General features: G+C 51.1%; 55 protein-coding genes (2 of these 55 cut by a window edge). 32 read left to right on the top strand and 23 right to left on the bottom strand.

Going from position 1 to position 57,150, the window contains the following annotated elements; genetic code table 11:
* The 3 genes from DFR42_RS17815 to DFR42_RS17805 form a co-directional block, all read left to right on the top strand.
* On the top strand, positions 1 to 951 hold the 3' portion of the coding sequence (locus tag DFR42_RS17815) for an MFS transporter (RefSeq protein ID WP_110256376.1). It extends 270 nt beyond the left edge of the window; only the last 951 of its 1,221 coding nucleotides appear in the window; its start codon lies beyond the left edge, outside the window; the stop codon is at positions 949 to 951.
* Positions 952 to 1,158: 207 nt separating this feature from the next.
* Positions 1,159 to 1,461 (top strand): hypothetical protein, encoded by a 303-nt coding sequence (locus DFR42_RS17810; protein ID WP_110256375.1) that lies wholly within the window; start codon positions 1,159 to 1,161, stop codon positions 1,459 to 1,461.
* Between the two features lie 20 nt (positions 1,462 to 1,481).
* Positions 1,482 to 2,219, top strand: a complete 738-nt coding sequence (locus tag DFR42_RS17805; protein ID WP_110256374.1) for an alpha/beta fold hydrolase — start codon at positions 1,482 to 1,484, stop codon at positions 2,217 to 2,219.
* A gap of 8 nt (positions 2,220 to 2,227) precedes the next feature.
* Here DFR42_RS17805 and DFR42_RS17800 read toward each other — a convergent pair whose 3' ends face one another.
* A complete protein-coding gene (locus DFR42_RS17800) occupies positions 2,228 to 3,622 on the bottom strand; it encodes a CoA transferase (RefSeq protein ID WP_110256373.1) in 1,395 nt (464 codons plus the stop codon).
* A gap of 119 nt (positions 3,623 to 3,741) precedes the next feature.
* Between DFR42_RS17800 and DFR42_RS17795 the strand changes: the two genes are divergently transcribed.
* Positions 3,742 to 4,959, top strand: coding sequence for a citrate synthase family protein (locus DFR42_RS17795; RefSeq protein WP_110256372.1), 1,218 nt, complete (start codon positions 3,742 to 3,744; stop codon positions 4,957 to 4,959).
* A gap of 1 nt (position 4,960) precedes the next feature.
* Here the strand turns inward: DFR42_RS17795 and DFR42_RS17790 are convergent, their stop codons facing one another.
* From DFR42_RS17790 to DFR42_RS17745, 10 genes are all read right to left on the bottom strand, one after another.
* The gene (locus DFR42_RS17790; protein WP_110256371.1) at positions 4,961 to 5,194 is read right to left on the bottom strand and encodes a helix-turn-helix domain-containing protein; all 234 of its coding nucleotides are present in this window, start codon (positions 5,192 to 5,194) and stop codon (positions 4,961 to 4,963) included.
* A gap of 7 nt (positions 5,195 to 5,201) precedes the next feature.
* The gene (locus tag DFR42_RS17785; protein WP_110256370.1) at positions 5,202 to 5,789 is read right to left on the bottom strand and encodes a hypothetical protein; all 588 of its coding nucleotides are present in this window, start codon (positions 5,787 to 5,789) and stop codon (positions 5,202 to 5,204) included.
* Between the two features lie 292 nt (positions 5,790 to 6,081).
* Positions 6,082 to 6,840 carry a hypothetical protein gene (locus DFR42_RS17780; RefSeq protein ID WP_110256369.1) on the bottom strand — a complete coding sequence of 253 codons (759 nt, stop codon included), beginning with the start codon at positions 6,838 to 6,840 and terminating at the stop codon, positions 6,082 to 6,084.
* Between the two features lie 146 nt (positions 6,841 to 6,986).
* Positions 6,987 to 9,380 (bottom strand): TonB-dependent receptor plug domain-containing protein, encoded by a 2,394-nt coding sequence (locus tag DFR42_RS17775; protein ID WP_110256368.1) that lies wholly within the window; start codon positions 9,378 to 9,380, stop codon positions 6,987 to 6,989.
* 148 nt (positions 9,381 to 9,528) lie between these two features.
* A complete protein-coding gene (locus tag DFR42_RS17770) occupies positions 9,529 to 10,389 on the bottom strand; it encodes an STM4011 family radical SAM protein (RefSeq protein WP_110256367.1) in 861 nt (286 codons plus the stop codon).
* The gene (locus DFR42_RS17765) at positions 10,386 to 11,726 is read right to left on the bottom strand and encodes an STM4012 family radical SAM protein (RefSeq protein ID WP_110256366.1); all 1,341 of its coding nucleotides are present in this window, start codon (positions 11,724 to 11,726) and stop codon (positions 10,386 to 10,388) included. The genes DFR42_RS17770 and DFR42_RS17765 overlap by 4 nt, the downstream gene beginning before the upstream one ends.
* Positions 11,723 to 12,529: an STM4013/SEN3800 family hydrolase gene (locus tag DFR42_RS17760; protein WP_110256365.1), complete on the bottom strand. Its 807-nt coding sequence runs from the start codon at positions 12,527 to 12,529 to the stop codon at positions 11,723 to 11,725. Before DFR42_RS17760 ends, DFR42_RS17765 begins: the two co-directional genes overlap by 4 nt.
* The gene (locus DFR42_RS17755; protein WP_110256364.1) at positions 12,517 to 13,182 is read right to left on the bottom strand and encodes an HAD family hydrolase; all 666 of its coding nucleotides are present in this window, start codon (positions 13,180 to 13,182) and stop codon (positions 12,517 to 12,519) included. Before DFR42_RS17755 ends, DFR42_RS17760 begins: the two co-directional genes overlap by 13 nt.
* Positions 13,175 to 14,284 carry an STM4014 family protein gene (locus DFR42_RS17750; RefSeq protein WP_110256363.1) on the bottom strand — a complete coding sequence of 370 codons (1,110 nt, stop codon included), beginning with the start codon at positions 14,282 to 14,284 and terminating at the stop codon, positions 13,175 to 13,177. Before DFR42_RS17750 ends, DFR42_RS17755 begins: the two co-directional genes overlap by 8 nt.
* Positions 14,285 to 14,290: 6 nt before the next feature.
* The gene (locus DFR42_RS17745; protein WP_110256362.1) at positions 14,291 to 15,358 is read right to left on the bottom strand and encodes an STM4015 family protein; all 1,068 of its coding nucleotides are present in this window, start codon (positions 15,356 to 15,358) and stop codon (positions 14,291 to 14,293) included.
* A 458-nt stretch (positions 15,359 to 15,816) separates the two neighbouring features.
* Between DFR42_RS17745 and DFR42_RS17740 the strand changes: the two genes are divergently transcribed.
* Both DFR42_RS17740 and DFR42_RS29915 read left to right on the top strand, forming a co-directional pair.
* Positions 15,817 to 16,029 (top strand): cold-shock protein, encoded by a 213-nt coding sequence (locus DFR42_RS17740; RefSeq protein WP_110256361.1) that lies wholly within the window; start codon positions 15,817 to 15,819, stop codon positions 16,027 to 16,029.
* A gap of 422 nt (positions 16,030 to 16,451) precedes the next feature.
* Complete coding sequence (locus DFR42_RS29915) at positions 16,452 to 16,583, top strand: hypothetical protein (protein ID WP_281275174.1); 132 nt, start codon at positions 16,452 to 16,454, stop codon at positions 16,581 to 16,583.
* Between the two features lie 57 nt (positions 16,584 to 16,640).
* Here the strand turns inward: DFR42_RS29915 and DFR42_RS17735 are convergent, their stop codons facing one another.
* Complete coding sequence (locus DFR42_RS17735) at positions 16,641 to 17,618, bottom strand: alpha/beta fold hydrolase (protein WP_110256360.1); 978 nt, start codon at positions 17,616 to 17,618, stop codon at positions 16,641 to 16,643.
* A 2-nt stretch (positions 17,619 to 17,620) separates the two neighbouring features.
* On the bottom strand, positions 17,621 to 18,580 hold the full coding sequence (locus tag DFR42_RS17730) for a LysR family transcriptional regulator (RefSeq protein ID WP_110256359.1): 960 nt from the start codon (positions 18,578 to 18,580) through the stop codon (positions 17,621 to 17,623).
* A 92-nt stretch (positions 18,581 to 18,672) separates the two neighbouring features.
* On the opposite strand from DFR42_RS17730, the gene DFR42_RS17725 reads away from it, so the two are divergent.
* A complete protein-coding gene (locus tag DFR42_RS17725) occupies positions 18,673 to 18,909 on the top strand; it encodes a hypothetical protein (protein WP_110256358.1) in 237 nt (78 codons plus the stop codon).
* A gap of 1 nt (position 18,910) precedes the next feature.
* On the opposite strand, the gene DFR42_RS17720 is transcribed toward DFR42_RS17725, so the two are convergent.
* Positions 18,911 to 19,453 (bottom strand): GNAT family N-acetyltransferase, encoded by a 543-nt coding sequence (locus tag DFR42_RS17720; RefSeq protein ID WP_110256357.1) that lies wholly within the window; start codon positions 19,451 to 19,453, stop codon positions 18,911 to 18,913.
* A 102-nt stretch (positions 19,454 to 19,555) separates the two neighbouring features.
* Between DFR42_RS17720 and DFR42_RS17715 the strand changes: the two genes are divergently transcribed.
* The 3 genes from DFR42_RS17715 to DFR42_RS17705 are packed head-to-tail and all read left to right on the top strand — an operon-like array spanning position 19,556 to position 21,560.
* On the top strand, positions 19,556 to 20,167 hold the full coding sequence (locus DFR42_RS17715) for a GyrI-like domain-containing protein (protein ID WP_110256356.1): 612 nt from the start codon (positions 19,556 to 19,558) through the stop codon (positions 20,165 to 20,167).
* A 32-nt stretch (positions 20,168 to 20,199) separates the two neighbouring features.
* Complete coding sequence (locus DFR42_RS17710; protein ID WP_110256355.1) at positions 20,200 to 20,658, top strand: GyrI-like domain-containing protein; 459 nt, start codon at positions 20,200 to 20,202, stop codon at positions 20,656 to 20,658.
* 29 nt (positions 20,659 to 20,687) lie between these two features.
* Complete coding sequence (locus DFR42_RS17705) at positions 20,688 to 21,560, top strand: AraC family transcriptional regulator (protein WP_110256354.1); 873 nt, start codon at positions 20,688 to 20,690, stop codon at positions 21,558 to 21,560.
* Here the strand turns inward: DFR42_RS17705 and DFR42_RS17700 are convergent.
* Complete coding sequence (locus tag DFR42_RS17700; RefSeq protein WP_110256353.1) at positions 21,557 to 22,465, bottom strand: LysR family transcriptional regulator; 909 nt, start codon at positions 22,463 to 22,465, stop codon at positions 21,557 to 21,559. The two genes, DFR42_RS17705 and DFR42_RS17700, sit on opposite strands and share 4 nt — an antisense overlap.
* A gap of 147 nt (positions 22,466 to 22,612) precedes the next feature.
* On the opposite strand from DFR42_RS17700, the gene DFR42_RS17695 reads away from it, so the two are divergent.
* From DFR42_RS17695 to DFR42_RS17680, 4 genes are read left to right on the top strand one after another with little or no spacing between them, the layout of a single operon-like run.
* Positions 22,613 to 23,269: a hydrolase gene (locus DFR42_RS17695; protein WP_110256352.1), complete on the top strand. Its 657-nt coding sequence runs from the start codon at positions 22,613 to 22,615 to the stop codon at positions 23,267 to 23,269.
* Between the two features lie 59 nt (positions 23,270 to 23,328).
* On the top strand, positions 23,329 to 25,206 hold the full coding sequence (locus DFR42_RS17690; protein ID WP_110256351.1) for an amidohydrolase: 1,878 nt from the start codon (positions 23,329 to 23,331) through the stop codon (positions 25,204 to 25,206).
* Positions 25,203 to 25,613 carry a hypothetical protein gene (locus DFR42_RS17685; RefSeq protein ID WP_146218885.1) on the top strand — a complete coding sequence of 137 codons (411 nt, stop codon included), beginning with the start codon at positions 25,203 to 25,205 and terminating at the stop codon, positions 25,611 to 25,613. The genes DFR42_RS17690 and DFR42_RS17685 overlap by 4 nt, the downstream gene beginning before the upstream one ends.
* Before the next feature lie 33 nt (positions 25,614 to 25,646).
* Positions 25,647 to 26,357 carry a YoaK family protein gene (locus DFR42_RS17680; protein WP_110256349.1) on the top strand — a complete coding sequence of 237 codons (711 nt, stop codon included), beginning with the start codon at positions 25,647 to 25,649 and terminating at the stop codon, positions 26,355 to 26,357.
* A 50-nt stretch (positions 26,358 to 26,407) separates the two neighbouring features.
* On the opposite strand, the gene DFR42_RS17675 is transcribed toward DFR42_RS17680, so the two are convergent.
* Complete coding sequence (locus DFR42_RS17675; RefSeq protein ID WP_110256348.1) at positions 26,408 to 27,166, bottom strand: head GIN domain-containing protein; 759 nt, start codon at positions 27,164 to 27,166, stop codon at positions 26,408 to 26,410.
* 141 nt (positions 27,167 to 27,307) lie between these two features.
* Positions 27,308 to 27,514: a hypothetical protein gene (locus tag DFR42_RS17670; RefSeq protein ID WP_146218884.1), complete on the bottom strand. Its 207-nt coding sequence runs from the start codon at positions 27,512 to 27,514 to the stop codon at positions 27,308 to 27,310.
* Positions 27,515 to 27,669: 155 nt separating this feature from the next.
* Between DFR42_RS17670 and DFR42_RS29270 the strand changes: the two genes are divergently transcribed.
* The 3 genes from DFR42_RS29270 (at position 27,670) to DFR42_RS17655 (ending at position 29,432) form a co-directional block, all read left to right on the top strand.
* On the top strand, positions 27,670 to 27,825 hold the full coding sequence (locus tag DFR42_RS29270) for a hypothetical protein (protein ID WP_170133569.1): 156 nt from the start codon (positions 27,670 to 27,672) through the stop codon (positions 27,823 to 27,825).
* Between the two features lie 151 nt (positions 27,826 to 27,976).
* On the top strand, positions 27,977 to 28,771 hold the full coding sequence (locus DFR42_RS17660; protein WP_110256345.1) for a class I SAM-dependent methyltransferase: 795 nt from the start codon (positions 27,977 to 27,979) through the stop codon (positions 28,769 to 28,771).
* Positions 28,772 to 28,868: 97 nt separating this feature from the next.
* Positions 28,869 to 29,432: a YceI family protein gene (locus tag DFR42_RS17655; RefSeq protein ID WP_110256344.1), complete on the top strand. Its 564-nt coding sequence runs from the start codon at positions 28,869 to 28,871 to the stop codon at positions 29,430 to 29,432.
* A gap of 143 nt (positions 29,433 to 29,575) precedes the next feature.
* On the opposite strand, the gene DFR42_RS17650 is transcribed toward DFR42_RS17655, so the two are convergent.
* On the bottom strand, positions 29,576 to 30,427 hold the full coding sequence (locus DFR42_RS17650; protein ID WP_110256343.1) for a DMT family transporter: 852 nt from the start codon (positions 30,425 to 30,427) through the stop codon (positions 29,576 to 29,578).
* A gap of 188 nt (positions 30,428 to 30,615) precedes the next feature.
* Between DFR42_RS17650 and DFR42_RS17645 the strand changes: the two genes are divergently transcribed.
* The gene (locus tag DFR42_RS17645; RefSeq protein WP_110256342.1) at positions 30,616 to 31,095 is read left to right on the top strand and encodes a GNAT family N-acetyltransferase; all 480 of its coding nucleotides are present in this window, start codon (positions 30,616 to 30,618) and stop codon (positions 31,093 to 31,095) included.
* Between the two features lie 186 nt (positions 31,096 to 31,281).
* On the opposite strand, the gene DFR42_RS17640 is transcribed toward DFR42_RS17645, so the two are convergent.
* On the bottom strand, positions 31,282 to 32,997 hold the full coding sequence (locus DFR42_RS17640) for an alkaline phosphatase D family protein (protein WP_110256341.1): 1,716 nt from the start codon (positions 32,995 to 32,997) through the stop codon (positions 31,282 to 31,284).
* A gap of 191 nt (positions 32,998 to 33,188) precedes the next feature.
* On the opposite strand from DFR42_RS17640, the gene DFR42_RS17635 reads away from it, so the two are divergent.
* Positions 33,189 to 33,800 (top strand): glutathione S-transferase family protein, encoded by a 612-nt coding sequence (locus DFR42_RS17635; protein WP_110256576.1) that lies wholly within the window; start codon positions 33,189 to 33,191, stop codon positions 33,798 to 33,800.
* A gap of 255 nt (positions 33,801 to 34,055) precedes the next feature.
* On the top strand, positions 34,056 to 35,396 hold the full coding sequence (locus DFR42_RS17630; RefSeq protein WP_110256340.1) for a reverse transcriptase family protein: 1,341 nt from the start codon (positions 34,056 to 34,058) through the stop codon (positions 35,394 to 35,396).
* Between the two features lie 7 nt (positions 35,397 to 35,403).
* On the opposite strand, the gene DFR42_RS17625 is transcribed toward DFR42_RS17630, so the two are convergent.
* Positions 35,404 to 35,775: a DUF423 domain-containing protein gene (locus tag DFR42_RS17625; RefSeq protein ID WP_110256575.1), complete on the bottom strand. Its 372-nt coding sequence runs from the start codon at positions 35,773 to 35,775 to the stop codon at positions 35,404 to 35,406.
* 251 nt (positions 35,776 to 36,026) lie between these two features.
* On the opposite strand from DFR42_RS17625, the gene DFR42_RS17620 reads away from it, so the two are divergent.
* Positions 36,027 to 37,301, top strand: coding sequence for a hypothetical protein (locus DFR42_RS17620; RefSeq protein WP_146218883.1), 1,275 nt, complete (start codon positions 36,027 to 36,029; stop codon positions 37,299 to 37,301).
* A gap of 4 nt (positions 37,302 to 37,305) precedes the next feature.
* Positions 37,306 to 37,953 (top strand): peptidylprolyl isomerase, encoded by a 648-nt coding sequence (locus tag DFR42_RS17615; RefSeq protein ID WP_110256338.1) that lies wholly within the window; start codon positions 37,306 to 37,308, stop codon positions 37,951 to 37,953.
* Between the two features lie 122 nt (positions 37,954 to 38,075).
* Here the strand turns inward: DFR42_RS17615 and DFR42_RS17610 are convergent, their stop codons facing one another.
* Complete coding sequence (locus DFR42_RS17610) at positions 38,076 to 41,660, bottom strand: indolepyruvate ferredoxin oxidoreductase family protein (RefSeq protein ID WP_110256337.1); 3,585 nt, start codon at positions 41,658 to 41,660, stop codon at positions 38,076 to 38,078.
* Between the two features lie 377 nt (positions 41,661 to 42,037).
* Between DFR42_RS17610 and DFR42_RS17605 the strand changes: the two genes are divergently transcribed.
* Genes DFR42_RS17605 through xerC form a run of 4 tightly spaced genes read left to right on the top strand, consistent with a single transcriptional unit; the run spans position 42,038 to position 46,917 of the window.
* Positions 42,038 to 44,368, top strand: coding sequence for a methyl-accepting chemotaxis protein (locus tag DFR42_RS17605; RefSeq protein ID WP_110256336.1), 2,331 nt, complete (start codon positions 42,038 to 42,040; stop codon positions 44,366 to 44,368).
* 53 nt (positions 44,369 to 44,421) lie between these two features.
* Positions 44,422 to 45,285 carry a diaminopimelate epimerase gene (gene dapF, locus DFR42_RS17600; RefSeq protein WP_110256335.1) on the top strand — a complete coding sequence of 288 codons (864 nt, stop codon included), beginning with the start codon at positions 44,422 to 44,424 and terminating at the stop codon, positions 45,283 to 45,285.
* Positions 45,282 to 45,941 (top strand): DUF484 family protein, encoded by a 660-nt coding sequence (locus tag DFR42_RS17595; protein WP_110256334.1) that lies wholly within the window; start codon positions 45,282 to 45,284, stop codon positions 45,939 to 45,941. Before dapF ends, DFR42_RS17595 begins: the two co-directional genes overlap by 4 nt.
* Before the next feature lie 55 nt (positions 45,942 to 45,996).
* Complete coding sequence (gene xerC, locus DFR42_RS17590) at positions 45,997 to 46,917, top strand: tyrosine recombinase XerC (RefSeq protein ID WP_110256333.1); 921 nt, start codon at positions 45,997 to 45,999, stop codon at positions 46,915 to 46,917.
* Between the two features lie 12 nt (positions 46,918 to 46,929).
* On the opposite strand, the gene DFR42_RS17585 is transcribed toward xerC, so the two are convergent.
* Together DFR42_RS17585 and DFR42_RS17580 are read right to left on the bottom strand one after the other, a co-directional pair.
* Positions 46,930 to 47,991 (bottom strand): OmpA family protein, encoded by a 1,062-nt coding sequence (locus DFR42_RS17585; RefSeq protein ID WP_110256332.1) that lies wholly within the window; start codon positions 47,989 to 47,991, stop codon positions 46,930 to 46,932.
* Positions 47,992 to 48,200: 209 nt separating this feature from the next.
* Positions 48,201 to 50,174 (bottom strand): PhoX family protein, encoded by a 1,974-nt coding sequence (locus DFR42_RS17580; RefSeq protein ID WP_110256331.1) that lies wholly within the window; start codon positions 50,172 to 50,174, stop codon positions 48,201 to 48,203.
* A 279-nt stretch (positions 50,175 to 50,453) separates the two neighbouring features.
* Here DFR42_RS17580 and DFR42_RS17575 point away from each other — a divergent pair, with 279 nt between their 5' ends.
* The 6 genes from DFR42_RS17575 to DFR42_RS17550 all read left to right on the top strand — a co-directional run.
* Positions 50,454 to 50,951, top strand: coding sequence for a Fur family transcriptional regulator (locus DFR42_RS17575; RefSeq protein ID WP_110256574.1), 498 nt, complete (start codon positions 50,454 to 50,456; stop codon positions 50,949 to 50,951).
* A 229-nt stretch (positions 50,952 to 51,180) separates the two neighbouring features.
* A complete protein-coding gene (locus DFR42_RS17570; protein WP_110256330.1) occupies positions 51,181 to 52,272 on the top strand; it encodes a CobW family GTP-binding protein in 1,092 nt (363 codons plus the stop codon).
* Between the two features lie 206 nt (positions 52,273 to 52,478).
* Positions 52,479 to 52,883: an RNA polymerase-binding protein DksA gene (gene dksA / locus DFR42_RS17565; RefSeq protein WP_110256573.1), complete on the top strand. Its 405-nt coding sequence runs from the start codon at positions 52,479 to 52,481 to the stop codon at positions 52,881 to 52,883.
* 263 nt (positions 52,884 to 53,146) lie between these two features.
* Positions 53,147 to 53,545, top strand: a complete 399-nt coding sequence (locus tag DFR42_RS17560; protein WP_146218882.1) for a hypothetical protein — start codon at positions 53,147 to 53,149, stop codon at positions 53,543 to 53,545.
* A 146-nt stretch (positions 53,546 to 53,691) separates the two neighbouring features.
* On the top strand, positions 53,692 to 55,725 hold the full coding sequence (locus tag DFR42_RS17555; protein ID WP_110256328.1) for a TonB-dependent receptor: 2,034 nt from the start codon (positions 53,692 to 53,694) through the stop codon (positions 55,723 to 55,725).
* A gap of 294 nt (positions 55,726 to 56,019) precedes the next feature.
* On the top strand, positions 56,020 to 57,150 hold the 5' portion of the coding sequence (locus DFR42_RS17550; protein WP_110256327.1) for an STAS domain-containing protein. The gene runs 261 nt beyond the window's last position; 1,131 of the gene's 1,392 nt are visible here — the first part of the coding sequence; the start codon lies at positions 56,020 to 56,022; its stop codon lies off the right edge, out of view.

The following is a 57,150-nucleotide window of genomic DNA, read 5'->3' as shown; positions in this document are numbered from 1 at the left end:
CTGACAGCCAGCTGGCCGCGCAGGACCTTGCTGATCGCGCTCATATTGCTGTTCGCTGCGGGCAATTTTGCCGGCACACTGACTAGCGATTTCCTGTCACTGAATATCGTGCGCTTCATCGCTGGCCTGCCGCACGGTGCCTACTTTGGTGTCGCCACGCTGCTTGCGGCCAATATGGTAGCGCCCCACAAACGCGCCACTGCGGTCGGGCTGGTCATCCTGGGCCTGACCAGTTCTACCCTGCTTGGCGTCCCTGCTGCAACCTGGCTGGGGCAGACATGGGGCTGGCAGGCTGCTTATTTTTTTGTCGCCTCCCTGGCGGTGATCAGTAGCGTGGCTGTGTATTTTGCAGTACCGGATGTACCCGCAACAAACAACGCGAATCCCAGAAGTGAACTGAGCGCACTGGCCAACAAGCAGGTCTGGCTGACACTGGGCATAGGCGCAGTCGGATTTGGTGGCATGTTTGCCGTGTTCAGCTACATCAAACCCATACTCACTGAAGTCACCCACATGTCTGCTGGTGTCATCCCTTTGATACTGTCACTGTTTGGTGTGGGCATGGTGGTGGGCAGCATGCTGGGTGCAAGGCTGGCAGACAAAAATCTGCTGCGTTCCATTGCTGTCCTGTTGCTGTGGAATGCTGTGGTTTTAGGTGGCGTTTCTTTCGTGATGAGCTACACAGTATCAGCCATCATCTGGGTATTCTTGTTAGGCACCCTGGTTGCTATCGGCCCTGCCTTGCAGATACGATTGATGGATGTGGCAGGTGATGCACAGACCCTGGCCGCCGCTTTGAATCATTCTGCATTCAATGTCGCCAATGCACTTGGTGCCTGGCTGGGTGGCGTGGTCATCACGATAGGATATGGCTGGACCTCCACCGGCTGGCTGGGTGCATTGCTGGCACTGGGTGGGCTGGCCGTCTTTGGGCTTTCAGTCAAAAAATGAGTTAAGAAAAAAGTGCAGTATTCAGCGCCCCCAAAAGCAGTCTACAATGAGAATAGAGAAATGGAATAATAGGACTTACGCAAAAATTGTCCCAGCAAGGCGCAGCGACGAAGACAGTACTTTAGTACGGCTAGGAGCTGCAACGCAGTTGGGACGGTTTTTCGTAAGTCCGAAAAGTCCGGTTCGCTATTTTCGGGGAGATTGCGCATGTCCATCACACCAGAACAACTGCAAGAGCTGATGAAGGAAGTGGAGCAGGAAGACCCTATCGATTTTGCTGACCTGCCCTTTGAAGAAGACGAGCTGCGCGCGATCACCGCGCAGCATCTGTGCGATATGGCCGATGCCATGGAAAACTTCAGCAATGAAGACAGGCAAGTCACCTTGCTGGCAGTCGCAGCAAAGCTGGTGCTGGAAAACCTGGTCTTGCATGTGCAGTTATTGCGTCAGCATGACATACCACTGAGTCAGCAAGTGAACAGTCTTTTGCAAAACATCAAAAAGAAATAAATCAACCTTCATTAAACCGCATGCCCGAATCCACACTCGCTGATACCAGGCCAGCACGCCAGTTCCTGCTCATCCCCGGCTTCATGTGCGATGCCAGTTTATGGAAGTTCATGCTACCGGGACTGGAGCAACTGGGACAGGTGCATTTCGCTGATTTGAATGAGGGAAACAGCATAGAGGATATGGCGACACGCCTGCTCCCGGCATTGCCAGACAAGGCCATCATTATCGGTTTTTCTCTGGGTGGCTATGTAGCGCGCCATCTGGCATGGCTGGCGCTTCAGCAAGGCAAAGCCATGAGTGGCATGGTTTTACTGAACACATCAGCACGCGCCAGCACAGCAGATGAAGACAGCAAAAACCGTCAGCAAATCAAGCTGCTGGAACACTATCCCTACAAGGGCCAGACTATGACAGCCCTGCGCCGCGCCCTGCATCCTGAACGCCAGGACGATGATGTCATGCTGGCGCATTTACAGGCCATGTCACTAGCACTCGGCAAACAAGTCTTCTTGCAGCAACTGTCCATCATACGTGCCGATGGGCATCATGAACTGGCTGGAATTACCTGCCCTGCTCTTGTCGTCGCCAGCAAGAATGACCAGATGCGCAGCCTGACAGAATCAGAAAAGCTGGCGCATGGATTAGCAAACGCCAGACTGCGTATCATAGAAGATTGCGGCCATATGTCACCACTGGAAAAAGCACCGGAGCTCATCACCACATTGCATGGCTGGCTGCAGCAACATGCCATTTGAATTTCAGTTTACGGCAGCCAGACTGGTGCATGTTGTCCAAGTGTAGGTGCAGGCAATTCAAAATGCGCGGGTGTCAGACTCATTTTTTCTACTGGAGCAATCGCCTGCACTTCGCCAAAACCTGAACTTGAGGTCTGCAAAAAACTGGCGATTTCATCCTCTCGTAATTCTGCCGCATCTTCATGCAAACCACGTCTGGGCATGGCTTGCAGCCAGCGCCCTGTCTGCGCCAGCGATACCCTGACTTGCCAGCTACCGCCTTCAACTGCGCGTTTTTGCAGGGCCAGCATGGTCGCATAAGCCAGCAAGTAACCTGTTGCATGATCAAGTGCCTGGAAAGGCAACTTGCCTGGCGCTGTACCGCCGGTCGCCCTCCCTTCGGCATCAGCAATTCCGCTGGCAGATTGCACCAGGCTGTCAAAACCACGCCGGTTTGCCCAGGGGCCTACATGACTATAGGCAGACAAACTGACATGTATCAGGCCTGGGTTCAACGCACATAATTCTTCGGCTGAATAACCTAGTTGTGATAATGAACCGGGCCGGTACGCCTGCATGAAAACATCGGCACTGCTTATCAGTTCATGCAATTGCTGTCTCCCTGCTGCATCACGCAAATCCAGTTGTGCCGAGCGTTTTCCACGCCCGGTATCCATCACCAGCGGCATGATATTCGGCAGGTGCGCCGCACTGATGGCAAGTACATCAGCACCATGCTGCGCCAGTGTACGAGCACCTACGGGTGCGGCAATCACCCTCGATAAATCCAGTACCCGCACACCACTCAAGGGGCGTTGTCCATTTTCCGGCTTCCAGGGGATAACAGGGCCATCGGCAATGCGTCTTACTTCAAACAGGGGCAAGCCGGCAATGGCCTGTGCTTGTGGATGCGCCTGCCATTCCTGCTCTGTGCGTATCATGGAAGCGCACATGTCAGCATCGGCGAGTACCTGTTCCAGCTCAGCCGCTTTCCAGCCAGCGATGGCTTTAGCGACTTCTGTACGTTCATCTGCACATTGCAAGACAGCCAGCACACCATCGCGGTGATGCGGAAAATTGGTATGCAATTGTATCCAGCGGCCATCTCCTGCCTGGTAATAGCCTGCTATCTTGCTCCAGGGGTCATCGGCAGGTCTGCCATTGATGCTGAGGTAACGGTCACTCTTGAACATCGCCAGTGCATGGCGTCTGTCAATCCCGATTTTTTGCGTAGTTCCGCCACGCTCCCGCCATAGTTGCGCAGCCATCAGGGCTTGCACGCCTATGCTGGCAGCGGCCACATCACCTACCTGGAATGTCGATGGCAATTGCGCGTTATCACCGCTGAATGTTACCTGCTGCAAAGCCTCAGGTTCGCCACGGCCCATTTCCCACAAGGATGCCAATAATGCTGCTGCCGACATGATGCTCTCCCAAATAAAATCAAATTAGCGCACAATGCGATAAACCGTCCATGCAGGCAGTCTAGGATCTGCATGCAGGCATGGTCAATCTTGATTCTGACTATCAATATAAATAAATCGTGGATAACACTCTCACAGCCAGACAAGCTGCCGAATTGCTGGGCATCAGCCTGCCTACCCTGTATTCCTATGTCAGCCGTGGTTTGCTGCAATCGCATCAGTATCAGGGACAAAGGGCGAAACGTTATCTGAAGGAAGAAGTATTGCGCCTGCTGGCACGTACCAGCGATAACAAGCGTGCAGGTAGTGCGGCAGAATCAGCAATAGACTGGGGAGTGCCGGTTCTTGAATCAAGGATCACGCAGGTAGCAGATGGCAAGCTGTATTACCGTGGCCAGCATGTAGCCGCGCTGGCAAAAACACATAGCCTGGAACAGACTGCATTGATATTGTGGGATGGCGCTCCAGGCCAGAATTTACCATCTGATTGCCTGCTTGCCTTGAAGTCAATATGGCCGGAACTGTCATGCACCAGCGCCGCCTTATCTCTTTATGACAGGGCCATCAGCATACTGCCATTGCTGGCGTCAACCGTAGAGCAGCTTGGCAATATCCATGTTCACCAGAAAGCAATGCTGTGGATGCATCTCATGGCAGCGGCGCTATTGGGTACAGAACCTGATTATCTGCCCTTCCATCAAAAGCTGGCGCAGGCATGGCAGTTAAATGCAGAGCAGGCAGATTTAATGCGCGCTGCCCTGGTCGTCAGTGCTGACCATGAATTAAATGTATCAACCTTTACCGTGCGTTGTGTTGCTTCTGCCGGTGCACACATGGGCATGGTTCTGGTAGCCGGGCTTGCCGCACTCTCTGGCCCCAAACATGGGGGCGAGAGTTTGCGGGTAGGCCAGATGCTGCGTGAGGCACTGGCCTGCCATCCAGACGATATTGTCAACTCGCTCAACAGCCGTTTGAACAGCCACGATGCCAGCCATCATTTTTCACCAAGGTTGCCGGGCTTTGGGCATCCGCTTTACCCGGAAGGCGACCCACGCGGTGCCCTGCTGATGGAAATGCTGGGCAGAAAAGAACATGCAGCATTGTTTGCCGTGGCTGAGGCGGCAGAAGACCTGACAGGTCAAAAACTGAATATAGATTATGGTCTCGTCGCAGTAGAAATTGCCTGCCAGTTGCCGCCGGGTGCCGCGCAAATCCTGTTTGCCCTGGGCCGCACGGCGGGCTGGATAGCCCACGCCATGGAACAGGTAGAAACTGGCCAGCTCATACGTCCGCGAGCCAGATATGTAGGCATATTTCCAGAGACTGATACCGCATAAATCAGGCTTCTGTCGCCGGTGCATCTGGCGCATCTGGTGTATAAGCCAGAATATCGCCCGGCTGGCATGCCAGCACTTCGCAAATTTTTTCCAGGGTATCAAAGCGTATCGCCTTGGCCTTGCCGGTCTTTAATACGGACAGATTTTGTGGCGTGATATCGACCAGCTCAGCCAAAGTATTCAAACGCATCTTGCGCTGGGCGAGGACAACATCTAGATTCACAGTAATGGGCATAGTGTCCTCAGATGGTCAGTTCAGCTTCTTCATTAAGGTCGACACCGATTTCCAGCGACCACAGCAAGAGCAAGAAGAATCCTATCCATGTCATCTGATCTAATACGCGGCCAAGAAAATGCCCTATATCACCAGTACCACCAGCACTTGGGTAGACATAGCTAAAAACGATGGCGAGAAAATCTATGCCCAGCGCCGAAGCGACAAGTATCAAGTTGAGATTGAACGCTCTTTTTGCATGAAAGATGGCCTTCTTATTAAAAATTTCTCCATCATGAAAGCATGTAAGCAATTGATTGATATGGACGAGCACCCTCCACACCACAGTGCACCAGGCGAGCCAGACAAGTCCCGCAACCACCTTTAACTGCAAGCTCAAGCCCTCTTTCAGCTGCGAGAAAAAACCATCGTCCAGTGTTGCGGCTCGTGCCAGGTATCCGGCCACAGTTAAATCTCCGGAGGATACCGTCATCAGGAAAACAGGGAAGCCAATACCACCAATAGCAATAATGGCCATTAGAGCTACCGTCAGGAAAAGAAAATACCTGCTCAACTTGCGAATATTGGCAATCCTGGCATGTTTTTGAACTTGCATTTGGCACTCCTGATTGAATTAGTGATATGAATTCTAAACCAGAAATTTCGAAAAGCAATATATTTTTACTGTTTATCGATAAATATATACCGTTTAATATTACTCCAGGGAAGAAGTACATTAAAAATAGGCTTTTCTCTATACAAAGTCAGATTGAAATTGAGATAGGTGAGCGCAGGCTGATCGGCATTGCAATAAATGCCACAGAAAATGAAGCGAAGAATAATGCACACAAGACACTATTAGACGGAAGTCGAAGCCATCATGTGACATGGCATATGCGGCAAACAGTTCATAGACCGTGTCTAATCCGAAACAATTTTTCGTGTAGTGGACTTAGTTTGCTGTTGAAATTCTCAAACATGCCAGCACTGGTTGCGGGGCAACTATCTTCGAACTCCAGCTTGATTGCGGGATGCTCAATTGTTTGCTCACGTAAATTATCAAGTAACCAGCTCGCTTTGAATTCACCTACATATACTCGGCATTTCCGATCGGCAAAAGTACAGCTTGTCGAGCGATTGCGTATTTGCACATCTTCGCTGATCAAATTTAATGGGACCGTGTTATACATAGAAGCGCTGAGAAATTTTGTGGCATCAGCGAATGTTCTTGGTCTAAAATCCGCAAACTGAAATTTCGCCGCATGCTTTTCTTTGATTTTGGTATTGAAGTATTCATAACTACTCCCCCTGCCCTCAAAGCGGCGAAACACATTATTGATTTTCGCCACGCCAATTTGCGCACCAATAAAATGCTTACTTCCATTTCCATTCGCAAAAGTTGCCATGACGGGAAGGCGCCCTCCCTGGTTAATCAAAAACGCCCATGCCAGGCAATCAACTTTTTTTGTCTGTATTTGAATTTCTTTTACTTCATCAGAAGTCATAGCATCGAAACTGATCTCTTCAGGCAGTCGATACTGATTAAGTATTTCTGGAATTTCGACATTGCTACTTTTAACGATACGCGTTTCTGCCGCGTCAACTGAAGCAATTTGACAGGCAAATAGACATAAAGTGCATAGCCGGAAAAAAAAGTGGCGCATCATGAATGGATAAAGTTGGGATTCTTCAAAATTTTAACGGAAACATCCATCGCCTCGTCTATTGATATGCACTTATTTCATTACTAATTTGCAGATGTTAAAAAAGGATTGCACCAGCAATCCTTTCAAAATGGCAGCTATTTATACGATTACCAAGTGTAGGCAGCCTTAGCATAGTAGTAACGACCATTGAAACCGTAAGGCGAGAATGTACTGTATGGCAGCGTCCCACCAGAATTCAAATTGCCTGCCGACGTCACCTGGTCAGGATATTTGTCTGTCAGATTATCGACACCGGCACTGATGGTCCATTTACCCAGCTTGACGCTGGCAGCCAGGTCCAGCACTGTATTGGCACTGTAAGTCTGGTCCAGTGCCACACTGTTTTGTGGCGAAACAAAACTGCCGTAGCGGGTGGCCAGGCCATGGATATTCCAGTTGGCAAAGGCATAGTCAGCAGCGATGCTGAATTTGTCTTTTGGTGTCGCCTCGGTTGCGCGGTTAATGGTTTGCCTGTCTATCAGCAAGAGATTGTTTTGCGTCAGAATCGCTGGATTGGCAGCAACATTTTTGACTGTCGTGTCATTGTGATTGTAGGCTACTGTAAAGCCCAGCTTGTCTGTGCCAGACAGCGGTATCTGGTAAGAACCAACGACATCAACACCACGCGTCTTGGTATCGAGCGCATTAGTGAAATAACGCGCTGCACCAACCAGTACACCCTGCTGTGCCAGCACACTTTGCAAAGCCGCTGGCAAAACAAGATTGCCAGAATACAGGATGCGATTATCAATATCGATCTGGTAAGCATCGATGCTCAGAGTGGCATTCTTGCTAGGCTGCAGGACTGCACCAAGGCTGTAATTGCGTGATTTTTCTGCTTGCAGCGGTACAGCACCAAGAGCCTTGGCAGCAGCCGTGGCGACACCGAAAGTGCCGGTATCCACCAGTTGTGAACTGCCGTTGATGGTAATCAGATTAGTGGTCGAGATGGTGTAATTTTGTTGCGCCAGTGAAGGCGCGCGGAAACCATTTGACGCCGCAGCACGCAAGGCAAATTCTTTAGTGAATGCAAAACGGCCAGACAATTTGCCAGAAGTGACGCTGCCAAAATCGCTGTAATTTTCATGACGCAAGGCCAACGAAGCACTCAGTTGCTTGTTCAGTTCAGCTTCGACGTTGGCATAGATCGCCGTGCTGTGGCGGCTGAAGCTGCCTGCATTCGAAGGCTGGAAACCAGAGAAACCCTGTGCGCCGCTACCGAAATAAGAATTCGCTTCACCCGCACCAATTTCATATTGGTCGCGGCGGTATTCTGCGCCAAGCGCCAGCGTCAGCGGATTTGCCAGACCAGCAAATTCTATCTCCCGGGCTGCATCAAAATTTGCCAGGGTCTGGGTATTTTTCAGCTTGCCAGCATAAAACTTCGTAGGGCTGGTGGCACCCAGACTCAGGTTGACGGTATTGTTGATGTCGAGGCTGAATTCGCTGGAGCCATAATTGACACTGGCATCCCAGCGCCAGCCGTCGGTACGACCTTTGACACCACCAACGACGGACACATCCGTATTCGTTCCCGCTTCATTTGGCAGAAAGCCATTTGGGTATAGCGGAGTGCGCAAAGTCGTGCCTGTGGAGTAAGCCGTGCGCCAGGTTGCGGCGGCATCAGTGCTGCGGCGACTGTAGTTGGCAAAACCATATAACTCTATATCTGTAGCCAGTGCCAACGATGCATTCACGCCCAGGTTGGTTTGTTGCAGCTTGGGGTCGCCTTGTACCTGGTTAACCCTGCCGTACAAGGGTTCCAGCGGATTACGGAAATCAGCACCGGCGCGGTTGGTTTCATTCTGGTTGCGCTGCTCTGCGGTAAAACGCGCCCAACCCTTCTCACCCAATGCCGTGCCAAAGTTGGCGCTCAAACTGGCTTGTGTGCCATCACGTTTACTGTATTGGCCACCACCCACTTGCACTGCGCCACCCTCTGCACCTTTTTTGAGAATGATGTTGATGACACCGGCAATCGCGTCTGAACCATATTGCGCTGCCGCACCATCACGCAAGACTTCTATCTTGTCGATGGAACTGATGGGGATGGTATTCAAATCAGCCGGCGAAGAACCACGCCCTGCCGTGCCATTCACATTCACCACAGCCGAGGTATGCCAGCGTTTGCCATTCACCAGCACCAGAGTCTGATCAGGCGACAGTCCACGTAATTGTGCCGGGCGGCTGGCAGATGTGCCGTCTGCCACCGCAGGGCGCGGGAAGTTCAGAGAAGGCAGCAAACGGCTCAATACCGTTGCCAGTTCACCAGAGCCTGTCGATTGCAAATCTTTGGAAGTCAGGATATCGACAGGTGCTTCAGAGTCAGACACAGTACGCTTGATGCTGCGTGTACCAGTCACAATCACGGTATCTGATTGTGGTGGGATAATTTCCTGTGCCTGTGCAGACATGGTAGATAAGGCCGACAGCAAGGCCGTTACCAGTAAGGCATTTCGTCGCTTTGGCAGAGTTAAGGCTAAGTTTGAAGTTGTGTTCATACGGTATCGCTTTCCATGCTAATGAGCTTTAAGTTCAACCGATATTACTTCCTTGTGCATAGACGACAAACGATTGTTTTCAGCTTAAAGCATGAAAAAATCGTATAAGAGGCAAACCACTTGCGTCCTTTCTAGCTCCTGAATGCCTTCAGGAAAAACGCACAGGTATCCTTTCCAGCAAGCCACTGCCATACACTTCATGCGATTTCATGGCATCCAGATGGATATAACCTATATGGCAATGACAAGTCGCTTTACTGCAAGTTTCTTTCTTGAGCATGCTGGCCAGCGAGTCTGTAAAAATATTGCCTTTGCGGGTTTTGATGAAGTGGCAGCGGAACAGGTCGCCATTACCTTCTATAGACACCACCTCACTGCCGGCCTTGCAGTCTTTGCCCATGCTTTCATACCAGGGCAGGTTCAACCTGAACAAATAATCGATATCTTCAAGAAAAGCGATTTCTTCTTCCGAGTAATAATCAACTTCACGCTTATAGGCATTGATCCACATATACACATCCTGTGGCAGGCGCTGGCGCAGAGAAGTGATTTGCGGGAAATGCTGCTTCAAACCCACTACACCTACGCTATGACGTATCTGCAAGGCAGCCAGTTCATTGCATTTGCTGACAAATTTTTCTTCCGTCACAAAGTCGGGATGATAGGTAGTCCACAAAGCCGTGGTCTGGGTATTACAGCGCGACAGCCATTGCGTATTCCAGGCCAGATTGGTTTGCGCCGCCACCTTGCTGACATGCGGCAGATGTGACAAACGTATCACCGCTTCCTGATACCATTTGCGCACCAGGGCTTCACCGTAAGGTGTAATAAACACTTCCATGGGCTGGTCGGCACTACTGTTTTGCTCTACCCAGTCCACAAATCTGTCCAGGTCTTTCTTATCCAGCGCCTGCAATTCACGGCTGTTTTTTTCTTTGGCAAAGGGGCAGTATTCGCAACTGTAATTGCAATCTGTCAGGTGGCCGCGGTAAATGACTTTCAGGCTCATTTGGTGACATACTCCTGCATCTTTTGTTTGACTGCTGGCGAAATAAACCAGTGACCGATAAGATCAGAATAAGCCATTCCTTCCCCTTGCAGTTGCATGCGACCGGCACTTTCTTGTGCCAGATTCATTTCCAGCAAGCTTTGCAATTCAGGAAAATCCGCATACACATCCGTTCCATAAATGCTTTGGTAATGCGCAGCATCCAAGCCTTGCGATTTCAAAAAAGACTTGATCAGGTAACGCCGTTTTCTGTCATCCTCAGACAGGCGTATGCCATAACTGGCCGTCATGAAGTCGGCACGTTCCTTCGCAACATAGTCATCGATGATCGCTGCCACATTCGGCTTGGCCACTGCGTATTCTGTCGAATAATGTACATCTGTCGTGTAAGACCTTGCGTTCGTACCCAGGCCTATCATGCCATCTTCCTGACATGAATATTCTGAACTCTCACGCAAACCAGCTACCTGCTTGCGGAACAGGCGCATGGAATCTTGCACATAACCATTGGCCTGCAAAAAGTCACGCCCTATACGGTAAAGTGTGCTACGTATGTCTTCGTTTTGTATGCTGATATGCTTCTTGAATAGCGAAGTCAGGGGACGCACATACAAGGGATAAAGAAAAATTTCAGTTGGTTGAAACTGTACCGCTTTTTGCAGCGATGCCAGCCAGGTTTCTGCAGTTTGCCCTGGTATGCCATAAATCAGGTCCAGATTAAATACCGGGAACTGGTAACTGCTTATTTTTTCGAGCAGTGGTTCCATCACGGTTTCTGGCTGTACCCGGCCTACCGAACGCGCTTCAGTTTCAATGAAGCTTTGTATGCCTATGCTGAGTCTTTGCACCCCATGCTGCGACAGGAAAGTCAGCTTTTCATCATTGATGGTATCGGGTGAAATCTCGAAGGAACCTGGTGTGTTTTTCAAGTCTACGCCCAGCGTATTGGTGTACACCGAGAATAGCTGTTCCAGTTGCTTGGTATCCAGATGGCTGGGTGTACCACCGCCTATGGCATAACCGGCAAAGTTGAAATCGCCGAGGCTATCTCTCACCACTTCAGCTTCCAGCTGGATTTTTTTCAGATAGAGACTGACCAGGTCTTCCTTGGGATGGGATACCGTGAACAAATTACAGAATGAGCATTTCATGCGGCAAAAAGGAATATGCGTGTAGAGATACAGTGCATGTTTTTTTTCTGTCGCCCAGAGTTCTTTTAAATCCAGCTTTTCTTCAAAATTTCTATATGCTGTTTTGTGCGGATAAGAATACAGATAGCTTTGAAAGCGATTGGTCTCTTCCAGATAGCGGCGAAATGTATGAGCTATCTCTGTCATACCAAACTCCCGCGTGTCATATGAAAATCTGCATAGGGGATAGTCCAGACCTTTTCATGCCCCAGCCTGTGCCCTGTAAAGCCGTCTTCACCGTAGGTTGTGCCGTGGTCAGAACTGATAATCACAAAAGTATCACCCATTTGATTGAATGCCTGTAACAAGGGCGGCAACTGGCTGTCGATATAACGCAATGCCGCAGCATGGCTGTCCAGGTTATCGCCAACTGAACCGGGCAGGTAATGACAATTGGGCTGGTGTAATGCAGATAAATTCATAAATAAAAAAACTTTTTGATCAAGTTTTTGCTGCAACAACTCTATGGCAAATTCAACTTGATGCCTGGTTGACTCAGGATCGGTCACACCAAACTCTGGCTGCCAGTAACTTTCTTGAAAAAGATCCGGCAAAACACAAGACAAGGGATTTTGCTTCTTGAAGAAACCAACCCCGCCTATGCAGATAGTGCGGTAACCGATGCCAGCAAAGCCGCTGACGATGTCCGGCGTATCAAAACTATAACTGTTTGTTCCCGTGGTTTCACTGCCCGCGAACTTCAATGAAAATAAACGTTCATGTACGCCCGGCCTGGCAGGAGTAGGAAGAAAACCGGCAAAGAAAGCGCAGTGCGATGCATAAGTAAAAGAACCGGGGGCATGGCGTTCTTCCCAGCCTGATGGCAATACACTGGCAAGAAAAGGCGTGCGACCTGCGGCAAGCTCTTCTTGTGCAATGTCATAGCGCAGGGTATCAAGAGTGATGAAGAGTACGTTGCTCTTACCAACGATCTGGTTCATATCATGCATGCCAGGGCCTCCTCCAGGTCATGGATGCCGGATAACTGATGATCTGGTCTGACTGCCACGGTTTCATTTCCAGGGTTGATGAAAATTGTTGTTAATTGCATGGCCATGGCTGGCTGCATATCATTGATGTAGTCGTCCCCTATCATGACTACACTGGCATGGTGAGCGTAACTCAAGGCATGTGAAAACAATTGCATATCAGGTTTGGCACAACCCACTTCAGCAGAAATGAAGATATGTTCAAAGTAATCGGCAAGGCCAGCCTGATGTAGTTTTCGCCTTTGCATATTGGCTGAACCGTTTGAGATAATCATGAGCTGGTAATCGGCAGATAAACGCTCCAGCATCGCATTGATCACGCTATCTGGCTTGACGAAATCTGGCAATGACATATGATCTTCCCATAAGCTTTCTGCGGTATATGGAAGGCCAGGAAAACCTTGCAATACTTCCTGACAAAAAAGCTTGCGGTCTTTCCTGCCATGGCAGTCCAGTGCAAGTATTTTTGCAAGCACCTGCGACATATCTGCTTCAAAAAATGCCGCCTGATTCCTGCTGATGAAATCCATCACGTAAGCGTGAAAAGCAGCATCCCTGTCTACCAGGGTATTGTCGATATCAAAAAGCAGACTGGCTTTTTTTGTCTTAAGCATGAGTCAGCCTCTGCCTTTCCAGCACTGCATTGATTTCTGCCAGATAAGTATTCTCATCTTTGTGCAGCAAGTTAGGCAGCAAATCGCCAAAGGCATTAGCTTCCAGCAGCACGGGTGATTTATCATTCCTTGGCAAAAGGATATCCAGCCCCGCATACAGGGAACGTGGAAAAGCCAGCATGGTTTTTTCTACCAGGGTATCGATTTCTTGCCAGGTAGCTGAGGGCAATTCCAGTTCATCCACTGCACAGCGCTGGTTGCCCAGATGCAGGTTGGTCATGGGACCACGACTGAGCCTGGCAATGGCATGTCTGCGCTGGCCTGCGATACCCATTACCCGCAAATCGTAAGAGCTGTCTTCATGCCTGGCCTTGGGTATCCAGCTTTCTACCATGGCACCCTGTGCGAACAAGAAATCAAGAATGTTCTGTATCTTGTCTCGTGTAGTATATTTTTTTATTTTCAGTGAATTGTAATAACGTTCACCATCAATACCATGCACTATCTCTACCGTAGAGTAAGCCTGCTCTTTACCGTTTCTTTTATTGTATTCATAAGCGACGATACCCGATGCAGAAGAACTGGAATTCAGTTTGATAAAAAAGCGGCTGTACGCCTGCGCTTCTGCATAAGCGAAAAATTCATCATAGCTGGAAAATACTGGCAGGCTGGGTAGCGTATGGGCTGACAATATTTGTTTGCACAAGGGCTTGTTAAACATGCTGATGATGTCTTCAGGATGATTAAAAAAGTGCAGCCCGGCTGCCTGCTGTGCGATTGATCCCATCAATCTGGAAAACCCCTGGAACCATAGTCGCGGATGATAAATCCTGCCGCGTTCATCTTCCAGTTCGCTGGCATTTTCCAGACCACCAAGGGCGAGTATTTTCTTTTCCACTGCAAAATTTTCACCTGGCGACTCTATCCTTACCGTGTCACCATCCCTGAGTACATCAGGCAGTTTGCACTCACCATTCAATATACCCAGATAGGGGATGACCAGGGCAGCATCCTGCCCTGCTTGCTGCAATGCTTCCTGGAAAAAATGTACACGCCGGTTTTCAGGATTACCTATCAGTACAAAGCGGGATTTCTTTTGCATCTGTCTTTATTCTGTGACTGCTGGATAACGCCATTCATCTTCAGTGTCTTGCTGGTCAGTGACATCCACCAGGATAGACAATTTTTTGAATTCCTTGATCATGTCATTCGACAAATAATGGTAATGCAAGTCCAGCTTTTTAAGCCCGGCTATCTTGCTGCTGTCCAGCAAGGCGCGACCACCCTCGTCGCTGAGCGTGCCCATGGAGAGGTCCAGCGTTTCCAGTTGCTCCAGCACAGATGCCTGCGCAATTTCAATCGCTATCTCATTGGCGATTTCACTGTCTACCAGGCCCAGATGTTTCAGTTTGGGGAACAGGCCTTTTTGCATGAAGGGACGTAAATCATCAAGCTTACCGTCAAAGCCATATTCATCAACACCGATATACAGTTGCAGATATTCGAGACTGGGCAAATGGGCTGTCGCAATTTTTTCTATGACTTCTTTGGGCAGACCACCACATTCTATGGTCAATGCTTTGAGATGCTCATGTTTTAGCGGCTGGGAAGTCAAGACCAGGTCTTTCGAACCCTTGATATGCAAGCGTTCCAGCGCGGGGAAGGCTGCAAACAGATTTGTGTAATCGGCCTGGGTGATCCAGGATATTTCACACTCTTCTGAATCCATGTCACCAACAAACAATTCTTTCAATTGGGGCAGTTTGCCTGGATTGGCGATCAACAGGTTCAGGGATTCTTGCGGGCCTTCTTCATATGCTTCTTCCCACGCAGCAATCACCAGTGACTCAACTTCTGTTGCCTGGCTACTGTCCAGGAAAGCGGTGACTTTTTCCAGCAGGGTCTTGCCTTCTTCTGCTTCGTCGTAACTGACGCCTATACGTCGCGCTACTTTCTTGGCGCTGGCATCGGTTTTTTCTACATAACCCTTTTTGGTTTTTTCACTGATCAGCTTTTCCATTTCCTTTTGCGCTTTTTCTGGCGTATCAAAGCTGCTGATTTTTTCCTGACCTGCGGTACCTATCTTGCCGTACTTCACATTCAAGGTATTTGCTTCAATTTCTATCTGCCAAAATTTATAAGACTTGGAATCCTGGTATTCAAAATAATGTTTCATTGCCTGCCACCTTATGTATGCGGTTAATTTCAGACTGCAAAAATATCTTGTCTTTCACACTAGATAATCGTGTTCACCCTGCGCCTTGTCAAGCAAGAAAATCAATTGTTACATCGGACAGTTTTACTATTTACTTTCCTATGAGGGATGGGGCAATTTGCCAGACACAATGCTCTGCAAGCGCGGTCTTTTCGACATTGAAAAAATCATAGTAATTAAGTGCCAGTCAAAAATCCGCACGATTAGTCGCTCAAAATATTTTTTAAAAAAAATTAGGCACTTTCAAAGTAAACGTGTATATTCCGTCCTGTACTTGCATCAAGTCCTTAATTTGTTGGTCCCAATTCCGCATAGCTTTATCTCTCTGGCTGTTCTGTCTTTTCTCCACTGGTTTTATCACTTGCTTACAAGTCCATATTGGGCAATTTCGCCTATGGTTTTATCAAAAGGAAAAAAACATGAGTACTCAAACAGGTATAGTTAAATGGTTCAACGATGCCAAGGGCTTCGGCTTTATCGCTCCTGATGCAGGTGGTGCAGATTTGTTCGCACACTTCCAGGACATACAGTCCAGCGGCTTCAAAAGCCTGAGCGAAAACCAGCGTGTGTCTTTCGAGCGCACAGCCGGTCCTAAAGGCGACAAAGCCAGCAACATCCAGATTCTGTCTTAATCAGACTTAAGGTCCTCAGGGACCTTGCCGGGCGAATTCAATTTGCCCAGTCGCAGCGCTTTTGACTAGTTTAGTAATACCGGCCAGTGACACCACGCAGATAGCATGGGTTGCTGGGGACTAGTCAATCGCATGGCGACACCCTTCACCTGTCAGTGTTTTCGTCCAGTACAAAATGCTGATGCGCAGAATGATACTTACCGGCTTTTGGTACCTTGCAGATAGCATGGATCAAGAGAAAATGGTATTGTCGTTAAAGGATGCATAGTGCATCCTGTGCACAAGACCGCAGAGTAAGCTCAGCCTACTCCAAAGCGCCTTCATTCTCACCGGCTGGTTTTGCATGTATATGTGTATATATATGCGAACCGGGAAATGGTGTAGTGAAGTGTTGAAGGATCTCATTCGTGGTAGCTCCTGTCATGGACCGAACTATAGCGGACCAGCAGGAACAGGCAAACACCCCCACATTACACCGCGCAGATAGCACGGGTGATGCACCAAGCAGTGACACCACGCAGATAGCATGGGTTGTTGTCAGTTTGCCGGAATGAATGGAATGCCCACCCCTGGTGGGCTTTTTGCGTTTACAGGTATCCACATCTTTCTATTCATTTCAAAAATTCTTTCACAACTGCCACCGTTGCTGCCGGATCTTCTTCATGCGGCACATGGCCCAGCTTGTCGAATATCACCAGCTTGCTGCCTGCAATATCCTGATTGAATTTGCTGGCATATTCCGGTGGTATCAGTCTGTCCTGCCCACCCCAGATAATCAATGTAGGCACATGTATGTTCTTGATGCTGGCTGCGTGAGCACCAGAACTGGTTTGCTGGAAGCGCTGGCTCAGGGCATGGCGGTTACCTTCGCGCAAAGTCATGGCGGTATATCTGTCGACCAGGGCTGGCGTGACTTTATCAGGGTTGCCATACACATTTTTCACACTGTTTTCCATCATGCGACGCGGCAAGATATGTTCTGCTATCCAGGCAACTTGCGGCATGCGGGCGATACGAAAACCCAAGGGTATAGAGCTGGACTTGAAAGCATAGCCACCGGCATCCACCAGTATCAGCCGCTCTACCCTTTGCGGCGCTGCCACTGCGACCTGCCATGCCACTTCACCCCCGAGAGAATTACCGGCTATGATGCAACGCTCTACCTTCATGGTGTCCAGCAAGTCGAGGATGAATCTGGCATAGGTGGGGCTGCGGTAATCAGCATCGGCCCTGGGGCCGGTCAGGCCAAAGGCGGGTATATCCATGCTGATGACGCGGTGCTGGCCTTTCAATTCTGCCACCCAGGCTTCCCAGGTATGCAGGCTGGCTGAAGTGCCATGAATTAAGATGATGGGTACAGGGTCATCCTGTTTGCCCTCATCACGTACATGAACAGACATGCCATTGACAGTAATGAATTGCGAAGGTGGCGGTGCCCAGCGTGCTTTCAATTCATCGACAGGTTTATCGGGCGCCCAGAATATCGCCAGGGCTATACCCAGCAGACATAATATGGTCAGGCTCAAACCAGCAATAAAGAGAAAAAAACGCCTTAAAAATCGCTTACCAGGAGATGAGGTATTTTGCATGACTATTCCTCAGTAAAGTCTTGTTGCAAAGCTGCTTGCAATGCATTGCCTGCAATTTGCATGAAAGCGCGCACTCTTGCCGTATTCCGCAAATCCACATGTGTCAGCATCCATAAAGGAGATTGCAAAGCTGCAATTGGCTCAGACAAAGCACGCAATCCCGGCACGTCGCGTGCAACAAATTCCGGCAGGATACTGACACCCATACCTGTCCTGATCAGTGCAGTGGCACTGGGAAAATGGTCGGCCCGTGCCACCACGACTTGCGCAGGCACATGCGCATCGACCCAGCGGTCATATGTTCTGTCCTGACCATCAAAACCTATCCAGGGGAAATCCTGCGTCAATGCCTCCAGTGGCAACAGAGTATGCGGTTTGAGCCTGGCCATGCAAGGCGCTTCATGCCAGCCATATACACGTATCCTGATTTGCCCCAGTTGCCGCCCTACCAGACTGTCAGGTACCTCAGCAGACATGCGGATTGCCACATCTGCTTCACGCCTTGCGAGGTCCACTCTTGCGCGGGCCGTGCGCACTTCGACTTCAATCTGACTGTGCCGGGCATGAAATTTTGCCAGGGCAGCAGGTAATAAATACATGGCAACGACATGGGCGGTAGTGACGCGCACATGCCCGGTGAGACGGGTATCTCCACCGATGATTTCACGTTCTGCCTGTGCAATCAGGGATTCACATTGCTCAGCTGCGCGCCGCAGGTTTTCACCAGCTTCTGTACAGACATAGCCAGTGCGCAAACGCTCGAACAAACGCACGGCCAGCTTTGCTTCCATGGCTTCTACCCGGCGCAATACTGTGGAATGTGTGACTTTCAAGACCCTTGCGGCGGCGGACAAGGAGCTGCCTCTGGCGACAGCCAGGAGATAACGCAAGTCATCCCAGTCCAGGCGTGCGGCATCTGGAGCGTCAGAGATGGATATAGTTGATGTAGATGGACTGTGCATTTATGCGGATGAAAAGCGCAAATTTGTCGATTCCCTGTGCATAGCTTAGCACCTATACTGCCCCGGTGAACAGCATTGCATGGGGAAACAACATGAAGAATAAAACTGGAAATGGCCCCCGATCTGCCGCACCAGACCAGCCTGTCAGCATGTTTGAGAAATATTTTGACAACTTATTTGGCAACTTATTTGGCAACTTATGGGCAAGCTGGTGCGTCTGGGTCAGCAGGCTCAATGCGCGCATAGATGCCCAGCCCATGCCACGCCATCATCGGCTGGGCTCATGGCAGCATATCAAGCGTGAAGAATTAAAACGCGAACATGAATAAATCAGGCTAGCAACTTGCGCATGCGGCTAAGCGGGGCGATCACGCCATCTGGCAAATCAAGCTGGAAGCGTTCAAACACCTGGAAACCACAGGCCAAGTACAACGGCTCACCCGGCATGGTAGCCGCCAGCTCCAGCACGGTGTAGCCTGCCGCCTGCGCCTGGGTACTGCAATGTTCCAGTAAAAGACGGCCCAGGCCACGCCGTGCGGCTGAGGGTTCGACAAAGAATGCGCGTATGCGTGCTGCTTCTGTCGCCGGATCCAGCAATCCGTCCACGCCATGCTTGGCCTGGTCGCCGCCAAACAGGGTCTTGCGTTTGCTCCAGCCGCCACAGGCCTGCATCCTGCCCTGTTCTTCAATGACAAAATAAGTCTGGTCATGGATGAGTTGTGTGTCGACGCCAAATACATGTGTCAGCAGTGCTTGCGCCTGCTCTGGTGTATAAAAGCTTGCGCTGAGCTGTATGGCTGAGCGCGCAATCAGGGCTTGCATGGCGGCGATATCAGCTTCCTTGGCACAACGTATCGTCAAACTGGCGTCCATTATGGTTCCCTTTCATATAGCCCGACTACAAGTCCGCAAGATTTGTCAAATCCCTTCATGCTAAGGTAGCTACCTCTCTGACAAGAAGAATAGACCGTCATCATGGAAAAACTGGATTTGAAGAAACAATTGAAATCTGTTTATCAGGCTTCAGCCACGACTGTGACCGAGGTCGATGTCCCTGTATTTCATTTTCTCATGATAGATGGCCAGGGTGATCCAAATTCTTCTGCTGAGTATAGCGCCGCCGTCGAAGCCTTGTTTACGGTGTCCTATACCCTGAAGTTCATGATAAAGAAAAGCAGTGCAGCGATAGACTATGCCGTCATGCCGCTTGAGGGCCTGTGGTGGGCCGACGATATGGCCGATTTTGTAGCAGACCGTAAAAACCAATGGTGCTGGACCATGATGATCATGCAGCCTGAGTTCATCACTGCGGAAATGGTGGCAGATGCCATCACGGCAGCGGGCAAGAAAAAAAACCTGCCAGCGCTGCAGCAATTACGCTTTGAAAATTTCAATGAAGGACATTGCGCACAAATCCTGCACAAAGGTCCTTTCAGTGATGAAGGGCCAACCATAGAACGCCTGCATCAGTACATCGACGCACATGGCAAGCTGGCAGGCAAGCATCACGAGATTTATCTCAGCGATATACGCAAGGCAGCGCCAGAAAACTGGAAAACCATCATACGTCAACCCATGAAGAAGTAAGTCATTCATCACTTTTGGAACAGGATAAAACCATGCAAACAAAAATCGTCACAGTAGACAGTTTCCAGATCAGCGGCCTGCAAGTACGCACCCGCAATGCGGATGAAGCCGATAACGCCAAGGGCAAGATAGGCCCTCTGTGGGGACAATTTTTTGCCAGGAGTTTGCCAGAGACATTGCCAGGAAAAACCGGTGATGGAAAAATCTATGGTGTGTATTCAAATTATGAAAGCGATGCGAGTGGCTTGTTTGACGTGACTGCAGGCGTTGCGGTGACTTCGGCACCGGCAGATTTCGCCAGCGTCAACATCGCTGCGGGACGCTACATGGTATTTAACTGCGAAGGTGAAATGCCTGCTGCCATCATAGAAGGCTGGGGCAAGGTCTGGTCTTATTTTTCCAGTGGCGCAGCACATGAACGCCTTTACCTGACTGATTTTGAAGAATATCAGGGACCACAACAAGCTGCCATCTACATCGGTATAAAATAAGCGGCAACAACAATTCCAGGAAGGCCAGCATGTCCGCATTGTCCACCAGTCCAGCCCTGCAAGTCAGTTATGAACGCCGTCTCTCACGCGTCACCAATTACCTGCATGCCCATCTCGATGAAGACCTGGATTTGAACAAGCTGGCCGAAATTGCCTGTATGTCGCCCTACCACTGGCACCGCATCTATCGCGCCATTCATGGTGAGAGCGTGGTGGCAACCGTCAAGCGCCTGCGTCTGCAAAGGGCAGCAACCCTGCTGGCTCGTAGCGACATGGCGATAGACCAGATCGCAGAATTTTCTGGCTACCCCAATCTGCAATCTTTCACCCGCATCTTTGCTTCGGTATATGGGCAACCACCAGCGCGTTACCGCAAGGAAGGCAGCCATCAGCAATTCCCCATGCCAGATGAACTCAGTGCCGACCTGCACTTCCCCGTCAGCATTACCAGCATAGCACCCGTGCAATTGCTGGGCATAGACAATACTGGCAGTTACATGAGCATCAGCAAGACCTTCGATATCCTGACCGGCTGCGCCGCGTCACGCCAGCTGTTCAGGGAAGATACCCGCTGGTTCGGCATTTACTACGATGATGCAATGACGGTAGATGAAGACAAACTGCGCTCCAAAGCCTGCATCAGCGCACCCCATCCCTTGCCTGAACAGGCTTTGCAAGCCCCCTTGTCACTGACTGAACTGCGTGGCGGTAAATATGCGGTGCTGACATACAAGGGGCCTTATTCGGACATGCAGCCGGTCTACCGCTGGTTCTTTGGCGTCTGGCTGCCAGCATCCGGTGAAGAGATAGATGATGCACCACCGTTTGAAGAATACCTCAACAACCCGCGCGATACCGCACCGGCAGATTTGTTGAGTAATATTTACATGCCCTTGCGTTAAGCGAATGGAGCCAGCGCTTCCTCATTGAATTCCCTGACCAGGAAATCAATGAAGGCCCTGGCCGCCATGGGCAATCTGCTGGACGGCACGTACAGGGCATACAGGCTGATCAATGGAGCCTCTTGCCACTCACCGAGTATCTGGACCAGCTCACCCCGTGCTACCCATTGTTGGGTGATGAAATCCGGCTGCAAGACTATGCCCAGACCATCGGCGGCGGCTTGCGCCAGCATCTCGCCATTATTCGAACACAGGGCACCGCCTACGCGTACGCGTTTTTCACTACGGCCATCGCTGAGCAGCCATTCCGCCCCGGTCAGGTTATGTCCATAATTCAGGCACCTGTGCTGGGCCAGCTGTGCTGGCTCTACGGGTATGCCATGCTGCTCCAGATAGGCAGGGCTGGCATACAGCGAACGCTTGACGGCACAGATGCGGCGTGCTGCCAGGTTGGAATCACTCACATGGGCGATGCGCAGGCTCAGGTCAAAGCCCATTTCTATGGGATTGAGCATGCGGTCGTTCAGGTCCATGCGCAATTCAACCCGCGGATGCTGTTTCAAAAACTGACTCATGCGCGGCGCCAGCATGATGGTGCCAAAGCTCATGGGGGCATTCACCACCAGCTTGCCTATCGCCTGGGTGCGCCTTTCAGTCAGGGCCAGACTTACCTCGTCGGACAGAGCCAGGATGGAGCGCACGTATTCATGCAGCTCTGCACCCGCACTGGTCAGTGACAGAGCGCGGCTGGTACGGTTCAGGAGCTTGACGTTATAGGTCTCTTCGAGCGAGGCCACCAGCTTGCTGACCTGCGAGCGTGTGACATCCATTTCACGTGCGGCTGCCGCAAAGCTGCCATGTTGCCAGGAAAGGGCAAAAGCGCGAAAGGCATCTAGTCTGTCCATGCAATGTTTCCAATCTGGATACTTAACGAAGACATTTTACTATCTGGTGCGCATTATGGAAACAATCTACAGTACACATGTCTGGACGCCAATTGTTGAAAAATTAAAGCCTTAAAACCCTGAATACCAACTGACGGAGTAACTATCATGAGCAACCCAAAACTGGATTTACTGACAGCCAACAACCACAGCCTGATCCTGATTGATCATCAGCCACAAATGACCTTCGGCGTTGCCAGCGGCATAGACCGCCAACTGCTGAAAAACAATGTGATAGGCCTGGCCAAGTCTGCCAAGGTATTCAAGGTACCGACCGTGCTGACTTCGGTAGAGACTGCCGGTTTCTCCGGTGAAATCTGGCCTGAGCTGCTGGCCGAGCTGCCAGACAACAAGATTTTTGAACGTACCTCGATGAATACCTGGGATGATGACGCAGTCAAAGCCGAGCTGAAAAAATTTGGCCGTAAAAAACTGGTGTTTGCAGCCCTGTGGACTGAAGTCTGCCTGACCTTCCCGGTGCTGGAAGCGATGCGTGATGGCTATGAAGTGTATTTCGTTGAAGACGCCTCTGGCGGCACTTCAGCCGCTGCCCATAACATGGCCTTGCAACGCATGATACAGGCAGGTGCCGTGCCCATGACCTGGCAACAATACCTGCTGGAACTGCAACGCGACTGGGGCAAAAAAGATACCTACGAAGGCACGACAGGCGTGGTGGTTGAACATAGCGGCGCCTATGGTTCTGGCATAGATTATGCAATAACCCATGTACACAAAATGGCTGCACGCAAAGTTGCACATTGAGTGACAATGAGTAGTACCCGGAATGCAACCTATGATCAATCTTAACCACAACTGACATCATGATCGCTATCGCCGACACACTGTACCTGAATGGCCGTTTCACTACCCTGGACAAACAAAACCCTCAGGCAAATGCGGTAGCGATTGCTGATGGCAAATTCATCGCCGTCGGCGATGCCGCAGAAGTGCACCGCCACATGGGGTCGAACACCAAAGTCATTGACCTCAAAGGCCGCGCCGCCATCCCCGGTTTGCATGATAGCCACACCCACCTGATACGGGCAGGGCTGAACTACACCATGGAATTGCGCTGGGATGGCGTGCCTTCCCTGGCAGATGCCATGCGTATGCTGAAAGAGCAAGTTGCCCGTACCCCGGCCCCGCAGTGGGTGCGTGTGGTAGGTGGCTTCACCGAGCATCAGTTTGCAGAAAAAAGGCTGCCAACGCTGGCAGAAATCAATGCTGCAGCACCTGATACGCCTGTGTTTATCCTGCACTTGTATGACCGTGCGCTACTCAACGGCGCAGCCCTGCGTGCAGTCGGCTATACCAAAGACACACCGAGCCCTCCGGGTGGTGAAATCGAGCGCGACAAACAGGGCAACCCGACCGGGCTGCTGCTGGCCAAGCCAAATGCCATGATCCTGTATGCGACGCTGGCAAAGGGGCCCAAACTGGATCCGGATGCGCAAGAGATTTCTACCCGGCTGTTCATGCGCGAATTGAACCGGCTCGGCATTACCTCAGTCATTGATGCGGGTGGCGGTTTTCAAAATTACCCGGATGACTACCGCATCATAGAAAAACTGCAGAAGGCAGACGAACTGACTGTGCGCATCGCCTACAACCTGTTTACCCAGAGACCGAAGCAGGAAGTAGAAGATTTCCAGACCTGGAGTGATTTACTGCCACCTCTGTCTGGCGATGCGATGTACCGTCACAATGGCGCGGGTGAAATGCTGGTATTTTCAGCAGCTGATTTTGAAGATTTTCGCGAGCCACGCCCAACTCCTGTCGATAGCATGGAAGATGAGCTGGAGCGCGTAGTACGCCTGCTGGTAGAAAAGCGCTGGCCCTTCCGCCTGCATGCGACCTATGACGAAACCATCAGCCGGGCACTGGATACCTTTGAGCGTGTAAACCGCGATATTCCATTCAACAATCTGCACTGGTTCTTTGATCATGCAGAAACCATCAGTCCACAAAACATAGACCGTGTCAGGGCATTGGGTGGCGGCATCGCGATTCAGCACCGCATGGCCTATCAGGGTGAATATTTCATCGAGCGTTACGGCAGCCAGAAAGCTGCGCATTCACCACCGGTGCGGCGCATGCTTGATGCTGGCATTCCAGTCGGCGGTGGTACCGATGCCACCCGTGTCGCCAGTTACAACCCCTGGGTCAGCCTTGCATGGATGATCACTGGCAGGACCGTCGGTGGTACTAATCTGTATCAGTCAGATAATCTGCTGGACCGGGAAACCGCCTTGCGCCTGTGGACTACAGGCAGTGCCTGGTTTTCCAATGCAGATGGCAGACAGGGGCAGATCAAGGCCGGACAACTGGCGGACTTCATCGTGCCCTCAGCCGATCTGTTTGCAATTCCTGAAATGGACATCGCCAGCCTGGTGTCGCACCTGACCGTCGTTGGCGGCAAGGTCGTGCATGGTGACGACGTATTTTCTGATCTCGCCCCACCTATGCCACAGGCAGCCAATGACTGGGCACCGACCAATGTCTTTGGTGGCTACTGGCGCGAACCGCCGGTGCAAAAAAACAAAACCGGTCATTTGCAAAAACCTGTACAGCATGCCAACTGCTGTGCGAAACCCTGCCAGGTTCATGGGCATGGTCATACGTCCAGTTGGCTCAATCCCGTGCCGGTATCGGATGAAAAAAGTTTTTGGGGCGCACTGGGCTGTGGATGCTGGCTATGACACTGCCTTCTTCGATACAGACACTGGCCCTGGCTATGCTGGCGAGTGTGTTCGCCTGGAGTGCCGCTGACAAACTGTTGCACTGGCAAGACGGACTTACAGAAGTCCGTACACAACTGCCTTTTGCTCCTGTGATTTTATTATGCGGCACCGTGTTCTTGCAGGCTGCTGGCAGCTTGTGCTTGCTGGCAGCAGCCTTCTTTCCCGACCAACCCATGCTGCGTTATCTGGGCGGCTGGGCAGCGCTTGCCCTGGCTGGTTTCACCTGCATGGCAACGCTGCTGTTTCATGCTTTCTGGCGAGAAGCAAATGCCCGGGATAAGCGACGCACACTGACCGTATTTCTGGAACACCTTGCTTTGGCCGGTGGCCTGTTGCTGGCATTCACGCTTTTACTGACTACCTGATTCACTCACATTCACTGGATACGGACAGCCAATATGCCCACCGACATTTCTTCTGCAACACCAGCAAGCAGCCCTGTACCGGTCTTTCATGCCTGGATGGCACCACTGCTGGCCCTGGTCGCCGCATATATAGATACCCTGGGTTTCATTGCCCTGTTCGGGCTATTCACTGCCCATGTCACGGGAAACTTTGTCCTGATAGGTGCTGCCTTCGTACACGGTGGCAGTGGCATGACTTTAAAGTTCCTGGCTTTCCCGGCTTTCATCGCTGGTGTCTTGGTGGCCAAATGGACACACGGATTTTTGAGCGCACGTGGCAGCACGAGGGTATTAAAAACCTTGCTGGCGCTGGAAGCCCTGTTCCTGTTCTCCTTTGCCATGACAGGTATTTTGCTGCGGCCTGACCTGGATGCCAATCCCGGATATACCGCCATCGCCACCGGCATGCTGGGTGCGCTGGCCATGGGCTTGCAGAATGGCACCAGCCGCCTGAGCCTGTCCAGCCTGGTACCCACCACGGTCATGACCGGCAATGTGACGCAGATCGTGATTGATCTCGTCGATGCCGCATCAGGTAACATTGTTGCGCGCGAACGCACACGCCGCTTCATACCTGCAGTTGCAGGTTTTGTAGTAGGTGCGGTCGGCGGTGCCGTCGCTTACATCGGCATGGGTTTTATGGCCGTCTTGCCAGTCATTGCAGTGTTGCTGGTGTTGATACGCCTTGCGGACCCGCGCGTGTAATCTGCAAGGATAATATCCGGATGCAGATTACAGACTACGGGCCGCATTGCCTAGCCAGGCACGTCACCTTTGCGCGTCACTTTGCCAGAACCGCCTATGGACTTACTGATTTTTGGATCACCGTAGTAAGCAACATCGCCGGAGCCACCTATGCTGACATCAAGCTTGTCCTTGGCCCATACCTGCGCAGAACCTGAGCCGCCTATCTTGATTTTGACATTTCTGGATTCCAGCTTGCCCACCTGTATATCACCATTGCCACCTATCGTGCCAGCAAACTCAGGGGCACTGCCCGCTGCCATGAAATTGCCACTGCCACCTATGGCGACACTCAGGCTATCAGCCTGCAAGGCCTTGACTTGTATATCACCTGAACCACCTATACTGGCTTTCACTTGTTTGGCGACCAGCTTGTCTGTCCAGATTTTTCCTGAGCCACTGACAGCAATCTTGTCCAGATTTTTGCAATAGACAATGATGTTCAAGGTTTTGGTTTTGGGGTAGGTATTCTTTTCCGCGCTACGGATCATCAGATGACCATTCTCGACCACGGTTTCCACCAGTACTTGCAAATTGTCGTCAGTCTCAACCTGCACACCTTCCTTGTCACCCTGGCGCAATTCCAGCATGGCAGGCAAGGCCAGATTTACGGCAGTGTAAGCACTGACGCTGCGGTCTTGCTTCTGGATTTTTCCAGAACCCTCAATACCCTTGCCTGAAAACCAGCCAGCAGTGGCGGGAAGAGTGGCCAGGGCCAGCACAGTGCCTATGGCACCGATTACATGACGACGAGAAATTAATTTGTTCAACTTAGTCTCCAGTATAGTTTGTTGTCATCAGACTATAGTTAATAAGCTAAGTTCCTGCAAAGAAAAACTATCTGCAATCGTCTTTTTGTTTGCCAGCCATCACGGATGGCTGGCAAACAGCAAGGCCAAACCACATTGCTCTTACTTGGATTTACCGTTGGTATTATTGGGCACGCCAGACTTCAGAGGCTTGACCTTGACGACGGCACCCTTGCCCTTGCAAGGGCGGTCAGACCAGATCACACGGCCATCTACTTCACAGCGAAAGACAGGGGTTTGGGCAGATGCCAGTTGGGGCAGCATTAGTGAAACTGCCAATGGCAGCATGAATACGGATGATTTTTGCATGAAATACCTGCTAGCTTGATTGAAATCCATCATGTGCAGACGATCATGTAATCGTCTACCGTGTTGATGAATCGCAGTAGTCTGAGCCTATTATCCCTGCAAGGCAAGCATCACTTGAGTGTTTTTACAAAACGGTAGTAAGCTGCAAGGACCTTTTGCACCAGTTCCATCGAAGTTATCGTGTCTTTATCTCCTATCAACACCATGCTGTTGCCACGGCAGGCAGCAAGGTCAAGAACATACGTTTTTCCATACTGGAAAAATCTGTGAACGCCTGGACTGTCAGTCTGGCGACATCGTGGAATGGGTGAATGATGGCAAAAGCATGGATGATGCAGATACGATGCTGAATAAACCAGAGTGAAAAAAGGTATATGATGCGCTGCACGATAGAAGCTTGCCACCTGCGTGGAACATTTGGCACTGCACGCAGTCATATGTTTTTTCCTTAGGAGAGTCTGCATGAAACAATTTCTGCTCGCCGCGAGCCTGATCGCTGGCATAGGTGCCAGCCAGGCCGCCATGGCCGATGATGCCTTGAAAGCCGCCATTGCCGGACAACAACGCACCCCCGCCAATGCCGTACGCGACAGCGCCCGCCACCCTTATGAAACCCTGAATTTTTTTGGTATCAAACCGAATATGACCGTGGTGGAACTCGCACCCGGTGGCGGCTGGTATACCGAAATCCTGGCACCGTATTTGCGCGACAATGGCAAGATGATCGCTGCCCTGGGTGACCCGGCAGTCAGCAAGGGTGCGGCCAGCTTCAAGCAAAAACTGGATGCTGCACCAGCCATCTACGGCAAGGTAGAAATGGGCGTGTTTGCACCACCAGGCAAGCTCGATTATGCGCCCAAGGGTAGTGCCGACATGGTACTGACTTTCAGGAATATCCATAACTGGATTGCCAATGGCGAGCCTGCCATGAAAACCCTGTTCCAGAGTGCCTATGACACTTTAAAACCGGGCGGCGTATTTGGCGTGGTAGAACATCGCTTGCCAGCCAGCAAGACCCAGGACGACAAAGCCAGCACAGGTTATGTGCATGAAAGCTATGTCATCAAACTGGCCGAGAGCGTAGGCTTCAAGCTGGCAGCAAAATCGGAAGTCAATGCCAACCCAAAAGATACAGCTGACCATGAAAATGGCGTCTGGGCCTTGCCACCTACCCTGACCAACAAGGAAAAAGACAAGGCTAAATACCAGGCCATAGGTGAGAGCGACAGGATGACGCTGAAGTTCGTCAAGCCCTGAGATGTTGGTCCTGCGCGTTTAGCAGGGTCAAGTTTCTGGCAAGTCAGGCAGTAACAGCTTATCATGCTTGTTACTGCCTTTTTATTTGGAATCAACCATGCTCAGGAATTGCCTGTTGTTGCTATTGGCTGCTTGTAGCCTCACTGCTACCGCTGCAGACAAATACCTGGTCGACCAGGAACATACCTTCAGCAATTTTGAATACAAGCACTGGGGCCTGTCCCTGCAGCGTGGCCGCTTCGACAAGAATAGCGGCAGCATAGAACTCGACATGGAGAACAAGACTGGCAGCCTGCAAATTGCCATCGAGGCAGAATCCATCAACACTGGTTCAGATACCTTCAACAAAATCCTGCGTTCGCCCAGTTTTTTCAATATAGAAAAATATCCGAAAATCACTTTCCAGTCGAACAAGATGGTCTTCAATGAAGACAAGCTGGTACAGGTGGAGGGCGATCTGACCATCAAGGATGTCACGCGCAAGGTAGTCGTCGATATCACGCAATTCGAGTGCCGCTTCATGATCCTCTACCTGAAACGCGCTTGCGGTGCCAACGGCAATACCAAAATCCTGCGCAGCGATTATGGCGTAGGCCGCTATGTACCCTTTGTCAGTGATGAAGTGACATTATCGTTTAGTGTTGAAGCGATCAAAGAGTAGGTAAGAAAGCGAAGTATTGATTATGACAAACACACTGCTGTAATACCTCACCTGTCCCCTGTAGGAGCGGCTTTAGCCGCGAACCTGAGTGATGCGGAAATGAGATGTTCGCGGCTAAAGCCGCTCCTACATCCAAGATACTTTTACGTATATCGGATCACTACCGCACCAGCCACTGCCAGCATGATGGCAGCCAGTCGTCTGGCAGAAATTTTTTCGTGCAAGACCCAGGCTGCAATCCCAGTGGCAAACAGGATGGAGGTTTCGCGCAAGGCGGCAATGGTTGCGACCGGAGCCAGGGTCATGGCCCATAGCGCCAGCCCATACGAAGCCACGGAACCGGCACCACCAGCGATACCCAATACATATTTGCCTCTGATATAGGCAAAAAATGCCTGTCTGTCCCTGAACATGATCATTGCCAGCAAGACCAGCGCCGTCAGCAAGAAAATCCACATGGTATAGGCAGCAGGTGCGCCCGACTTGCGCACACCTATGCCATCCACGACGGTATACCCGGCGATGAAACAGGCATTCAGCAAGGCAAAGCCACGACTTGATAATGCCTGATTTCCTTCGCTGGATTTGTTATCGCCAGACAGACTTAAGCCAAGTATGCCCAGCACCAGCATACCCAGGCCCAGCCAGCGCAAGACGGGCACGGCCTCGCCTATGACACTGCCACTGACCAGTGCCACCAGCAGTGGTGCTGTACCGCGCATGAGAGGATAAGCCTGGCTCATGTCGCCATGCCGGTAAGCTGCGGCCAGCAAATAGAAATACACCACCTGCAAGGCCACGGAAGCCAGCATGAATGCCCAACTGCTGACATCAGGCTGGCGTACAAATGGCAGGAGCACAGCACAAACCAGACCGGCGCCAGAAGTCACCAATACTGTATTAAAGTATTTGTTATTGCCTACCTTGATGACTGCGTTCCAGGCAGCATGCAGGAAAGCAGCGAACAGGACAACGAGGACAACCAGTGTTGACATGGATAGGCAGGCGATTGAAGTAAAGCGAGGATATTAACATTCCCCATATCTGAATTGCTGTGCTGCCCCTCATCTTTCCCACCTTGTCAACTTTGCGGACAATTCTGCGCTTTTCATTCAAGCCGCGGTAAAATCATGAGTGCACATGAAGCTGGATTTTTTACATCACACTTTTGCCGTTTTTAAAAATGTCGACAAGCTCACGCCCCGCTCTGAAAGACGACTATGCTGTTATCGCCAGCTGGATAAGCAGCGCAGAGGCTTGCTCGCGCTGGGCCGGGCCTGCTTTGGCTTATCCCTTTAAACCTGCTGACTTATCCACTTTACTGGCAAAGCCACAATCACAGGAAATGGTCCTGCTTGATGCTGATCAGAATGTTGTCGGGTATGCCCAGTTCTGGCCACGCGATGAGCAACGAGTACACCTGGGTCGTATCATCGTTTCGCCAGCGACACGCGGCCTGGGTTATGGCAGGCAATTGTGTGAACAACTGATGCAGCAAGCCATCGCTGAGACTGGCCTGCCAGTGATCAGCCTGCGCGTTTACCGTGACAATCCTGGCGCCTTGCACTTGTACCAGCAACTGGGATTTACAGAGGTCGGGGCAGATTCCAATGAAGAAGTACTGGCGATGGAATATAAAGTCAGGAAATCTCTCGTTACGTAATAGCAAGCCTGTTGGGCTTGCATAAGCACTGAAAAAATAAGACTGACGAGAGTTTACCTCACTTCGTAGTAGCGGCTTCGGCCGCGAACACCTGACCGTGTCGGGCATTCGTGGCTGAAGCCACTCCTACAGAGAAAATCAGCGTTCTCTCAAGTTGAATAGTGAATCCAGGAACTGAAACACTACTCAACCAGCATAAGTGAATGCATCGATGCTAGTGGTATAGCTGGAACTGGTGACGGTACTGACGTATACATATTCACCCTTGGCCTGAGTAGGCGTGACAGTAATCAGCATATAACCACGGCGAGAAGTGTCTATGTAAGTGATGTCATCTACCAGCGCCTTGATGGTGCCAGCCAGTGTGGCGGGAGGCACTACGGATGGTGGAAACACGCTTTCAAAACCGGAGGAAGTAACCGACATGCCAGCAAATTCTGCCCCCACCTGTGTGCCATCAGTGAGCGTCAGTTTATTGAACCAGGCATTATGGCTGTCACCAGACAAGACCAGGAATTTCTTGCCTGCTGTTTTCAATTTCGCTGCTGAATTGAAGACAGTATCGCGGGCGTTTGGATAACCTTCCCAGTTATCGAAGGTATAGGAAATTTTTGGATTCTTCAGCGGATCCAGCATATCCTTTTGCGCCTGGGTTTGTGCTGCAGCCGGGGTCGCTTTGGCAGTCAGATAAGCAGTCACGGATTCTGCGCTGAGGTTTGCCATCAGGACATTCGCAGGCAATTGCACACGCCCCATAACAGTCTGGTTGCCCAGTACCTGCCAGGTCGCTTTCGAGGTGGTCATTTGCGTATCCAGCCAGGCTTGCTGGGTAGCGCCCAGCAATTGCTTGTTCTTGTTGAAGGCATACGGCAGGAACTTGGGGTCAGCTACATCGCGGCCCTGAGCATCAAGCATGCGGTCTGGTGCCTGTTCGCGACCAATGATGCGGGTATCGAGCATGTGCAGGGACAGCAGGTTGCCAAAGTCAAAGGAACGGTAGATTTTCAACAGATTGCTGGTATCTGGTGAACGTATCGGCATCCATTCATGGTAGACCTGGCTGGCCGCTGCCTTGCGTGCGGCCCATGTACCCTGCGTTGCCGGATTATGGTTTTCTGCGCTATCCATCCAGGCATTGTTGGCAAATTCATGATCGTCCCAGATGGTGATCATGGGCATGCGTGCATGCAGGGCTTTCAGGTAAGGGTCCGCCTTGTGCAGTGCATGGCGGGCACGGTAATCAGCCACCGTGACAATCTCGCTGGCTGGTGCAGAAACACGGCCTGCGACTTGCGAAGCAGCCGGTGGATAGACACCATCCTTGTATTCATAAATATAGTCACCCAGATGCAGGGCGAATTGCGCGCCAGAAGAGATTGCGCTGTCATAGGCATTGAAATAGCCAGCTGGATAATCACTGCAAGAGAACACGGCCAGCTTGACCTGATCAACATTACCAACTGGCAGTGTGCGGGTGCGGCCTACAGGGGAAACGCTGTTATTCGGTGCCACGAAGCGATAGTAATACTCTGTATTGGCGGCCAGACCGGTAGCATCAACCTTGGCGGTAAAACCGCTTGCTGAACTGGCCGTGACTTTGCCGGAAAACAGTACGCTGGCAAAACTGGCATCTGCCGCCATTTGCCAGGTCAGCTCTACGCTGGCATCTGTCGATATTTTGGCATGGGTCCAGAGAATGATGCGGTCAGCCAGAGGGTCGCCACTGGCAACGCCATAATTAAAGGCTGCCATCTCGCCATTCAAGACTGTGGATGAACCGCCGCAGGCTGTCAGTGCGCCACCCGATGCCATGACGGCAGCAACGGAAGACATCTTGATGACAAAGCCGCGCCTGGCAATATTTGCTGGCGCTTGCGAATTTTTCTTCTGATCGTTTTGCATCTGGCTACTCCCCTGGAAAATGGAAGATAGTAGGGCCGCCTTGTGTCAGGGATATGACGCTAGCCGGACTTGCTCAAGGAAAGTCTAGAGGGGAGCCTCTAGCAAGACAACAAGTGCCAGCGCACACTTGCAGAAAACTGGGCATAATGGGTTTTTCCGATTTTCTCATTTCCCCACACCGCGAGGCTGCCATGATAGAAGTCCACCATTTAAAAGAATCACGCTCACGCCGTATCACCTGGTTGCTGGAAGAACTGGGGCTGGATTACACCGTCATTTCTTATGACCGCGATCCCAAGACACGGCTGGCACCACCAGAACTGCAAAAGATACATCCGCTGGGTAAAGCACCAATCGTGCGCGACAAAGACCAGACCCTGATTGAATCTGGTGCCATCATCGATTATCTGATACGCACTTATGGCAATGGCCACCTCGCACCTGCCGTGGGTACGTCGGACTACAACCGCTATGTGCAGTTCCTGCACTATGCCGAAGGTTCGGCCATGTTGCCACTACTGCTGAAGCTGTATGTGAGCCGCCTGGGTGAAGCAGGTGCCCCCTTGCATCCACGTATCAACGGTGAAGTGGCAAACCATTTTGGTTATCTGAATGGCGAACTCGAAGGCCGTGATTATTTCGTCGGTGACAGCCTGACGGGCGCGGACATACAACTGTCTTTCGCCGTACAGTCAGCCGTGCGCGGTGCGGGTCGTGAAGCCTTCCCTAACCTGACACGCTTTGTCGATATGATAGCGGCGCGACCCGCTTATCAAAGAGCAGTAGAAAAATATAGCGAGTAATAGTTGTCGTTTGGAATGCGAGGATTGACAGGCACGATTGCATACTCTATCTTCTCATTGCGGCGGACCCTGCAAGCTGGCGCTCAGACGCAAGTCCATAGTGCCTCTGCGGGGTTACCCCGCGGGATAAATTTACCTGGTATTTCATCGCGTGAGCCGCCCTGCACTTCATGCAGATTGGCTCACACTTGACGAGACTGGTTGCAGGCTCTCCGCCGCTCCGCTGCCGACGATCATACGCCACTGCCTTCACTCATGGACATTCCCAAACAGGTCGCTTTAGCCATCGCCGACGCCTTACTGGCAGGTGAATGCAGCCATATCGCCCTGATGAAAAACATGAGCTGGGTCTTGGGTAAAAAATGGCCGTGGATACCGTCACTGTGCCCAAAAATTTACCTGCATGCTGGCCCGCATTTTTATCATTACAGCCGCCATGAAATCGCTGCAATCATACTGGATGATCACGGCTACTACGATGCTTGGCGCGGCAAAGACAAACCGCAAATCAAACAGTATTGCCTGTTGCCCGCCATAGCCCCTGAAAAACCGGCATGGCTGCAAGCCCTGGCCTTACCTGAATTTAATAACTCCGCTGATCTGGCCAGACACCTGAACCTGACTGTTAATGAACTGGCATGGTTTGCCGACCAATGGCGACAGGATGCGCAGGCAGCACCACAACTGAGACATTACCATTACCGCTGGCTGGAAAAAGCTACTGGTGGCTGGCGACTGCTGGAAATACCCAAGTCACGCCTGCGCAATATACAAAGAAAAATCCTGCAACGGATATTGAACCAAGTACCGCCACATGCTGCTGCACAGGCATTTCAGCAAGGCCGTTCGAGTATCAGCCATGCGGCACAACACACAGGAAAACTTGTCGTGGTGCGGCTGGATTTGAAGGACTTTTTTACGAGCATTCCAGGTTCACGTCTGCATGCGCTGTTTGCCAAACTGGGCTATCCAGAAAAAGTGGCAGGTACGCTGGCAAGGCTATGCAGCAATCGCACTCCTACTGTTATCGCCAAAGAAAAAACCCGCTACCTTGCTCCACTCAGTTCTGCACATCTATTGCGCAGTCCGCATCTGCCACAAGGTGCACCGACCTCCCCTGCCCTTGCCAATCTATGTGCTTACCGCCTTGATATGCGCCTGCAAGCATTGGCAGACAGCATGCAGGCCAGTTATAGCCGCTATGCAGATGACCTGACATTTTCTGGTGATGAGCAATTTGACCAAAGCCTGCGACGCGTTATCCCGCAGGTGGCTGCCATCGTGCTGGAAGAAGGTTTTGTATTGAATTACAAAAAGACCCGCATCATGCGCGCCTCAACCAGGCAGCAAGTCACAGGTATCGTCGTTAACCGCCACTGCAATATCAAGCGCGCTGATTACGATACCCTGAAAGCGATTTTGACCAACTGCCTGCGCAGTAATCCAGCATCACAAAACCGCGAAGGACATGCCAATTTTCGCGCTCATCTGGCAGGCAAGCTCGCCTATATGCGCATGATCAATCCTGCACGCACGGCAAAGCTGCAAGCTCTGTTTGAGCAGATCAAATGGCCGGACTCAGCAGTTATGATCTGACTTTGGCTTAGCGCCGGATTACCGCCCAGGCCAGCATCGCCCAGCCCACCAGGAAGGCCACGCCGCCTATGGGCGTGATCGCCCCAAGTATACGCACACCCGTCAGGGCCAGCGCATACAGGCTGCCACTGAAAATGATTACCCCCGCCAGCATGGCCCAAGCAGCCTTGCGCAACAGGGCATTATCCTGCTGTTGCAACATGATGCCCAGCGCCAGCATGCCCAGGCCATGCACCATCTGGTAAGTCACTGCCGTTTGCCAGATAGCCAGCATGTCGGCACTCAGCATTTGCTTCAAGCCATGTGCACCAAAGGCACCGGCAGCCACGCCTGTGAACATGAGGATGGCGGCAGTAGCGATGAAAGGACGTGCTTGCATATCGGTGGCAGGAAATTGGATGAAAGCAGCATTGTAAGGCAAGGCTCAAAAAAAGAAATTTTTGCACGCATGGTTCTTCTCACAGAATGTATGGATAATTGTATTCCACTCACATGAGCGATTCGTCCAAATTTTCATTTTATGCAGGTAAGAGCATGACAAGTTTTTCTGGTATTTTGATTTTCAGCCTGTTGTTTGGCAGCTTGCACCAGACTGTATCTGCGCAAGCCATAGAAAGCATACCTTTAGGTATGCAAGAAGTAGAAAATACCACGGTAGAAGAGCATGGCAAAACTTATTTTGGTGCTGAAAAAGGCAGTATCAAATCCTGGCAAGTTTTAATGTGGGATGGTGAAAAATTATCCTGCAGCCCGTTCCAGGGTTTCCGCAAGAAGTCGTTGCCATTTAACTGGGACAGACAAGATGCAAAAAACTTTCTCATAGAACCTGTTGTTCCTGAATCCGCTTTATTCATACTTAAAGGCTTAGGCACTACATCATTCCAAAAGACAAACTCGTTTTGCAAAAGTGGGACAACAATAAAAGAAACCATCAGAGAAGGCTGGAAAAAAGCCGTCAGCCTTGACGCAAAAAAACTGGAACTGCGTGCAGTTTATCAAAAGAGCGCCGATGCAAAAATATTGCCAGGGTCCATGCAACTACTGATGAGTGTTCCCGGTAAACCTGACAGCATCATACTGGATCGCGCGCCTGGCATGATTTTTAGTGAGCAGAAACTCATGTGGTATGGCGATCTCAATGGCGACGGACTACCAGACTTTTTGATACAGAGAACTTTAATCACGGGAGAAACCGATTACATTCTTTCTATCAGCAACACCAACTGGCAATACACCGTGCTTGGCATCACTATTGATAGTGACAAGCCTGATATGGGATTCTCTTCCGGTGTCGGTGAGGCAGATTATCAGGAATCACAATTACTGAATTCACCACGGCCTTATCCGGTTTATACGCTGCCACAAACGACGGTCACTGCGTCTAGGCAAGAGAAGGCGCGCAAAATGGCAAAATCTGGTGCCATGACTGTCTCTAATTTATTGCTAGTTAACCGCACAGTAAGTGAAAATGCCAATGCAGACAATGAGGAAGCACCCAAGATCTCGCTGGAACCGGCAAAAGCAGAAATCAAACGCGATCTGGTATTCAGCTTTGATGAAGAAAAATATCGCCTGCTAGTAGAAGAACTACCTGTATTCTGCGAACAAGTCCATGGCCCTGCCTACATTTCACAATTATATTATGGTGCCTACGGAGGCTGCCCACGCAGTCTGGTAATCAGTCTCTACCACAAAGGAAAACGCCAGGTCTTATTGGTAACCAACCCTTATCAGGAAGACCCCATGTCCGTGACGGCCGGAGACCTCGATGGCAGCGGCATCTTGTCCATCGCCCTGAGCTGGCAGCCTCACTATAATAATGGCATGTACAGTCAGTGGAAAAAGACGAATGATGGGACGAGAATCATGAAACGCGTTTCGGTATTTCAATCACAGGGATGTTGAAATCATGATCAAAAAATTCTTGTGCCTGACTTTTTTCCTCTTTACAGCAACAAGTGCAGTTGCCCAATCGCGTTACGCCATCATCGAAACGTCTGAAGGAAACATCAAAATAGAATTGAATGCCAGACAGTCGCCAAAAACGGTTGCTGCTTTTATTAAATATGTAAAGGCGGGAATATACAAAAACAGCATCATTCATCGTGCCGTAAAAGATTTTTTGATACAAGGTGGTGAATTGGCAAAAGCAACTGAAAGTGGAGGGAATATATCCCTGCAAGCAGATTTTGCTCTGCCAATTTTTGCTCCAGAAGTAAAGAATGGCCTCAAAAATCAACGCGGCACAATAGCGATGTCCACAACCAAAGTAGGCAATAGAGTATCTGTGCCCACAGGTTTCTTTATTAACCTCAAGGACAATCAATTTCTTGACTATTACCTTTATGAGAAAGAAACCATGGTGCCTACCCTGGCGGGCCCACAGCTAGCTCCTGCGGGCACTGAGATCAGCGGCTATGCTGTATTTGGTCGTGTAGTTGAAGGTATGGCTGTCGCAGATCAGATCGCTCAAACTGCAGTTGAAGTACGTAACTTATACGAGCATATGCCCGTGCAGGAAATTGTGATCAAACAGATTCGACTTAGCGATAAATAATGTTGACTACTAGCGAGTAGAAGCAAGAATTTTCTATTACGATTTTTAAAACCAGGCTAACAAGCAAAACAGGTCGCCCGTGAGCGACCTGTTTTTTCACAACTATCTTAGATCAAGCTATATCAGGCAGCTTTTTGCGCAGACTGTGCCGTATTGAATTCAGCAATCAGCGTCGCTTCCTTGGCCTTGGCAGCCTTGAAATGCCTTTCCTTGACATGACCATAACCGCGTATGTCTTCAGGAATGCTGGCTATCGCTACTGCCTTGGACAAATTATCTGCATTCAGTAAAGGCAGCAACTTGTTCAGGGTCTGCTTGTACTCTACCGGCAAGGCACGTTCCATTCTGCGTTCTTCGGTGTAGCCAAAGATATCAAAAGTGCCGCCACGCAGGGATTTGAACTTGGCCAGTATGCCAAAAGCTTTCATCATCCATGGGCCAAACTGCTGCTTGATCAAGTGGCCCTTGTCATCACGCTTGGCCAGTAATGGCGGTGCGAGGTGGAAGTTGATGGCGTAGTCGCCTTCAAACATGTCGGCAATTTTCTTTTGGAACTTGCCGTCAGTGTATAGGCGTGCGACTTCATATTCGTCTTTGTAAGCCATCAGCTTGAACAGGTATTTCGCTACTGCTTCTGTCAGACGCAAAGGCTTGTTGCCATCGACGAGTTTGCTTTCCGCGGCTTTGACCTGGGCAACAAAGTCACTGTACTGGCTGGCGTAAGCGGCATCCTGGTAATCCGTCAAAAATGCCACGCGCTTGTTGATGGTGTCATCCAGCGTCGGTGCGCGTTTCAGTTCTATGACTTGTGCCGGTGTCACCAGACGCTGTACCGCTGCCAGGTCATGCGCAGCCAGACGGCCCCAGTTGAATGCCTGCTTGTTGAAGTCGATAGATACGCCATTGAGTTCAATCGCACGCATCAGGGCGACTTCTTCCAGCGGTACCCAGCCTTTTTGCCAGGAATAGCCAAGGATGAACATATTCGTCGCAATATTGTCACCCATCAAGGCGGTGGCTATCGAGGCTGCGTCGATCAGATCGACACGGTCAGCACCGCAGGCTTTGCGGATATCGCCTTCGGCTGATTCAGCCGGGAATTGCCAGTTAGGATTCTTGATGAAGGTCGACGTTGGCGAACCATTGGCATTGATGGCAGCATGGGTACGGCCTTCGCCCATGCGGGACAGCGCATCCTTGCCTGCCGTCACGATCAGATCACAGCCTATGACCAGATCAGCCATGCCTGTACCTACGCGCGTCGACTGTATGTCGTCAGCCTTGTCAGCCAGGCGCACGTGTGACATCACCGCGCCACCCTTTTGCGCCAAACCTGTCATGTCCAGCACGGAACAGGCTTTGCCTTGCAAATGCGCGGCCATGGCCATGATCTGGCCGATGGTGATGACGCCAGTACCACCGACACCGGTCACCAGTACACCGAAAGGTGTTTTGGTATCAGGCAGGGCTGGGTAAGGCAGTGCATTCACGTCGAGTGCATTACCTGGCTCAATTTTCGTTTTTGCTGGTTTCTTCAGCTTGCCGCCTTCAACGGTGACAAAGCTGGGGCAAAAACCTGTGACACAGGAAAAATCCTTGTTGCAGGAAGACTGGTTGATCTGGCGCTTGCGACCGAATTCGGTTTCCAGCGGCTCGACTGACAGGCAGTTGGATTGCACTGAGCAATCGCCACAACCTTCACAGACTGCTTCATTGATGACTACACGTTTGGCAGGGTCAGGGAAGCCAGGCTTTCCATCCTTGTCGAATTTTTTCCTGCGGCGGCGTTTTTCGGACGCGCAGGTCTGGTCGTAAATCATGGCAGAGACGCCCTTGGCCACGCGCAGTTCACGTTGCACGGCATCAAGTTCACTACGATGACGCACGGTGACGCCAGCAGCCCAGGGATAGCCTGCACCATATTTTTCTGGCTCGTCAGTGACGACGATGATAGGGCCTACGCCTTCAGCCGCGATCTGACGGGAGATCATGCCAGGGTCCAGCGGGCCATCGAATTCCTGGCCACCTGTCATGGCGACAGCATCATTGAACAATATCTTGTAAGTGATATTGACTTCACCAGATACCGCAGCACGGATAGCCAGCAAGCCCGAGTGATAGTAAGTACCATCACCCAGATTACAGAACACATGGTTCTCGGTCGTGAATGGTGCCTGGCCTACCCAGGTTACCCCTTCTGCACCCATGTGGGTGAAGGTGGAAGTTTCACGGTCCATCCAGGTAACCATGTAATGGCAACCGATACCAGCCAGGGCACGGCTGCCCTCAGGTACTTTGGTGGATGTATTGTGCGGGCAGCCGGAACAGAAATGCGGTACACGGTCTTTGTTAGGGTCAGGCTTGGAAACGGTATTGAGCATCGCTTCCTTGGCTTCCAGATAAGCCACGCGTTCCTTGACGCGTTGCTCTACAGGGTGACCAGCGAAGTAACGGCTGATGCGGGAAGCAATCGCGCGAGCGATCTGAGCCGGGCTTAGTTCATACGTCGCGGGCAGCAACCATTCACCATGGCCAGAACCATGCAGGTTACTCCATTCACCACTATCATCGAACTTACCAACCACGCGTGGGCGGACTTTGTCTTCCCAGTTGTACAGTTCTTCTTTCAAGGCGTATTCAAGGATCTGGCGTTTTTCTTCAACCACCAGGATTTCTTCCAGGCCGGTGGCGAATTCACGCACGCCTTCAGATTCCAGCGGCCAGGTCAGGCCTATCTTGTACAGGCGTATGCCTATGTCTTTGGCGACTTGCTCATCAATACCGAGGTCGGCCAGCGCCTGACGGGTGTCGAGGTAGGATTTACCGGCAGTGATGATACCGATCTTGGCAACCGGGCTGTCCCAGATAATTTTATTGAGCTTGTTGGCACGCGCATAAGCGAGGGCCGCATACCATTTATAGTTATTCATGCGGATTTCTTGCGCCAGCACCGGGTCTGGTGTGCGGATGTTCACGCCATCGGCAGGCAAGACAAAATCTCCAGGAATCACTGGTTTGACACGGTCCGGGTCAATATCAACAACAGCGCCGGATTCGACGATGTCAGTCACACATTTCATCGACACCCACAGGCCGGTATAGCGCGACATGGCGATGCCATGCAGGCCATAGTCCAGATATTCCTGCACGGTAGATGGATACAAGACCGGGATACCACAGGCTTTAAGGATATGTTCACTCTGATGCGCTGCAGTAGACGACTTGGCGGCATGATCATCACCCGCCACGACCAGTACACCACCATGTTTTGAGGTACCCGCCAGATTGGCATGCTTGAATACGTCACCGCAACGGTCTACACCTGGGCCCTTGCCATACCACATGGCAAACACACCATCATATTTCGCACCAGGGAACATATTCACCTGTTGCGTACCCCAGACTGTCGTAGCTGCCAGGTCTTCATTCACGCCAGGGTGAAATTTGACGTGATGCTTGGCCAGATGTTTTTTTGCCTTGGCAGCAGTCAGGTCGACGTTACCCAGCGGTGAGCCGCGATAACCGCTGATGTAGCCGCCGGTATTGAGGCCAGCTTTTTCATCGGCCTGGCGCTGCAACATCATCAGACGTATCAGGGCCTGGGTGCCGGTCATGAAGGCGCGGCCGCGCTCCAGCGTAAATTTATCGTCCAGGGAAATATTGTTATCGATCAGCGCCTGCTGCTCAACTTTGAGGGGTGCGTTCATGGGGTCTCCGTGCTTTTTATCGTATGGCAATGGTGTGCGCAACAAAACAGAATCACCTTGTGAGTGAATCATATACTTTTTAATGTAGATTGAATTATGAAAGGCGAACTACTTCAATCTAGTATTTATGGAGCGCACATTAACATGCTGTATTGTTCAACCCAATGGACAGTGCCCCACAAAAAGACCAGTACAGTATGACTGACACTTACCTAAAGTGTACTGGTAGCTAGCAGTTCCGGCTCAAGAAATTTGTTTTTTATACATGCAATTTCTTTCGTATCAATATCAATAATCTGGGAGAATAGACTATAAGCAGAAGCAGACCCTCAGCAAATCAGGCAGTAAGACAGTGATACCGTAACGCAAGGATTCGTATGTCCGGGAATAAAGCCAGTCTGACCGATAAGATCATGCACCCCTGTACAGTGCTGATGAGTAAACTCAGTTTGCGTAGCAAATTGCTGGGCATCTTTCTCCTTTTGCTACTGCCACTGTTGTTTTTTGCCAGCCTCTCCCTGAGGCAAATCCATACTGAAACCTTGCAGGCGCATGCTGGCTTATTGGGTGTTGAGGCCAATGGTCTGATCATGAAAGTTGTGATACAGACACAAAAACACCGTGGTCAGGTGAACCTCAAACTATCTGGTCAAAATCTGGAAGATGAGCTGCTTAAAACCAGGTCTGAGTTAAAAACCAGCCTGGACCAGCTTGATCTGTTCCTCAATAACAACACAGCCCTGGGCATGCAAGCACCATGGAAAGCCAGTGCGGATGAATTAAGGCAACTCACGACAGGCCAGATCGCCGCCAATGTGAAAGACAATGTTGCCCAGCATAGCCGTCTGATCAGGCAAAGCTTGCAATTTTCTGCCCTGCTCAATGAAAAAACGGGCTTGCTGACGAATAGCGACAGTGCGAATTTTCTTTTGCTGGATATCTCCATGCGCAAGCTGCCAGTCTGGATAGAACATCTGGCGCTGTTACGCGGGCTGGGCGCCAGCTATATCAAAACCGGGACCATGGAATTCCCGGAAAAAGCGGGCATGGTTTCACGGCTGGATGCCCTGCAGGCTGCCATGAATAGCGTGGCCGACCTGGATGAGGCAATGCAGCGCGCAGGCTTGAACCTGGCCACAGCAGAGCAGGCAGCTTTCGAGGCATCGCAGGCATTTGCTGCACTGGCCAGAAAAAACCTGCTGGCAGATAGCATCAACGGTGATGCCAATGCCTATTTTGCCCAGGGCACTCTGTCCATAGAAAAAACCCTGGCATTGCAAACCCAGATGCATGGCAAGCTGAGCGTGATGCTGACAGACCACAGCAGGCAGATGGATTTGTATCAAAGCCTGCTGGGTCTGGGAGTAGCGCTGCTCATCATACTCAGCTGCTATCTGGCGCTGGGCTTTTATCGCGACTTTATCTCTGCGCTGAACCAGGTCGGGCGGGCTGCCCATGCCGTTGCCGCAGGCGACCTGACCAATCATATACGCATCATAGGCAAGGATGAACTGGCGAAAACCGGCGATTTGCTGGAAGCCATGAATGGCAATTTGTCACGACTGGTCGCCAATGTGCGCAGCAATGCCAGCATGGTGGCGCAACTGGGCGAGGGCCTGGCAGCTAACATAAGTGACCTGACTGTCAGGACCGAGCAACAGGCCTCCAGCCTGGAACAAACATCGGCCAGCGTAGATGACCTCGCCGATACGGTGAAAAAGAATGCCGACAGCGCCCGGGCAGTCGACAACCTGGCAGCAAATTTACGACTGATTACAGAATCCACAGGGGACGACATGCGCGCCGCCGTCGATTCCATGAACGGCATACACCAGAGCGCACGCAAGGTACAGGAAATCGTCAGCCTTATCGACGGCATTTCTTTCCAGACCGATATTCTGGCGCTGAATGCAGCAGTGGAAGCTTCGCGCGCGGGTGAACATGGGCGCGGATTTGCCGTTGTAGCCAGTGAAGTACGCAGCCTGGCGCAACGCAGTGCCGATTCTGCCCGCCAGATCAGGCGCTTGATTGATGATTCTGTACAAAGGGTGGACCAGGGCGTTAACCAGATCAGCAATGTCAACATGACGCTGACTGACATAGTCAGCGGCATCCGCGATCTGGCGAATAATATCAATGCCATTTCTGTTGCCTCCAGTGAACAAAGCAATGGCCTGTCACAAATTTCGGAAGCCCTGCGTCATCTGGATGAAATCACCCAGAGCAATGCACAAATGGCAGAACAAGCCAAACATGCCTCCATCAGCCTGGAAGACAAGGCACATGCCCTCACCAAAGCAGCGTCTGCCTTCAAATTATTGCAGGGTACGGCAGATGAAGCTCATGCCCTGGTCAAGAAAGCGGTAGCCGTTTACCATTCCAGAGGCAGGCCAGCCCTGCAAATCATTACCGCCAATGCTGACAAGCTTTTTGCCGACCGCGACATGTATGTATTCGCCTTTGACCGCAATGGCCAATACCTGGCGTTTGCAGGCAATGCCGCCAAACTCAAGGTCAATCTCTTCCATGTAGATGGCCTGGATGGCCGCAAACTGGTCAGGGATGCGTTTGAATTGCCTGAAACCGGCGGCTGGGTCAATTACACGATAGTCAATCCAGTCTCGAAAAAGACTGAAGCAAAAACTTCTTATATAGAAGCAGTCGATGACAACCTGGTACTGGGCTGCGGGGTCTATCAACTGGAGTAAGAGGAAAACGCCAGAAGCACATGGGCTGTGCCGACTGAGGATATAATCACTGCATGAAACTCAAATTCACCAAAATGCATGGTGCGGGCAACGATTTTGTCGTTATTGACGCCATTAACCAGCACATCAATTTCACTCCTGCGCAGTGGCGGCTGATTGCCGACCGCCGTTTTGGCATAGGTGCAGACCAGATCCTTGTGGTAGAACGTCCGGAAAGCCAGGATGTTGACTTCCGCTACCGCATCTATAACGCTGACGGTGGCGAAGTTGAGCAATGCGGCAATGGCTCGCGTGCCTTCGTACAGTTTGTCATCGAAAAAGGCCTGACCACTAAATCCAGCATACGGGTGGAAACCATGTCCGGCGTCATAGAGCCGCGCATGGGAGAAGATGGCAATATCACCGTCAACATGGGCGCACCAGTACTGGAAGCAGCCCAGGTGCCATTCAATGCTGAAGGTCTGGAGTCCAGGCCAGAGGGCAATGACAGCTTGTGGCCGCTGGACATCAGTGGCAGGCAGGTCTGGATTTCTGCCGTTTCCATGGGCAACCCGCATGCCGTGCAGGTCGTAGCTGCTGTGGATGACTTCCCGGTTGCCGTTGATGGCCCGCTGATAGAACATCACCCGCGTTTCCCGCGCCGGGTGAATGCCGGTTTCATGGAAGTCGTGGCACGCCAGCACATACGCCTGCGCGTGTTTGAACGCGGTGCCGGTGAAACCCTGGCCTGCGGCACGGGTGCATGTGCGGCTGCCGTGGCTGGCATACGCCGTGGCTTGCTCGATAGCCCGGTACGTGTCAGCATGCGTGGTGGTGAACTCTCTATCGCCTGGGCAGGCGAAGGCCAGCCAGTATTCCTCAGCGGCCCCGCTGTCACCGTCTTTGAAGGCGAAATTAATTTAACAGAAACACAATGAATTCTACCGATATCGCCACCTACCTGATACAGCATCCGCATTTTTTTGAAGAACATGCCGAATTGCTGGGTTCCATCAAACTCACCAGCCCGGTCATGGGACGTGCCATCTCTCTGCAGGAAAGGCAGATGGAAGTCGTGCGCGAAAAATATCGTGGCCTGGAATTGCGCATGGCAGACTTGCTGCGTATTGCTGAAGAAAACCACGATATCAGCCAGAAATTCCAGCGCTGGACCCGCGCTCTTTTGCTGGCACGCAATGATGTTGATTTGCCGCATGCCCTGACCCAGGGTTTGCAGGATATTTTTGAATTGCCGCATGCTACGCTGCGCTTATGGAATGTCGCTGAAGACTTTACCCATACCTGGTTTGCCAGCCCCACCAGTGATGATGCGCAATTGTTCGCCAAGGGTTTGAGCACGCCCTACTGCGGCAAGAACCATGATTTTGAAGCTGCCGCCTGGCTGGAAACTGATCAGGCTATTGAATCCCTGGCGATGCTGCCTTTGCGCCTGTCCACCACAGGGCCTACCTTTGGCTTGCTGGTATTGGGTTCACCTGACCCCAACCGCTATACCAAAGACATGGCGACAGATTTCCTCAGCAAGATTGCAGATACCAGCAGTGCTGCGCTGAGCTGCATGGTAGATCTATAAGTCTGCATTTTTAAGTCATCGTCCCAATTGTCAGGTTTCATTCATTGAAGGCTGTATGAATACGCAAGATCAGTATCTGGCCAGCTATCTGGAGGTCTTGCGCAGTCAAAGGCAATTGTCCCAGCACACGCTGGACAGTTACCTGCTGGATTTGCATGAGCTGATCAAGCTCGCAGGCAGCACCGGACTGACCAGCCTGACTACCCACCATATCCGTCGCTTTGCAGCACAAATGCATGCAGGCGGCCAAAATGCCCGTAGCATCGCCCGCAAGCTTTCCAGCTGGCGTGGCTTTTATCGCTGGCTGCTGGAAGAGCATGATCTCGCCGCCAACCCGGTCGAAGGCGTGCGCGCGCCCAAGAAAGGCAAACCCCTGCCAAAAGCACTGGGGGCCGATGATGCAGTACGTCTGGTAGGCCATAAAGGCGCAGACCAGCCGACGGCACGCGCCAACCGGGCCATGTTTGAACTCTTGTATTCCAGTGGTTTGCGGGTATCTGAACTGGCCAGCCTGGATGTGGTAGCGGTCAATGAGCCCGGCTATAGCTCGGCAGGCTGGGTTGATATGCAGGAAGGTGAAGTCCACGTAACAGGCAAAGGCGACAAGCAACGTATAGTGCCCGTAGGCAAACCCGCACTGGAGGCTTTGCAGGACTGGCTGGCGATACGTGCTACGCTGGTGAAAGCTGACCCGCACCCACTGTTTTTAAGCGAGCGAGGCACCCGCATTTCTGTGCGCCTGATACAACTGCGCCTGAAGGCGCATGCACAAAGCCTGGATATACCAGCCAATGTGCATCCGCATATGTTGCGCCATTCTTTCGCCTCACATGTCTTGCAATCGTCTGGCGACTTGCGCGCCGTACAGGAAATGCTGGGCCATAGCTCCATCGCAGCGACCCAGGTTTATACTTCTCTGGATTTCCAGCATCTGGCCAAGATTTATGACCAGACGCATCCACGTGCAAAAAAGTAAGTCGCTGCCGATTTAACGCAATACCATTTCCACTCGCCTGTTTTTGGCACGGCCAGCATCTGCCGCATTGGAAGCACGCGGGGCCAGCGGGCCTACACCTTTGGCAATCAGACGGGCATCAGTAATGCCATAGCCTTTCAGCGCATCGACCACGGCCTGGGCACGTTTGCCAGATAAAGTCATATTGTAGTCAAGCACGCCCTGGGTATCGGTATGGCCGACGATGTAGACAGCGGCGGTATTGGCTTTCAGGTATTTCGCCATTTCATCAAGCTGGGGTTTGGATTCTGGCTTGATGACGGCTTTGTCGGTATCAAAATACAGGCCGTAAAAACTGACTGCACCATTGGCCGCCAGTTCCTTGCTGATGGCATCGGCATCGACAGTGACGATCTTTTGCTCCATGGCTTTGGGTTCCAGCACTTCCACCAGCACGGATACGCGGTCGCTCAGGCTGTCAGTGATATCGCCCATACTGCCGCCAGAATTCAATGCGGCATAGACACCCACATAGGTAATGGCAGCGCCCGCGCCTTTTTGCAACAGGGCATAACGAATATCCTTGCCGCCATCAAACACTGCCTGGACAAAACGGTTGCGGTCATTGTCATAGCCCTCACCCTGCACCTGGGTACGCTTGTCATTCCAGTGGTATTTCAGGACCTTGAAGGAAGGGCCGCAGCTATCGTTATCACACTGGAATACCGGTTTGAAACCCTTGCTGGCGAGGTTATCAGTGAAGTTGCGGAACACTTCCAGCGATGAACGCCCTTTTGGTGCCAGATACACAGTACGCGTCAAGGCCCCTTCGGCTTTCTGTACTTTGGAAAACTTCTTGTTGCTACTGTAGTCAGGCTCAGTCGCTGCACCCGCCGGGAAGGAAATCTCATCAAATGCTTTTTGTGTCTGCAGCAAGATGCTGGAACCCTGGTAACGCCCTGTCAGGGGATGGTCCTTGGCATTTGGTGCATCTGTCTTGAATATTTTTTCGTAAGCGGGATCAGCCGCAGCAAAAACCAGATTACTGGCAATGATGCCCAGTGAAAACAGCAAAGTTTTGAAGTTGGTGCGCATGATGTTCTACACTCCCGAAAAAAACCAAAGATATGAGCGAAAGAGATAAGCTGAACATGAAGATAGAAATTTCTACAACAGCTTATTAATGTAGCACAGGTTTTTTTCACAGCAGAATATTCCAATATTTGCTTACAAAAAGAAAAAGCAGCGTCTACGCTGCTTTTTCAGATTGCTGGCTTGCAAGCAAGCTCAGGTACAACTCAAATTCAGCCTTTGCTCAGCTTGACGCTGCTGGCATCTGCAGTCATATAACCTACTGCAGAAGCAAAACGGTCCTTGTAGTTGGCACGTACCAGCGGGTCCAGCGTAGGCTTGACGATGTTATGGATGCTGCCCCAGTCACCTGCGTGCTGGAAATTGCTGGTGATGTAAGTCCAGCCGTTCAGATCATCGACCACGGACAAACCAGTTGCTTCTGCACCGGCAGGCATGGACATCAGGCGTGACAGTTTTTTGGTGTCGACGTTGTAAGCCCACACAAAATTGTTTACGTGATAGCTGCTGTCTTCGCCAATGAACAGGGTACGCAGTTTTTCCGAGAATTTCAGGTTATCAGGCGCGCCTATCTTGTCTGGATTGGCCGTATTACCCAACGCATCGGCAGTGATATCTTCACCTACCAGCAAAGTTTTAGTCACTGTTGGTACCCATTCACTATTGATGGCAGCACCAGCTGTGTCTTTTTGGCCGCCGGTCATGGTATGCGCCAGTACTGCACCGGCATTGACCGCTTTTTCCAGCGTAACGCCGAAAGCTTCATTCCAGGCTGCATTGCCACGTACCATGGAACTTTGCATGTTTTGCAGTGCAGAGTAAGCAATCTTGTCTTTGGCATTGACTGTCGTGCCTTCCAGCTTGGTCAAGGCCATGCTGCCGCCCATCAATGCTGCGTAGCGATGGGTTTCCAGGAAGGCTGCTGCTTTTTCCATACCTGGTTTGACTTTGATCCATTGGATCTTGCCACCGAAGTAAATCTTGGTGAAGCTGGCATCTTTAGGATCGGCAGTAGCAACTTCCATGATGTCGGCTGGTTTCAGAGTATTTGCCAGGTTTTCGATTTCAGCGCTGGTGGCAGAGCCGAGTTTGATCCAGGTCAGTGCAGCACCTGCAGCAGCCGGGTCTATGGAGAAACCTGCGCCTATCTTGGCGACATACAAAGTACCAGAAGACAAGTCTTTTTCCTTGTCAGCCACGAAAATGAACAAGCCGCCGTTAGTTGCATCATCACCCATCAATGCAGTGCGGTTGTCTGGCATGACTTGTACCAGCTCATGGGAAATACGGCCCATGCAGTAATGTTTTTTGGCGCTGCCGGTACCATCAGGATTAACCGTGATTTCTGGCATATGGCCATAGTGGTAAGGATTGGCCTTGTTTTCATCACCATACAGATTGGCGCTATACGCCTTGAACATGGTGTTGGAAGAAATCGTGAAAGCGTCTGGCTCATATTCTTCGCTGGACAAATGCGTGCCCCATGGCGACAGGCTGGAACCGCAAGTAATCCACAAGCCATTGACTTTGGACATGTCTACATTGTGGTATTTCACCAGGCTCAGCTTACCTGTAGTCTGGTCTTGATCCAGAGTCAGGACGGCGATAGGAGATGGCAGTTTGCCATACATGTCTGTCGTGCCGTCTTGTGCCCAGGTAGTGTATTCAAACTGCACTACCGCGAAGACCGCCTTGCCCTTGATGCCGGTGACAGTAGGATTAGCCAGTGACAGCAGGGATGTGCCGTCAGGAGAATCAGAGAAGAACTGACGTTCTTTGCCAGCGACAGTTTTGTCGACGATGGCCTTGTTATTGATATCGTAGTAACCACCTGCCAGGATAGTGCCGCCATTACCATTTGGTACCAGGTCACCAGTCAGGAAGAAAGGCTGATAAGCCAGTTTATAAGTTTGCGAGCTATTGTCGCTGAAGTTGACGCTCAATGTAGAACCCACGGTCGTGGTCGCCATTGCCGCTGCATTGGCCAGCGTAGGAGCAGGCATGGCAGTAAATTCAGCACCGACAAAATTTGCTGCGACCGGCACTACCGGTGTCGTCGCTGCACTTGAACTGCCACCGCATGCACTCAGCAATGAAGCCGTGGACATGGCACCCAGCGGCAGCAAAGGTGCGCCTGCGAGAAATTTAAGTGCCTGACGGCGACCGAGTTGAGGTTGATCTGACATGATTCGAATTCCAATAGTTGATTGCAACAAAAATGAGCCAATTGGAGACCAATTGCGCGCCTGAATTTGTGAAAAAACCTTGCAGTGAGTAAGGGCAAGTTCGGGCAGGAGTATAAGAAGCGAATATGACAGGCAAGTGAAACGGCGCATTTTTTCTTCAGGTAATCGAAAAAAGCAGATCAGAATACTTTTGCAACTGAATTGCATTTTGAGGCATAATGAAGACATGTAGCAATGACGCATATCAGTTTTGCGTCAGCCAGAAAAACATGGACTTATATGACCTCCCCGACTAACCGAGCCAAACCGGCTGCCTCCAGGCACCACAATACGGCGTCCAGCCTACTATCCGACGCCGGTGTGCGTGTGACCGGTGCGCGCCTGAATGTATTGTCAGAATTGCTGGCCAGCCAGCGCGCCTTGTCCCACCTCGAAGTACAGGATGCCTTGCCCGAGATGGACAGGGTGACCTTGTACAGGGCACTGGATTGCCTGACCGATGCCGGGCTGGCCCATAAAATTTCTGGGGATGACAGGGTATTTCGCTATAGCACCGGCAGTGAAACTGCTGGCAACAAGGAACACCCGGCCCAGCATCAGCATGGGCATTTCAAATGCACACGTTGCGCACGGGTCTTTTGCCTTGATGATGCCCAGCAACCACCAGGCTTGCGCCAGCAATTACAGGCTACCTTGCAAGCGTCGCTGGGACGCGGCTTTCAAAGCCACGATATAGAGCTGACTATAAAGGGCTGGTGCGCAGACTGCGCAAAATAGGAATTACGAAAAACCGCCCCAGCTGCGTTGCAGCGCCTAGCCGTACTAAAGTACTGTCTTCGTCGCTGCGGTGAAGTCGGGGTTTCGGACAACATGTTGTCCGCCGACGTAACGAACATCCCTTGCAAGGGATGTTTCTTGAAGCAATAGCCTTGCTGGGACAATTTTTCGTAATTCCTAAACCATACATAAGCTTGTTTTTAAATTTGTTAAGTATTAGAGAAAAACCATGGCATTAATTCCTACCACTATCCTCACCGGCTTTTTAGGTGCAGGCAAAACCACACTGCTGAACCGCATTTTGCAAGAAGACCACGGTCACAAGATTGCCGTCATCGAAAATGAATTTGGCCAGGAAAACATAGACAATGAAATCCTGGTACAGGACAGCAATGAACAAATCGTCGAAATGAATAATGGCTGTGTCTGCTGCACGGTGCGCGGTGACCTGATCGTCGCGCTCAGCAAGCTGATACAGCAAAAGAATGAAGGCAAGCTCAGTTTTGACCGCGTCATCATAGAAACCACGGGCCTGGCCAACCCCGGCCCGGTGGCACAGACTTTTTTTGTGGATGAAGAAGTCGGCACTTATTACATGCTTGATGCGGTAGTCACGGTCGTTGATGCCCGTCATGGCATGCAGCAACTCGATGAACATGAGGAAGCTCAGCGCCAGGTTGGCTTTGCCGACAAGATCCTGTTATCAAAAACTGATCTGGTTGATGCAGAAGCAGTGGCGGCACTGCGTGCCCGTCTGACGCGCATGAACCCGCGTGCACCGATCAGCGCGGTCGACTTTGGCAAGATCGCCATCAGCGAAGTGCTGGACCTGAAAGGCTTCAACCTGAATGCCAAGCTGGACCTGGACCCTGACTTCCTGCGCGCGGAAGAAGCAGAACATGAGCACGATCATGAACATGAAGCCTGCGATGCAGATTGCACACACGAACATCATCATAAAGAACATGGCGAGCACGGTGATCATGCGCCACATGTGCACAACCACCATCACGCCCACCATTCCGACGATATCGCCGCCTTTGTGTTCAAGAGCACGCGTCCTTTCAATACTGGCCAGCTGGATGAATTCCTCGGCGGCCTGGTGCAAGTCTTTGGTCCGCGCATGCTGCGCTATAAAGGCGTATTACTGATGCAAGGTGCAGACCGCAAAGTGATCTTCCAGGGGGTGCATCAAATCATGGGAACTGACGTTGGTGCCAAGTGGGGAGAAAACGAATTGCGCGAAAGCAAGATGGTGTTTATTGGCAAAAATCTACCTAAAGACATATTTATTCAAGGTTTGGAGCATTGTTTGGTATAAACTAGCGGGCTATTGAAGACAGGCGTTGTCTGTCGTGCAAGTGGCGTTCATGCAAATGTCATTTACTTTATCAATAAGGGGAGGATAATTATCCGGGGCAAACATGCCCTTGGATTTGTTCTATGTTTTAACCCGTCGTATCGAAAGTTAGCGAAGTGGCAACTAAATCATCTAAATCGACTGCTACAGTCAGCGCACCCGAAGCTCTGCTCACAGAGGAAGAAATCCTCAAGATGGGCGAGAAGGACTATATGAACGCTGCACAACTGGCATTTTTCAAGGCCCGTTTGCAGCAGCTTGAGAAGGATTTATTGAAGAACGCCGACGAAACCACCGAGCATCTTCGTGAAACCGTATTAGTACCAGACCCGGCAGACCGTGCCACGATAGAGGAAGAACACGCGCTGGAATTGCGCACCCGCGATCGTGAACGCAAATTGCTGAAAAAAGTACAGCAATCCATCAATAGTATTGATGAAGGTGATTACGGCTGGTGCGAAGAGACCGGTGAACCAATTGGTGTTCCACGCCTGCTGGCGCGTCCGACAGCGACCCTGTCACTGGAAGCACAGCAAAGACGTGAAATGAAGCAGAAGTTGTACGGCGACTGAGCTGGGTCTTGTTTTTGTAGCGCTTCTGGTTCTCAAAAGCGTGCGGTGGCAACTGCGCGCTTTTTTATTGTCATCACATGCAACCAAGTTGCATATCAATGAACTTTTGCGCGATAATTCGCTCTTAGTATTTGTCCTGATTTGTTTTTTTATGTTGTCCGGCAATGTAATTTGCTAGCATAATGACAAATTACTGTCGGTTTTTTGCTACATATTTTTTCAGCAAGTTTTTGCTGCCAGATAACCGGAAATTCAAGCTGAAAATGTTACGCCCTTCCCAGTTCAATACGCAAAACAGCAAACGTTGGTTGCTGTGTCTGCTATTGCCTGCCTTATTGCTGACGCAATGGCTGGGTCTGGTGCATAAAATTTCGCATGCTGGCTGGGGCGGTAATCCAGCTTCCGCCACAGTGTCACAACCAGCAGTACTCTCTGGCGCCTTCCTGTCTTTCCTGCCTGGCAGCCAGGATGATGGCAACAGTCTGCACTCTTGTGCACTGTATGATGCAGTCACTGCTGCCGAATACCTGCAACACCTGCCTGATGTTGTCGCCAGTCATAGCGGCAAGGCCATCATTGGCAGCAGCACAGCGATACTAAGCTGGCTCGCTGCCCTGCAAGTCCCGTTTTCTTCCCGCGCACCACCTTCCCTGTTTGCCTGATTAGCGCCCCGGCGTCTGCATTGGCCATTTTGATCATTTTGACCACTCACGCCTGAGACTCACTGATTTTTCAGACGCAATACCTGCGTCTGAGCTTCGTCATACTTTGACTTATTTTTTGCCGAATTTCGCAAACAGGAAATACCATGGTTTTTCAACGCACACTGATTACCAGCGCAGTGCTGGCCCTTTTGACGCCTGTCACATCTGTCACTTATGCCCAGGCCGACAGCGCCGCCGGCAATGCGGCTGGCAACACCATCAGCACGGTCACCGTCACCTCCAACCCCATCAGCAATGATGAAAACATGCAAGTGCTTACCCCGGCCAAGATCCTTGCCGGACCTGAGCTGAGGGCAAAAGTCGGCACCTCCCTGGGGGATACGCTGGGGAGTGAGCTGGGCGTATCGGCATCTGGTTTTGGTGCGGGTGCCTCGCGCCCCATCATCCGTGGTCTGGAAGGCCCCAGGGTCAAGATTTTGCAAAATGGCATGGGTGTGGCCGATGTATCAAGCTTGTCGAATGACCACGCAGTTGCCAGTGAAAGTGCCACTGCGCAGCAGATAGAAGTCTTGCGCGGCCCTGCAGCCCTGCTGTACGGCAGTGGTGCGATTGGCGGCCTGGTGAATGTCATAGATAACCGCATACCAACTATCCTGAACAAGAAAATGACGGGTGAAGGCGAAGTTCGCTTCGGCAGTGTCAATTCAGAAAAGAGCCTGTCATTCTCGCTGGATGGTTCCAGCGGCGTCATAGGTCTGCATGTGGACGGTAGCAGCCGCGACACTGGCAATTACAAAATCCCCGGCAATGCTGAATTGAATAACCCAGCCTCTGCCAGTGGACGCATGCCTTCCAGCTTTACCCGCGAAACTTCTTTGACGGCTGGTGCCTCCATCATCCAGAACTGGGGTTATATAGGCGCGGCAGTACAAACCCTGAATGACCACTATGGCATTCCGACAGCAGAACGTTCTTTCATCGACCTGAACCAAAACCGCCTGGATATCGATGGTTTGCTCAATTCACCATTGACTGGTTTCGACAGCCTCAAATATAAATTCAGTGCGACTGATTATAAGCACACAGAAAAATCCGAAGATGGCACTCCCATCACCAATTTCAAAAACCAGATGCTGGAAAGCCGCATCCTCCTGTCCCACCCATCCTGGGCTGGCTGGCAAGGTAGCTGGGGTCTGCAGACTGAACAGGTAAAGTTTTCTGCCCTCTCCGCCGAAACTGGCCGGGCTGATACTGTGCCCAGCACCAAATCCAATTCCGTTGCCCTGTTCTTTGTTGAGCAAAAGCAAATTGCCGATGTCATGGCCAGCACCGGCATGCGTTTCGAGAATGTGAAACGCACACCAGATACCAGCTCCGGCCTGAAATCCCGCGAGTTCAATTTATTCTCGGCCTCTGTTGGCGGCCTGTGGCAATTCGACAAGTCTTATGGTGCGGGCCTGAGCCTGTCCTGGGCACAACGCGCACCGGCAACTGAAGAACTGTATTCCGCTGGCCCACATGAATCGACAGCCACTTTTGATATTGGCAATGTCGACATGAAGAAAGAGGCTTCACGCAATCTGGAATTGAGCCTGCAAAAAACTCATGGCTTGCTGCGCTGGAAAATCAATGCCTTCCTGAACAAGGTCAATAACTACATCTATGGCCACAGCAATGGCATCAAGGTAGATGAGGCAGGCATACCCGATGCTGACGCAGAATTCACTTTGCGTAACTGGTCACAGGCATCTGCCACCATACGCGGCGGCGAGGCCGAGATCAGTTACAACCTGCTGGGCGAAGGCTGGGCAGGACGCGCTTTTGCTGATTATTCACGCGGCAGCCTGGATAATCAGGGCAGCCTGCCCCTGCAACCTGCGACACGTACAGGCTTTGATATCAGTTATCGCACTGGCGGCTGGCGCGCAGGTGTCAATGTCTTGCATGCCCAGCGTCAGGACAGACTGGCCAGTTTTGAAGGTTTTGTTACACCTGCTTATACCAAGGTCGACACCAGCCTGACTTACACCCATCCTTATCAAAACATGCAATTGACCTGGTTCCTGATGGCCAAGAACTTGCTGAATCAGGGTATACGCCTGTCGACTTCTGTCTTGAAAGAAACCCTGCCACAACCTGGAAGAAATCTCATGGCGGGGCTCAGAGCCAGCTTTTAATGTTAAAAAATCAGCTAAGAATTGCAAGAAAAATGTAAGCAGATGTAATTGACGTTTAGGTTATTAATTCATAAGCTGTTGGTATGGGTGGCGGTATCCGCCCCCATTTCCTGCAAAAAAGCTGCTTTTTTGCAAGGTTTTCGACGATCATGGGACGCAGTTACCAGAACATTCGAAGAAAAACTGTTTCTTGTAGTTGAGCCCAGTCAACCATTGGAACGGAAATCAGAATATACTAAGCACTCGTCAAATTCGCTGCCGGACTGTCAGCGCTTCTTCTTATTTGGGAACAAAGTGGGGATTTTTTCTCTTTTCGGTAAAAAAGGTGTCAAGCAAGAAGATCGCTCCACCGAGAAATCTTCTTCGAGAAAGACGCGCTCCAAGAATGGTAATACCGTCATTGGCGGTTTCCAGGATAGTGAAGTTTTTAGCAATTCGATTATTGCTCAGCGCCATATCGCCCGTGCTACCGAAAGAAAAATTGACGCCATAGAATTTGAAATGTCGCGTGACATCGTCAAGACCCGTCCGCCGACCATTACCAAAACTGACCTGGGTGCGCCGACCGAGCCGCTGGAAAGAAAAGCCCCACCAGTAGAATTCCAGACCACACTGCCGATGATGATGCCTACAGATTATCTGTTAGGGCAAAACTCGGAAATGTCGGCATCTGCCCTCGCCTATAGCGAAACCGTCCCTGTACTTGAAGAAGCAGCCATCCTGTTTGCCAGCGGCCAGAATGAAGTCGCCGAGCAAATGCTGGCTTCTGCCGTGCATAACCACGAGCTGGGCGGTGCGACGGAAATAGGCTGGCAAATGCTGTTTGACCTCTACCGTATTACGAATGACCAGCACAAGTTTGAAAGCCTGTCGCTCGACTACGCCAATAAATTTGAAACCTCGCCACCATTGTGGCCAGAAAACCAGACCAGCAACGACAATGATGCTGAAGTTCAGGGCGATACCACGGTGGCGAATGTCAGCTTCCCGGCCAAGCTCGACAGCGGCACCATCAAGTCACTGGAAAAATTGCAGATAGCAGCAGGCAAGAGTAAAAGCCTGCGCCTGGACTTTTCCCGCGTCAAGGAAGTTGACCCCATAGGTTGCGGCTTGTTACTGCGTGCGCTCAAAGGTTTGAAAAAATCCGGCCATGACTTGTTGCTGGTGGGCGCCAAAGACCTGGCGGATAAAATCCGCAGTATCTTGCTGGTCGGTCGCCGTGATGAAACTGAAGCGCCCTGGCTGTTATTGCTGGAAATCTTGCAATTACTGCATTTTGAGCAAGCCTTCGAAGAAGTCAGTATGGATTACTGCATTACTTTCGAAGTATCGCCCCCTTCATTTGAAGCACCCAAAAACAATATCACCAGCGCCATGCCGGAAGCCCCGGTACAGGAAGAGGCGACTGACCGCTACATGATGCCA

Source organism: Undibacterium pigrum, from assembly GCF_003201815.1.
Lineage (GTDB): Bacteria > Pseudomonadota > Gammaproteobacteria > Burkholderiales > Burkholderiaceae_D > Undibacterium > Undibacterium pigrum.
The sequence above is the reverse complement of the archived record's forward strand: the minus strand, read 5'-3'. Positions and strand labels throughout refer to the sequence as shown.

Coding starts and splice junctions, on each gene's coding strand:
- DFR42_RS17810 (WP_110256375.1), top strand. CDS start 1,159: ATGTCCATCACACCAGAACAACTGCAAGAGCTGATGAAGGAAGTGGAG.
- DFR42_RS17805 (WP_110256374.1), top strand. CDS start 1,482: ATGCCCGAATCCACACTCGCTGATACCAGGCCAGCACGCCAGTTCCTG.
- DFR42_RS17800 (WP_110256373.1), bottom strand. CDS start 3,622: ATGTCGGCAGCAGCATTATTGGCATCCTTGTGGGAAATGGGCCGTGGC.
- DFR42_RS17790 (WP_110256371.1), bottom strand. CDS start 5,194: ATGCCCATTACTGTGAATCTAGATGTTGTCCTCGCCCAGCGCAAGATG.
- DFR42_RS17785 (WP_110256370.1), bottom strand. CDS start 5,789: ATGCAAGTTCAAAAACATGCCAGGATTGCCAATATTCGCAAGTTGAGC.
- DFR42_RS17780 (WP_110256369.1), bottom strand. CDS start 6,840: ATGATGCGCCACTTTTTTTTCCGGCTATGCACTTTATGTCTATTTGCC.
- DFR42_RS17775 (WP_110256368.1), bottom strand. CDS start 9,380: ATGAACACAACTTCAAACTTAGCCTTAACTCTGCCAAAGCGACGAAAT.
- DFR42_RS17770 (WP_110256367.1), bottom strand. CDS start 10,389: ATGAGCCTGAAAGTCATTTACCGCGGCCACCTGACAGATTGCAATTAC.
- DFR42_RS17765 (WP_110256366.1), bottom strand. CDS start 11,726: ATGACAGAGATAGCTCATACATTTCGCCGCTATCTGGAAGAGACCAAT.
- DFR42_RS17760 (WP_110256365.1), bottom strand. CDS start 12,529: ATGCATGATATGAACCAGATCGTTGGTAAGAGCAACGTACTCTTCATC.
- DFR42_RS17755 (WP_110256364.1), bottom strand. CDS start 13,182: ATGCTTAAGACAAAAAAAGCCAGTCTGCTTTTTGATATCGACAATACC.
- DFR42_RS17750 (WP_110256363.1), bottom strand. CDS start 14,284: ATGCAAAAGAAATCCCGCTTTGTACTGATAGGTAATCCTGAAAACCGG.
- DFR42_RS17745 (WP_110256362.1), bottom strand. CDS start 15,358: ATGAAACATTATTTTGAATACCAGGATTCCAAGTCTTATAAATTTTGG.
- DFR42_RS17740 (WP_110256361.1), top strand. CDS start 15,817: ATGAGTACTCAAACAGGTATAGTTAAATGGTTCAACGATGCCAAGGGC.
- DFR42_RS29915 (WP_281275174.1), top strand. CDS start 16,452: ATGGACCGAACTATAGCGGACCAGCAGGAACAGGCAAACACCCCCACA.
- DFR42_RS17735 (WP_110256360.1), bottom strand. CDS start 17,618: ATGCAAAATACCTCATCTCCTGGTAAGCGATTTTTAAGGCGTTTTTTT.
- DFR42_RS17730 (WP_110256359.1), bottom strand. CDS start 18,580: ATGCACAGTCCATCTACATCAACTATATCCATCTCTGACGCTCCAGAT.
- DFR42_RS17725 (WP_110256358.1), top strand. CDS start 18,673: ATGAAGAATAAAACTGGAAATGGCCCCCGATCTGCCGCACCAGACCAG.
- DFR42_RS17720 (WP_110256357.1), bottom strand. CDS start 19,453: ATGGACGCCAGTTTGACGATACGTTGTGCCAAGGAAGCTGATATCGCC.
- DFR42_RS17715 (WP_110256356.1), top strand. CDS start 19,556: ATGGAAAAACTGGATTTGAAGAAACAATTGAAATCTGTTTATCAGGCT.
- DFR42_RS17710 (WP_110256355.1), top strand. CDS start 20,200: ATGCAAACAAAAATCGTCACAGTAGACAGTTTCCAGATCAGCGGCCTG.
- DFR42_RS17705 (WP_110256354.1), top strand. CDS start 20,688: ATGTCCGCATTGTCCACCAGTCCAGCCCTGCAAGTCAGTTATGAACGC.
- DFR42_RS17700 (WP_110256353.1), bottom strand. CDS start 22,465: ATGGACAGACTAGATGCCTTTCGCGCTTTTGCCCTTTCCTGGCAACAT.
- DFR42_RS17695 (WP_110256352.1), top strand. CDS start 22,613: ATGAGCAACCCAAAACTGGATTTACTGACAGCCAACAACCACAGCCTG.
- DFR42_RS17690 (WP_110256351.1), top strand. CDS start 23,329: ATGATCGCTATCGCCGACACACTGTACCTGAATGGCCGTTTCACTACC.
- DFR42_RS17685 (WP_146218885.1), top strand. CDS start 25,203: ATGACACTGCCTTCTTCGATACAGACACTGGCCCTGGCTATGCTGGCG.
- DFR42_RS17680 (WP_110256349.1), top strand. CDS start 25,647: ATGCCCACCGACATTTCTTCTGCAACACCAGCAAGCAGCCCTGTACCG.
- DFR42_RS17670 (WP_146218884.1), bottom strand. CDS start 27,514: ATGCAAAAATCATCCGTATTCATGCTGCCATTGGCAGTTTCACTAATG.
- DFR42_RS17660 (WP_110256345.1), top strand. CDS start 27,977: ATGAAACAATTTCTGCTCGCCGCGAGCCTGATCGCTGGCATAGGTGCC.
- DFR42_RS17655 (WP_110256344.1), top strand. CDS start 28,869: ATGCTCAGGAATTGCCTGTTGTTGCTATTGGCTGCTTGTAGCCTCACT.
- DFR42_RS17650 (WP_110256343.1), bottom strand. CDS start 30,427: ATGTCAACACTGGTTGTCCTCGTTGTCCTGTTCGCTGCTTTCCTGCAT.
- DFR42_RS17645 (WP_110256342.1), top strand. CDS start 30,616: ATGTCGACAAGCTCACGCCCCGCTCTGAAAGACGACTATGCTGTTATC.
- DFR42_RS17640 (WP_110256341.1), bottom strand. CDS start 32,997: ATGCAAAACGATCAGAAGAAAAATTCGCAAGCGCCAGCAAATATTGCC.
- DFR42_RS17635 (WP_110256576.1), top strand. CDS start 33,189: ATGATAGAAGTCCACCATTTAAAAGAATCACGCTCACGCCGTATCACC.
- DFR42_RS17630 (WP_110256340.1), top strand. CDS start 34,056: ATGGACATTCCCAAACAGGTCGCTTTAGCCATCGCCGACGCCTTACTG.
- DFR42_RS17625 (WP_110256575.1), bottom strand. CDS start 35,775: ATGCAAGCACGTCCTTTCATCGCTACTGCCGCCATCCTCATGTTCACA.
- DFR42_RS17620 (WP_146218883.1), top strand. CDS start 36,027: ATGCAAGAAGTAGAAAATACCACGGTAGAAGAGCATGGCAAAACTTAT.
- DFR42_RS17615 (WP_110256338.1), top strand. CDS start 37,306: ATGATCAAAAAATTCTTGTGCCTGACTTTTTTCCTCTTTACAGCAACA.
- DFR42_RS17610 (WP_110256337.1), bottom strand. CDS start 41,660: ATGAACGCACCCCTCAAAGTTGAGCAGCAGGCGCTGATCGATAACAAT.
- DFR42_RS17605 (WP_110256336.1), top strand. CDS start 42,038: ATGTCCGGGAATAAAGCCAGTCTGACCGATAAGATCATGCACCCCTGT.
- dapF (WP_110256335.1), top strand. CDS start 44,422: ATGAAACTCAAATTCACCAAAATGCATGGTGCGGGCAACGATTTTGTC.
- DFR42_RS17595 (WP_110256334.1), top strand. CDS start 45,282: ATGAATTCTACCGATATCGCCACCTACCTGATACAGCATCCGCATTTT.
- xerC (WP_110256333.1), top strand. CDS start 45,997: ATGAATACGCAAGATCAGTATCTGGCCAGCTATCTGGAGGTCTTGCGC.
- DFR42_RS17585 (WP_110256332.1), bottom strand. CDS start 47,991: ATGCGCACCAACTTCAAAACTTTGCTGTTTTCACTGGGCATCATTGCC.
- DFR42_RS17580 (WP_110256331.1), bottom strand. CDS start 50,174: ATGTCAGATCAACCTCAACTCGGTCGCCGTCAGGCACTTAAATTTCTC.
- DFR42_RS17575 (WP_110256574.1), top strand. CDS start 50,454: ATGACCTCCCCGACTAACCGAGCCAAACCGGCTGCCTCCAGGCACCAC.
- DFR42_RS17570 (WP_110256330.1), top strand. CDS start 51,181: ATGGCATTAATTCCTACCACTATCCTCACCGGCTTTTTAGGTGCAGGC.
- DFR42_RS17560 (WP_146218882.1), top strand. CDS start 53,147: ATGTTACGCCCTTCCCAGTTCAATACGCAAAACAGCAAACGTTGGTTG.
- DFR42_RS17555 (WP_110256328.1), top strand. CDS start 53,692: ATGGTTTTTCAACGCACACTGATTACCAGCGCAGTGCTGGCCCTTTTG.